This window comes from Microbacterium nymphoidis (genome assembly GCF_021044885.1).
Lineage (GTDB): Bacteria > Actinomycetota > Actinomycetes > Actinomycetales > Microbacteriaceae > Microbacterium > Microbacterium nymphoidis.
Genome location: NZ_JAJNOD010000004.1, coordinates 111,449 through 168,161, shown reverse-complemented (window position 1 = coordinate 168,161; position 56,713 = coordinate 111,449). Strand labels below are relative to the sequence as shown.

54 protein-coding genes (2 of these 54 cut by a window edge) are annotated in these 56,713 nt (G+C 69.1%); 18 read left to right on the top strand and 36 right to left on the bottom strand.

Translation table 11 applies throughout. The annotated features are described in order from the left end of the window. Together LQ566_RS13840 and rsmA are read right to left on the bottom strand one after the other, a co-directional pair. Positions 1-1,015, bottom strand: the 5' portion of a protein-coding gene (locus LQ566_RS13840) for an aldo/keto reductase (RefSeq protein WP_231092307.1). 47 nt of this gene lie to the left of the window's left edge; only the first 1,015 of its 1,062 coding nucleotides appear in the window; its start codon is at positions 1,013-1,015; its stop codon lies off the left edge, out of view. A 118-nt stretch (positions 1,016-1,133) separates the two neighbouring features. Beyond that, on the bottom strand, positions 1,134-1,976 hold the full coding sequence (rsmA, locus tag LQ566_RS13835) for a 16S rRNA (adenine(1518)-N(6)/adenine(1519)-N(6))-dimethyltransferase RsmA (protein ID WP_231092306.1): 843 nt from the start codon (positions 1,974-1,976) through the stop codon (positions 1,134-1,136). Positions 1,977-2,053: 77 nt separating this feature from the next. Between rsmA and LQ566_RS13830 the strand changes: the two genes are divergently transcribed. Then, positions 2,054-3,346, top strand: coding sequence for an MFS transporter (locus LQ566_RS13830; RefSeq protein WP_231092305.1), 1,293 nt, complete (start codon positions 2,054-2,056; stop codon positions 3,344-3,346). On the opposite strand, the gene LQ566_RS13825 is transcribed toward LQ566_RS13830, so the two are convergent. The 4 genes from LQ566_RS13825 to rsmI form a co-directional block, all read right to left on the bottom strand. Further along, positions 3,295-4,482 carry a hypothetical protein gene (locus LQ566_RS13825; RefSeq protein WP_231092304.1) on the bottom strand — a complete coding sequence of 396 codons (1,188 nt, stop codon included), beginning with the start codon at positions 4,480-4,482 and terminating at the stop codon, positions 3,295-3,297. The genes LQ566_RS13830 and LQ566_RS13825 overlap by 52 nt on opposite strands. A gap of 97 nt (positions 4,483-4,579) precedes the next feature. After that, a complete protein-coding gene (locus LQ566_RS13820; protein ID WP_372459805.1) occupies positions 4,580-5,488 on the bottom strand; it encodes a TatD family hydrolase in 909 nt (302 codons plus the stop codon). Then, the gene (gene metG / locus LQ566_RS13815; RefSeq protein ID WP_231092303.1) at positions 5,485-7,059 is read right to left on the bottom strand and encodes a methionine--tRNA ligase; all 1,575 of its coding nucleotides are present in this window, start codon (positions 7,057-7,059) and stop codon (positions 5,485-5,487) included. Before metG ends, LQ566_RS13820 begins: the two co-directional genes overlap by 4 nt. A gap of 53 nt (positions 7,060-7,112) precedes the next feature. After that, positions 7,113-7,931 carry a 16S rRNA (cytidine(1402)-2'-O)-methyltransferase gene (gene rsmI, locus LQ566_RS13810; protein WP_231092302.1) on the bottom strand — a complete coding sequence of 273 codons (819 nt, stop codon included), beginning with the start codon at positions 7,929-7,931 and terminating at the stop codon, positions 7,113-7,115. A 23-nt stretch (positions 7,932-7,954) separates the two neighbouring features. Here rsmI and LQ566_RS13805 point away from each other — a divergent pair, with 23 nt between their 5' ends. After that, on the top strand, positions 7,955-9,643 hold the full coding sequence (locus LQ566_RS13805) for a dolichyl-phosphate-mannose--protein mannosyltransferase (protein WP_231092301.1): 1,689 nt from the start codon (positions 7,955-7,957) through the stop codon (positions 9,641-9,643). Here the strand turns inward: LQ566_RS13805 and LQ566_RS13800 are convergent, their stop codons facing one another. Further along, positions 9,644-11,413: a thioredoxin domain-containing protein gene (locus tag LQ566_RS13800; protein ID WP_231092300.1), complete on the bottom strand. Its 1,770-nt coding sequence runs from the start codon at positions 11,411-11,413 to the stop codon at positions 9,644-9,646. 4 nt (positions 11,414-11,417) lie between these two features. After that, positions 11,418-12,251, bottom strand: a complete 834-nt coding sequence (locus tag LQ566_RS13795; protein ID WP_231092299.1) for an aldo/keto reductase — start codon at positions 12,249-12,251, stop codon at positions 11,418-11,420. A 195-nt stretch (positions 12,252-12,446) separates the two neighbouring features. On the opposite strand from LQ566_RS13795, the gene hrpA reads away from it, so the two are divergent. The 4 genes from hrpA (at position 12,447) to LQ566_RS13775 (ending at position 20,399) form a co-directional block, all read left to right on the top strand. Then, positions 12,447-16,406: an ATP-dependent RNA helicase HrpA gene (hrpA, locus tag LQ566_RS13790; protein ID WP_231092298.1), complete on the top strand. Its 3,960-nt coding sequence runs from the start codon at positions 12,447-12,449 to the stop codon at positions 16,404-16,406. Between the two features lie 117 nt (positions 16,407-16,523). After that, on the top strand, positions 16,524-18,581 hold the full coding sequence (locus tag LQ566_RS13785; protein WP_231092297.1) for a BCCT family transporter: 2,058 nt from the start codon (positions 16,524-16,526) through the stop codon (positions 18,579-18,581). Positions 18,582-18,606: 25 nt separating this feature from the next. Beyond that, the gene (locus LQ566_RS13780; RefSeq protein ID WP_231092296.1) at positions 18,607-19,368 is read left to right on the top strand and encodes a polysaccharide deacetylase family protein; all 762 of its coding nucleotides are present in this window, start codon (positions 18,607-18,609) and stop codon (positions 19,366-19,368) included. Positions 19,369-19,457: 89 nt separating this feature from the next. After that, positions 19,458-20,399 carry an NADP-dependent oxidoreductase gene (locus LQ566_RS13775; protein ID WP_231092295.1) on the top strand — a complete coding sequence of 314 codons (942 nt, stop codon included), beginning with the start codon at positions 19,458-19,460 and terminating at the stop codon, positions 20,397-20,399. A gap of 81 nt (positions 20,400-20,480) precedes the next feature. On the opposite strand, the gene LQ566_RS13770 is transcribed toward LQ566_RS13775, so the two are convergent. After that, positions 20,481-21,308 carry a sulfurtransferase gene (locus LQ566_RS13770; RefSeq protein WP_231092294.1) on the bottom strand — a complete coding sequence of 276 codons (828 nt, stop codon included), beginning with the start codon at positions 21,306-21,308 and terminating at the stop codon, positions 20,481-20,483. A 72-nt stretch (positions 21,309-21,380) separates the two neighbouring features. Between LQ566_RS13770 and LQ566_RS13765 the strand changes: the two genes are divergently transcribed. From LQ566_RS13765 to LQ566_RS13745, 5 genes are read left to right on the top strand one after another with little or no spacing between them, the layout of a single operon-like run. Beyond that, on the top strand, positions 21,381-22,370 hold the full coding sequence (locus LQ566_RS13765) for a Gfo/Idh/MocA family protein (RefSeq protein WP_231092293.1): 990 nt from the start codon (positions 21,381-21,383) through the stop codon (positions 22,368-22,370). A gap of 12 nt (positions 22,371-22,382) precedes the next feature. Continuing rightward, on the top strand, positions 22,383-23,261 hold the full coding sequence (locus LQ566_RS13760; RefSeq protein WP_231092292.1) for an NYN domain-containing protein: 879 nt from the start codon (positions 22,383-22,385) through the stop codon (positions 23,259-23,261). Continuing rightward, positions 23,262-24,143, top strand: a complete 882-nt coding sequence (locus tag LQ566_RS13755) for a phosphotransferase (protein WP_231092291.1) — start codon at positions 23,262-23,264, stop codon at positions 24,141-24,143. Between the two features lie 32 nt (positions 24,144-24,175). Continuing rightward, positions 24,176-24,550 carry a hypothetical protein gene (locus LQ566_RS13750; RefSeq protein WP_231092290.1) on the top strand — a complete coding sequence of 125 codons (375 nt, stop codon included), beginning with the start codon at positions 24,176-24,178 and terminating at the stop codon, positions 24,548-24,550. A gap of 10 nt (positions 24,551-24,560) precedes the next feature. Beyond that, positions 24,561-25,670, top strand: a complete 1,110-nt coding sequence (locus tag LQ566_RS13745) for a PLP-dependent cysteine synthase family protein (RefSeq protein WP_231092289.1) — start codon at positions 24,561-24,563, stop codon at positions 25,668-25,670. A gap of 84 nt (positions 25,671-25,754) precedes the next feature. Here the strand turns inward: LQ566_RS13745 and LQ566_RS13740 are convergent, their stop codons facing one another. The 10 genes from LQ566_RS13740 to LQ566_RS13695 form a co-directional block, all read right to left on the bottom strand. Then, positions 25,755-26,477 carry a DUF1684 domain-containing protein gene (locus LQ566_RS13740; RefSeq protein ID WP_231092288.1) on the bottom strand — a complete coding sequence of 241 codons (723 nt, stop codon included), beginning with the start codon at positions 26,475-26,477 and terminating at the stop codon, positions 25,755-25,757. 133 nt (positions 26,478-26,610) lie between these two features. After that, positions 26,611-29,136, bottom strand: coding sequence for an ATP-dependent Clp protease ATP-binding subunit (locus tag LQ566_RS13735; RefSeq protein WP_231092287.1), 2,526 nt, complete (start codon positions 29,134-29,136; stop codon positions 26,611-26,613). A 57-nt stretch (positions 29,137-29,193) separates the two neighbouring features. Further along, positions 29,194-29,994 (bottom strand): DeoR/GlpR family DNA-binding transcription regulator, encoded by an 801-nt coding sequence (locus LQ566_RS13730; RefSeq protein ID WP_231092286.1) that lies wholly within the window; start codon positions 29,992-29,994, stop codon positions 29,194-29,196. Further along, complete coding sequence (locus LQ566_RS13725) at positions 29,991-30,833, bottom strand: class II fructose-bisphosphate aldolase (RefSeq protein ID WP_231092285.1); 843 nt, start codon at positions 30,831-30,833, stop codon at positions 29,991-29,993. Before LQ566_RS13725 ends, LQ566_RS13730 begins: the two co-directional genes overlap by 4 nt. Beyond that, positions 30,830-31,792: a 1-phosphofructokinase family hexose kinase gene (locus tag LQ566_RS13720; RefSeq protein ID WP_231092284.1), complete on the bottom strand. Its 963-nt coding sequence runs from the start codon at positions 31,790-31,792 to the stop codon at positions 30,830-30,832. Before LQ566_RS13720 ends, LQ566_RS13725 begins: the two co-directional genes overlap by 4 nt. Then, a complete protein-coding gene (locus LQ566_RS13715) occupies positions 31,789-32,712 on the bottom strand; it encodes an ROK family protein (RefSeq protein ID WP_231092283.1) in 924 nt (307 codons plus the stop codon). The genes LQ566_RS13720 and LQ566_RS13715 overlap by 4 nt, the downstream gene beginning before the upstream one ends. Further along, a complete protein-coding gene (locus LQ566_RS13710; protein ID WP_231092282.1) occupies positions 32,709-33,605 on the bottom strand; it encodes an SIS domain-containing protein in 897 nt (298 codons plus the stop codon). The genes LQ566_RS13715 and LQ566_RS13710 overlap by 4 nt, the downstream gene beginning before the upstream one ends. A gap of 91 nt (positions 33,606-33,696) precedes the next feature. Further along, on the bottom strand, positions 33,697-34,158 hold the full coding sequence (locus LQ566_RS13705) for a DUF3817 domain-containing protein (protein WP_231092281.1): 462 nt from the start codon (positions 34,156-34,158) through the stop codon (positions 33,697-33,699). Positions 34,159-34,249: 91 nt separating this feature from the next. Next, positions 34,250-34,690, bottom strand: a complete 441-nt coding sequence (locus tag LQ566_RS13700; RefSeq protein WP_231092280.1) for a MarR family winged helix-turn-helix transcriptional regulator — start codon at positions 34,688-34,690, stop codon at positions 34,250-34,252. Then, complete coding sequence (locus tag LQ566_RS13695) at positions 34,687-35,604, bottom strand: aldo/keto reductase (RefSeq protein ID WP_231092279.1); 918 nt, start codon at positions 35,602-35,604, stop codon at positions 34,687-34,689. Before LQ566_RS13695 ends, LQ566_RS13700 begins: the two co-directional genes overlap by 4 nt. An 84-nt stretch (positions 35,605-35,688) precedes the next feature. Here LQ566_RS13695 and LQ566_RS13690 point away from each other — a divergent pair, with 84 nt between their 5' ends. Next, positions 35,689-36,423 (top strand): EI24 domain-containing protein, encoded by a 735-nt coding sequence (locus LQ566_RS13690; protein ID WP_231092278.1) that lies wholly within the window; start codon positions 35,689-35,691, stop codon positions 36,421-36,423. Positions 36,424-36,468: 45 nt separating this feature from the next. Here the strand turns inward: LQ566_RS13690 and LQ566_RS13685 are convergent, their stop codons facing one another. From LQ566_RS13685 to LQ566_RS13655, 7 genes are all read right to left on the bottom strand, one after another. Next, positions 36,469-37,050, bottom strand: coding sequence for a signal peptidase I (locus tag LQ566_RS13685; RefSeq protein WP_231092277.1), 582 nt, complete (start codon positions 37,048-37,050; stop codon positions 36,469-36,471). Next, on the bottom strand, positions 37,047-37,796 hold the full coding sequence (locus LQ566_RS13680; RefSeq protein ID WP_231092276.1) for a hypothetical protein: 750 nt from the start codon (positions 37,794-37,796) through the stop codon (positions 37,047-37,049). Before LQ566_RS13680 ends, LQ566_RS13685 begins: the two co-directional genes overlap by 4 nt. After that, on the bottom strand, positions 37,793-39,256 hold the full coding sequence (locus LQ566_RS13675) for a hypothetical protein (protein WP_231092275.1): 1,464 nt from the start codon (positions 39,254-39,256) through the stop codon (positions 37,793-37,795). Before LQ566_RS13675 ends, LQ566_RS13680 begins: the two co-directional genes overlap by 4 nt. A 4-nt stretch (positions 39,257-39,260) precedes the next feature. Next, positions 39,261-39,887 (bottom strand): hypothetical protein, encoded by a 627-nt coding sequence (locus LQ566_RS13670; protein ID WP_231092274.1) that lies wholly within the window; start codon positions 39,885-39,887, stop codon positions 39,261-39,263. A gap of 49 nt (positions 39,888-39,936) precedes the next feature. Then, positions 39,937-40,536, bottom strand: a complete 600-nt coding sequence (locus LQ566_RS13665) for an alternate-type signal peptide domain-containing protein (protein WP_231092273.1) — start codon at positions 40,534-40,536, stop codon at positions 39,937-39,939. Positions 40,537-40,754: 218 nt separating this feature from the next. Further along, positions 40,755-41,105 (bottom strand): hypothetical protein, encoded by a 351-nt coding sequence (locus tag LQ566_RS13660; protein ID WP_231092272.1) that lies wholly within the window; start codon positions 41,103-41,105, stop codon positions 40,755-40,757. 32 nt (positions 41,106-41,137) lie between these two features. Next, positions 41,138-41,611, bottom strand: a complete 474-nt coding sequence (locus LQ566_RS13655) for a MarR family winged helix-turn-helix transcriptional regulator (protein ID WP_231092271.1) — start codon at positions 41,609-41,611, stop codon at positions 41,138-41,140. A gap of 80 nt (positions 41,612-41,691) precedes the next feature. Between LQ566_RS13655 and LQ566_RS13650 the strand changes: the two genes are divergently transcribed. After that, on the top strand, positions 41,692-42,906 hold the full coding sequence (locus LQ566_RS13650) for an FAD-dependent oxidoreductase (RefSeq protein WP_231092270.1): 1,215 nt from the start codon (positions 41,692-41,694) through the stop codon (positions 42,904-42,906). Positions 42,907-42,957: 51 nt separating this feature from the next. On the opposite strand, the gene LQ566_RS13645 is transcribed toward LQ566_RS13650, so the two are convergent. From LQ566_RS13645 to nrdH, 8 genes are all read right to left on the bottom strand, one after another. Next, positions 42,958-43,761: a TerC family protein gene (locus LQ566_RS13645; protein ID WP_231092269.1), complete on the bottom strand. Its 804-nt coding sequence runs from the start codon at positions 43,759-43,761 to the stop codon at positions 42,958-42,960. A 128-nt stretch (positions 43,762-43,889) separates the two neighbouring features. Further along, positions 43,890-44,375, bottom strand: coding sequence for a 2-thiouracil desulfurase family protein (locus LQ566_RS13640; protein WP_231092268.1), 486 nt, complete (start codon positions 44,373-44,375; stop codon positions 43,890-43,892). A 76-nt stretch (positions 44,376-44,451) separates the two neighbouring features. After that, on the bottom strand, positions 44,452-45,153 hold the full coding sequence (locus tag LQ566_RS13635; RefSeq protein WP_231092267.1) for a VOC family protein: 702 nt from the start codon (positions 45,151-45,153) through the stop codon (positions 44,452-44,454). 57 nt (positions 45,154-45,210) lie between these two features. Next, positions 45,211-46,017, bottom strand: a complete 807-nt coding sequence (locus tag LQ566_RS13630) for a hypothetical protein (protein ID WP_231092266.1) — start codon at positions 46,015-46,017, stop codon at positions 45,211-45,213. A gap of 11 nt (positions 46,018-46,028) precedes the next feature. After that, positions 46,029-47,006: a class 1b ribonucleoside-diphosphate reductase subunit beta gene (gene nrdF / locus LQ566_RS13625; RefSeq protein WP_231092265.1), complete on the bottom strand. Its 978-nt coding sequence runs from the start codon at positions 47,004-47,006 to the stop codon at positions 46,029-46,031. 48 nt (positions 47,007-47,054) lie between these two features. Next, entirely contained in the window at positions 47,055-49,214 is a 2,160-nt protein-coding gene (nrdE, locus tag LQ566_RS13620; RefSeq protein WP_231092264.1) for a class 1b ribonucleoside-diphosphate reductase subunit alpha, read from the bottom strand. Beyond that, positions 49,196-49,663 carry a class Ib ribonucleoside-diphosphate reductase assembly flavoprotein NrdI gene (gene nrdI, locus LQ566_RS13615; protein ID WP_231092263.1) on the bottom strand — a complete coding sequence of 156 codons (468 nt, stop codon included), beginning with the start codon at positions 49,661-49,663 and terminating at the stop codon, positions 49,196-49,198. Before nrdI ends, nrdE begins: the two co-directional genes overlap by 19 nt. Before the next feature lie 12 nt (positions 49,664-49,675). Further along, entirely contained in the window at positions 49,676-49,909 is a 234-nt protein-coding gene (gene nrdH, locus LQ566_RS13610) for a glutaredoxin-like protein NrdH (protein ID WP_231092262.1), read from the bottom strand. 399 nt (positions 49,910-50,308) lie between these two features. On the opposite strand from nrdH, the gene LQ566_RS13605 reads away from it, so the two are divergent. The 4 genes from LQ566_RS13605 to LQ566_RS13590 all read left to right on the top strand — a co-directional run bounded on the left by LQ566_RS13605 (position 50,309) and on the right by LQ566_RS13590 (position 54,603). Beyond that, the gene (locus tag LQ566_RS13605) at positions 50,309-51,580 is read left to right on the top strand and encodes an MFS transporter (protein ID WP_231092261.1); all 1,272 of its coding nucleotides are present in this window, start codon (positions 50,309-50,311) and stop codon (positions 51,578-51,580) included. Between the two features lie 94 nt (positions 51,581-51,674). Continuing rightward, positions 51,675-52,610, top strand: coding sequence for an NADP-dependent oxidoreductase (locus LQ566_RS13600; protein WP_231092260.1), 936 nt, complete (start codon positions 51,675-51,677; stop codon positions 52,608-52,610). A gap of 139 nt (positions 52,611-52,749) precedes the next feature. Beyond that, on the top strand, positions 52,750-53,910 hold the full coding sequence (locus LQ566_RS13595) for an acyl-CoA dehydrogenase family protein (RefSeq protein WP_231092259.1): 1,161 nt from the start codon (positions 52,750-52,752) through the stop codon (positions 53,908-53,910). A 108-nt stretch (positions 53,911-54,018) separates the two neighbouring features. Beyond that, positions 54,019-54,603, top strand: coding sequence for a DnaJ family domain-containing protein (locus tag LQ566_RS13590; RefSeq protein WP_231092258.1), 585 nt, complete (start codon positions 54,019-54,021; stop codon positions 54,601-54,603). Between the two features lie 73 nt (positions 54,604-54,676). On the opposite strand, the gene LQ566_RS13585 is transcribed toward LQ566_RS13590, so the two are convergent. Further along, on the bottom strand, positions 54,677-54,949 hold the full coding sequence (locus LQ566_RS13585) for a metal-sensitive transcriptional regulator (protein WP_231092257.1): 273 nt from the start codon (positions 54,947-54,949) through the stop codon (positions 54,677-54,679). 62 nt (positions 54,950-55,011) lie between these two features. Here LQ566_RS13585 and LQ566_RS13580 point away from each other — a divergent pair, with 62 nt between their 5' ends. Then, complete coding sequence (locus tag LQ566_RS13580; protein WP_231092256.1) at positions 55,012-56,292, top strand: DUF445 domain-containing protein; 1,281 nt, start codon at positions 55,012-55,014, stop codon at positions 56,290-56,292. On the opposite strand, the gene LQ566_RS13575 is transcribed toward LQ566_RS13580, so the two are convergent. After that, positions 56,293-56,713 carry the 3' portion of a dihydrofolate reductase gene (locus tag LQ566_RS13575; RefSeq protein ID WP_231092255.1) on the bottom strand. It continues 110 nt past the right edge of the window, so 421 of the gene's 531 nt are visible here — the last part of the coding sequence; the start codon falls outside the window, past its right edge; the stop codon is at positions 56,293-56,295.

The following is a 56,713-nucleotide window of genomic DNA, read 5'->3' as shown; positions in this document are numbered from 1 at the left end:
AGAGAGCGTCGATCTGCTCGAGCTCCTCGGTGTCGAATGCCGGTCCGTCCAGCGCGCCGAGGTTCTCATCCAGCTGCTGCGGACGCGATGCGCCGATGAGCGCGGAGGCGACGACCTCATCGCGCAGCACCCACTGGATGGCCATCTGGGCGAGCGACTGACCGCGCTCGCGTGCGATCGTGTTCAGCGACCGCAGCGCCTCGCGCTCGTCGGCGGTGATCTCGCGGAGCGAGCCGCGCTGCTGGGATCGATCGGCTGCTCCGTCGCCCAGATGCTTGTCGGTGAGCAGGCCCTGGGCGAGCGGGGTGAAGGCGATCGCCCCCATCTGCTCCTGCCGCAGCACCTCGGTGAGGCCGTCCTCGATCCACCGGTTGAGGATCGAGTACGCGGGCTGGTGGATGACCAGCGGCGTTCCGAGCTCGCGCGCCACCGCCTTGGCTGCCACGGTGCGCTCGGCGCTGTAGGAGGAGATGCCGACGTACAGGGCCTTGCCCTGGCGGACCAGGGTGTCCAGCGCGCCAACCGTCTCCTCGATGGGGGTGTCCGGGTCGACGCGATGCGAGTAGAAGATGTCGACGTAGTCGAGGTTCATCCGTGTCAGCGAGGCCTCAGCGCTGGCGATGAGGTACTTCCGCGCTCCGAGGAACCCGTAGGGACCGGGCCACATGTCCCACCCGGCCTTGGAGGAGATGATGAGCTCGTCGCGGTACGGCGCGAAGTCCTCGCGGATCATGCGGCCGAAGTTCGTCTCCGCGGATCCGTAGGGCGGACCGTAGTTGTTGGCGAGGTCGAAGTGCGTGATCCCGGAATCGAAGGCGTGACGCAGCAGGGCTCGCTGGTTGTCGAACGGCACGTTGTCGCCGAAGTTCCACCACAGACCCAGGGAGATCGGCGGCAGGTAGAGGCCCGACTCCCCGACGCGACGGTAGTCGCCGCGGTCGTACCGTGCTTCGGCGGCGACGTACGGACGATGGGTGTCAGGAGTGCCGGGGCGGAAGCGGGGATTCTCAGTCACCCCACCAGGCTAGCGGGCTCGTGTTTCGCGGAGGTCACGTGACCCCTCCCCCGCTTCATCGCGCGCAATACGCTCCAAAAGTGGACGGATAGGCGCGATTCGCGCGCGATGAAGGCGGTCAGCGCGCCCGGGCGATCCGCAGGTAATCCTCCACCGTGAGCGCCTCACCGCGCGCGGTGGGATCGACGCCGGCGCGCTCCAGCACTTGGCTGGCTGCGGCCGCCGAACCTCCGAGTACGTTCGACAGCGCCTGGCGCAGCATCTTGCGGCGCTGGCCGAAAGCGGCGTCGATGATCTCGAACGTGGCGCGGCGATCGTCCTCGGTACCGCGGGGCTGCTCGTCGCGGTGGAAGCCCACCAGGAGGCTGTCGACGTTCGGCACCGGCCAGAACACCTGGCGGGAGACGGTGCCGGCGAGCGCGAACGATCCGTACCACGCCGCCTTCACGCTGGGCGACCCGTAGACCTTCGACCCGGGTCCTGCGGCCAGCCGCTCGGCGACCTCCGCCTGCACCATGACCACACCGCGCCGGATGGTGTCGAAGGTCTCCAGGAAGTGCAGCAGCACCGGCACCGACACGTTGTACGGCAGATTCGCAACCAGCACCGTCGGATCCCCGGGAAGTTCCGTGACGCGCAGGGCGTCGGCATCCACCACGGTGAGCGCTCCCTCGGGCACTCCGCGCTCGCGCGCCGTCTCCGGCAGCCGCGCCGCCAGACGATGATCGATCTCCACCGCGGTCACGCTCGCCCCCGTCTCCAGGATGGCGAGGGTGAGGGAGCCGAGACCCGGACCGATCTCGACGACGCGCTCGTCCGGCTGCACCCGTGCGGCGGTGACGATCTTGCGCACGGTGTTGGCGTCGACGACGAAGTTCTGCCCCAGCTTCTTGGTCGGGGTGACGTCGAGTTCGGCGGCGAGGCGGCGGATCTCGGCGGCTCCGAGCAGGGACACGGTCATGTGTCCATTCTCCCGTACCCGAAACGCCCTCCCCGACACGGGCACGGGATGTCCGCCGTCCTCAATAGGATCGACGGGTGAGCTGGCTCGGAGAACGCATCGCCCCCGCGCGGCTCGGTCGCGATTTCCGATGGCTGATGACGGCGTCGTGGTCGAGCAACCTCGGCGACGGCATCATGCTCGCCGCGGGGCCGCTCCTGATCGCCTCGATGACCTCGTCCCCCGTGCTGGTGGCGTCCGGCGCGATGCTGCAGTTCCTGCCGTGGCTCCTGTTCGGGCTGCACGCCGGGGCGATCGCCGACCGGTTCAACCGCCGGCGCCTGGTCATCGGCGCCAACGCGGTGCGCGTGGTGCTGATCCTCGCGCTGGTGGTCTTCCTCTTCACCGGCACCGCCAACATCTGGATCGTTCTCGCCGCAGCGTTCCTGTACGGCTGCGCCGAGGTCTTCGCGGACACGACCAGCGGCACGCTGCTGCCGATGTTCGTGCGGAAGGAGGACCTCGGCATCGCGAACTCCCGGCTGCAGGCCGGCTTCCTCGTCGCCAATCAGTTCGGGGGCCCGCCGCTCGGTGCATTCCTGTTCGCCATCGGGTCCTTCTGGCCGTTCCTCCTGCAGGCGCTGTGCGTGGCGCTTGCCGCCATCCTGGTGTCCCGGATCGCCCACACCCCCATTCCTCCGAGGGAGAACACCGCACCCACCTCCGTCCACACCGACATCGCCGAGGGGGTGCGCTGGCTGTGGCGCAACCCGCCGGTGCGGATGCTCGTGATCATCATCCTGGTGTTCAATGTGACCTGGGCGGCTCCGTGGGGCGTGCTGGTACTGTACGCGACCGAGCACCTCGGCATGGGCGAGGTGGGGTACGGCGCGCTCACCACCGCATCGGCCATCGGCGGCCTGCTGGCCACCGGCATGTTCGGCTGGCTGGAGCGTCATGTGTCGTTCGCCACGCTGATGCGCGTCTGCCTCGCGCTGGAGGTGGTGATGCACCTGGCGTTCGCGCTCACCACTTCGGGGGTGATCGCGCTGGTGATCATGTTCGGCTTCGGGCTGTATTCGTTCATCTGGGGTGCGATCTCCACCACGGTGCGCCAGCGCCTGGTCCCCCATGAGCTGCAAGGGCGCATCGGCGCGGTGAACATGGTGGGCGTGTTCGGCGGCATGGTCATCGGGCAGGGCATCGGCGGCGTCCTCGCCCAGACCTGGGGGCTGACGGCACCCTGGTGGTTCGCGTTCGTGGGCGCGGCCATCACCCTGGTGTTCGTCTGGCGGCCCATCTCGCAGATCGCGGCGGCACGTCCGGCCGAGGAGACGGCTCAGTCGGACGGGGACTCGTCGGACGGGGACTCGTCGGACGGGGACGACTGATCGCCGATGCGCGGCTCCGCCTCGTCGTGCGCCTCCTGCCGTTCGAGGGCACGCAGGTGAAGCGTGTATCGCTGCACGGAGGCGTCGAGGCTGCGAGCGGCGACCCCCGATAAGGCACCGCCTACGCCGACGCGGGGCGAGAGCACGGCCACGAGCGGCACCACGATCACGAGCGCGACGATGACGGCGACGGCCCACCCGTCGAAGTCGGATCTGTCGCCGAGAGCGAGCGCCGCGACGATCGCGAGGAGCGGACAGACGACGGCGAGAAGCACGATGCGCCCTGCCGGTGGAAACCACCCGCCCGCGCTCGGGCGCCGCACCTCGAGGTAGCGGTGGAAGGTCAGCAGCAGCGTGTAGCCCGCCTGGAGCACGACGATCGAGATGGCCCGTAGCGCGATGCCCTCCGGGCGCGCATCCCCGTGGAAGACGACGAAGGCCGCCGCCACGTCGATCACCAGCACGACACCGGTCCACGCCAGCACGCGCGGCCAGAGCGGATGCGCTCGCGCCTCGCCGCGCAGATCATCGCGCAGGGCCGTCTCGGCGCTGATGACCCGCCGCACCTGCGACACCCGCATCCCGGTGTTGCCGACGACGAGGTACAGCGCCGACAGCGTGGCGAACGCCGCCGTCAACAGGAGCTGGACGATGGCAATGAGCAGGATCGGCCACGGATCCACTCCGCTCAGCGCCACGAGGACGCCGAGGGCCGTGATGAGGGTCCATCCCACCGCGAGGATCATCTGCACCACCGAGCGCAGTCGCAGGAGGATCGCTGTCCGCTCGGCGGAGTCCGTCGATGCCAGCGCGGTGAACATCACGATGGTGACGAACACCGTGAACGCCGCCGCGGCCACCGGGATGTAGATGCGCGAGGCGTCCACCGCGTCCACCACCAGCTCGGAGACCCGCTCGACCGGCACCACCTCGGCGACGGCGCGCAGCGTGAGAGGGCCGGAACCCGCCTCCGCGATCGTGCCGAGCAAGAGCAGCATGCCGACGACGGTCAGCAGCACTGGCACGAGGGCCGAGTTCAGCCACGCGCGCCGGGACTGGTCCGCCCACAGCGATGCGAACGCGTCAGACGCCATCCGGATGTCGGACGCGGAATCCGCTCGCGATTGCTCTCGCATGAGCCCTATTGTCCTGGCTCGTCCGCTTCATTGTGCGCAATTGGCTCCAAAACCCGGAGGTTTGGAGCCAATTGCGCGCAATGAAACGGGTGTCGACTCAGTCCGTGAAGGAACCGTAGGCACGCACGGTGTTCTCGGCGACCTGGGCGGCGAGGACGTCCTCGTCCAGGTTCAGCTCCGCAGCCATCGCCCGCAGTGTGATCGGGATCAGGTACGAGGCGTTGGGGCGACCCCGATACGGAGTGGGGGTCAGGAACGGCGCGTCGGTCTCCACGAGGATCCGCTCCACCGGCGTGACCCGCAGCGCATCGCGCAGGTTCTGCGCGTTCTTGAACGTGATGTTGCCCGCGAACGACAGATAGTAGCCGGCATCAGCGCACTCGCGCGCCATCTCGGCGTTTCCGGAGAAGCAGTGGAACACGGTGCGCTCCGGGGCTCCCACACGCGCGAGGGTGTCCAGCACCTCACGGTGCGCGTCGCGGTCGTGGATCTGCATCGCGATGTCGTGCTTCTTGGCGAGCGCGATGTGCGCCTCGAACGAGCGGTACTGGGCCGGGCGACCGTCATCATCGGTGCGGAAGAAGTCCAGCCCGGTCTCGCCGATGGCGCGCACACGAGGCTGGGCCGCGAGCTCGTCGATCACCGCGATGGCCTTATCCAGCTTGCCCGCCGCCTCGTACAGCGGGGCATCGTTGGGATGGATGGCCACGGCTGCCAGCACCCGCGGATGCGTTGCGGCGGCGTGAGCGCACCAGCGCGAGGACTCGATGTCGCCACCCGCGTTGATCACGCCGGCCACGCCCACGGACGCGGCGCGCTCCAGCTGCTCATCCAAGCTCAGCGGCTCGTCGCCGTCGAGGATCTCCAGATGGGCGTGGTTGTCGTACACGGGCACGCGCAGCGGCTCGGGCGCCTCCGGATAACGCAGGTCGCGACCGTCAGCGCGGCGCTGGGTGACGTAGTTGCTGATGCCGTCACCCGTGCCGCCGTTTCCGCTCGCGGTCACGCGGTCTCCACGCGCGGGAACAGCGGCGCGAGGCCGTTGACGGAGGTCCCCGGCTTCAGCGCCCCCCAGGTCCCGGCTTCGCGCAGCGGCTGGTCCTGCAGCCGGCCCAGCGACTCTGCGGCGCCGAGTGCGATCCACAGCTTCTCCGTGGCCTTCGGCATCACCGGGCTGAGCAGCACATCGAGCGCGCGGAGCCCCTCCGCCGCGGTGTAGAGCACGGTGCGCAGACGCTCACGCTGCGCATCGTCCTTCGCCAGCGACCACGGCTCGTTGTCGGTGATGTACTGGTTCAGCGCGTCGACGATCGTCCAGATGGCCGCGATCGCCTCATCGGTGCGGAACCGCTCGATGGCGGCGTCGGCATCGCGCACGGCGTCCGCGACGACCTGCTGGATGTGCAGGTCGCCGTCGGCGTAGGCGCCGGGTGCGGGAACGATGCCCTCGAAGTAGCGCTCGATCATCGCGACCGTGCGCGAGGCGAGGTTCCCGAAGCCGTTGGCGAGCTCGGCCTGGTAGCGCGCGGCGAGGTCCTCCCAGGAGAACGAGCCGTCCTGCCCGAAGGCGATGGCCGAGAGGAAGTAGAAGCGGTACGCGTCGGAGCCGAACACGTCCGTGATCTCGGTGGGCGCGATACCGGTGAGCTTCGACTTGGACATCTTCTCGCCGCCCACCAGCAGCCAGCCGTGCGCGAAGACGCCCTTCGGCACCTCCAGTCCTGCGGCCATGAGCATCGCGGGCCAGATGACGGCGTGGAAGCGGAGGATGTCCTTGCCCACCACGTGGTAGCCGGGCCAGCGGCGCTCGAACTCACCGTCCTGGTCGCCGAACCCGATGGCGGTCGCGTAGTTGAGCAGGGCGTCGACCCACACGTAGATGACGTGCGACTCGTCCCAGGGCAGCGGGATACCCCAGTCGAAGGCGGAGCGCGAGATGGACAGGTCCTTGAGGCCGGACCGGACGAACGAGACGACCTCGTTGCGGGCGGACTCGGGACGGATGAAGTCGGGGCGCTCCTTGTAGAGCTCGAGCAGCTTGTCCTGGAACTCGCTCAGCTTGAAGAAGTAGTTCTTCTCCTGCAGCAGCTCCAGCGGCTTCGAGTGGATGGCACAGACCTTCAAACCCTCGAACGGGCCGGTGCCGTCGACGATCTCCGACTCGGGCTTGAACTCCTCGCAGCCGACGCAGTACAGCGCCTCGTACTCGCCCGCGTAGATGTAGCCGCGGTCGTAGATGGCCTGCACGAACTTCTTGACGCGCTCCTCATGACGCTCCTGCGTCGTGCGGATGAAGTCGTCGTTGGCGATGTCGAGGGTCTCCAGCTGCGGGAACCAGGCCTCGGTGACCAGCTTGTCAACCCACTCCTGGGGCGTCACCCCGTTGGCGGCTGCAGCACGCAGCATCTTCTGGCCGTGCTCGTCCGTGCCCGTGAGCATCCAGGTGTCATCCCCGGCCTGGCGGTGCCAGCGCGCAAGCGTGTCGACCGCCACGGTCGTGTACCCGTGCCCGATGTGGGGAACATCGCTCGGGTAGTAGATCGGGGTGGTGATGTAGAAGGAATCGCCGGTGCTCACCCCTCGATTCTAGGCGGTGAGCCGCGAGCCTCCCGCCGTATGACCTCCCGCGCTCAGCCGCGCGCCGCGAGAGCCGCCTGATACAGCTCGCGCGAGGAATGGCCGGTGAGCCCGGCGACCTCGGCGCACGCGTCTTTCAGCCGGATCCCGCTCGCGGCGAGGCTCTGCACCTGGGTGACGGCATCGGCGAACGGCACATCCGCGGCGGTGGCGCCTTCGATGACGACGGCGATCTCTCCCCGCACCCCCTCGGCCGCCCACGCGGCAAGCTCGGCCGCGGTGCCGCGACGAATCTCCTCGTGCAGCTTCGTGAGTTCTCGGGCGACGACCACCCGGCGACCCTCTCCGAGCTCGGTCGCCACATCGGCGAGCGAGGCCGCCAGCCGCTGCGGCGACTCGAAGAACACCATGGTGCGCGACTCTCGGGCCAGGCGGCGCAACACCGAGCGGCGCTCTCCCTGCTTGCGCGGGAGGAAGCCCTCGAAGCTGAAGCGGTCCGTCGGCAGACCCGAGACGGCGAGCGCGGTGATGACGGCGCTCGGACCGGGGATCGCGGTGACCGTGACACCTGCAGCGGCGGCCGCAGCCACCAGTCCGTAACCCGGATCGCTGACCGTCGGCATTCCGGCGTCAGACAGCACGAGCAGATCGGTGTCGCGAGCCAGGGCGACGAGTTCGGCGGCCTTCGCCTTCTCGTTGTGATCGTGCAGCGCCAGCAGCCGGGGACGGTTCTGAACACCCAGCGCCGACAGCAGCCGGATCGTGGTACGGGTGTCCTCCGCGGCGATCACCTCGGCGTTCTCCAGCGCCTGGACCAGCCGTGCCGAGGCGTCGGAGAGATTGCCGATGGGCGTGGCCGCGAGGATGATCACGGTTCCAGCTTAGGCTGGACGCCGTGACCGAACCCCGTGACCGCGATGAGCTGCTTCCTGCGGCCGCCGAGAGCACCGCGCCCGCGCCCGTGGGCACCGATCCCGGCGCGACGGATGTCGCGTCAGCCACCGGAGCGACGACGCTCCTCGCTGCTGACGAACGACCGGCCGACACCGCCCGCGAGCGGCCCGATTACGTCGGTCCCGGGATTCGCGAGGCCTGGGCTCGCTGGTGGGCGCGGCGCGCTGCCACCACGGTTCTGCGCGACATCCCGGATCACTGGCGCGGCGCCGTGGAGTGGGTGGTTCCGGGACTGCTCATGCTGGTCGCGGCTCTCATCCGCTTCACCGGTCTCGATCACCCCCATCAGCTCGTCTTCGATGAGACCTACTACGTCAAGGACGCCTGGTCGCTGTCTCACCTCGGCTACGAGGCCAACTGGCCGGAGGGCGCCAACGAGAAGTTCGCCGCCGGCGACACGGACATCTTCGAGACCAGCGGCGCGCGCGTCGTGCACCCGCCGCTAGGCAAATGGCTGATCGCTGCGGGGATGTGGATCTTCGGCGGCGCCTCCAGCTTCGGCTGGCGCTTCTCGACGGCGCTGTTCGGTGTCCTGACGGTGCTGGTGGTCTACCTCATCATGCGCCGCATGACGCGCTCGATCGCCTGGGCCGCGATCGCCGCGGGCTTCGTCGCCATCGACGGCATCGCCATCGTGATGAGCCGCGTGGCGCTGCTCGACGGCATCCTCACCTTCTTCGTCCTGCTGGGCGTCTACTTCGTGCTGCTGGATCATCGCCCCACGATGGCGCGCATCGCACGGTCGGCCGACTCGTTCACGGGCCCCACCATGTGGAATCGCCCCTGGCTGATCGCCGCAGGCATCGCGTTCGGTGCGGCCGGTGCAGTCAAGTGGAGCGGCTTCTACGCCCTCGCCGGCTTCGGCATCTACCTCGTGGCGGCCGACGCGTTCGCCCGGCGCCGCGCCGGCATCAAGATGTGGGGTTCCGCGGCGATCGGCCGTCAGGCACCGGCCACGTTCGTGCTGCTGGTCCCCGTCGCGTTCGTCGTGTATCTGCTGTCGTGGACCGGCTGGCTGGTCACCTCGGGCGGCTACATGCGCGACTCGGATTCCAATCCGTTCGTGGCGCTGTACAAGTACCACATGGACTCGTTCTCGTTCCATGTCGGGCTGAGCACGCCGCACAGTTACATGAGCCCGGCGTGGCAGTGGCCGTTCCTGGTGCGCCCGACGTCCATGTTCTGGGATTCCACCTCGTGCGACCCGGACAAGACCAACGCGTGCGCCGAGGCCATCACCTCCATCCCGAATCCCGCCCTGTGGTGGATTGGCGCGATCGCGACCCTCGTGCTCCTCTACGGTCTCGTGCGCTTCCGCGACTGGCGCTACGCCATCGTGCTGGTCGGGTTCGCGACCTCGTACCTGCCGTGGCTGGCCGTTCCCGAGCGCACGATCTTCCAGTTCTACACCGTCATCATGGAACCGTTCATGATGATGGCGATCGCGCTGGTGCTGCAGCGACTCAGCGAATCCGGGCCACCCGACGAGCGCCGCGCCTGGCGGATCGTGACGGGCGTGATCATCGCCGTGGCCGTCGCGCTCTCGGTCTTCTTCCTGCCGCTGTGGACTGGAATGGCGACGTCGCGCGACTACTGGCAGCTGCACATGTGGCTGCCCACCTGGATCTGATCAGGCCAAGTCGGCGGGATCGGTGATCGGGAGCCGGCAGACGAACTCCTCGCACACGTAGGCTGCGGGGCCGCTGCGGCCCGCGAACAGGGAGAAACCGGCCGCAGCGAAGGACTCGGCCTGGGCCGGTGTGACGCACACCACGAGGTCCGCCCGCAGTTCGCGCGCCCGGCGGCTGAGCGGTCCGGCGTCGGGTTCGACCACCACGATCTGCCGCGAGGGACGGGAGATGTCAGCGGCGATGCGCAGCAGCGCGCCGTGTGCCAGGGGCGCGGCCGCCGCAGTCGCGAGATGCGGGCGCACGATGTCCTCCGCCGCGTGACGGTGCTCGTCGCCTGCGCCGAGAATCCAGGCCAGAAGGTGGGCGTCGGCGAGGGCCGCGGGGGCAGACGGCTCGTCACCGTCGGAGACGTCGCCGGGGACGGTGATGCCGAGCGTCCCGAGCACCGGATCACCCGAGCGGCTCGGCGCCTCGGCGAGCAGGTCTCGCGCCCGTACCGCCCAGTGGCTGTCGCCCGTCGCGATCGCGAGCCGGAACAGGCCGCCGGCCAGCTGGGCGAGATCGGCGACGCCGGCGGCAGCACGACCGCGGATCTCGTCCACCGAAGCACGCACCCACACGCCGTCCGCGCCGTTGATCTCGAGCACGGCCAACGCGGCGCGTTCGGCCGCGGAGATGAGCTCGGGATCATCCAGGCGCGCACCGGCCTCCGCCAGCGCGCCGATCGCCAGGCCGTTCCAGCCGGTGATGACCTTGCCATCGATGGCGGGACGATCCAGTTCCGCGCGCCGCGACGCCGGGCAGGTGTAGTACCCGCCGGCGGACGGCTCCCCGTCGATGATCGACTCGGCATCCTGTGCGGCGCCGAATCCGCCGCCGGGCTGCTGCAGCACATCGAGCAGAAAGCGACCGAGATGCGCGGCCAGGCCCGCCTGCCTGGCCGCGGTCGCGACCTGCAGCAGTTGCGCGTTGTCGATGAGCATGCGCTCGTAGTGCGGCTCTGTCCAGTCGCGCCGGGTGGCGTAGCGGAAGACCCCGCCGTCGACCGGATCGAACAGCGGTGAGCGCTCGATCGCGTTCAGCGCCCGGTGCAGGATCTCGGCGGCGGTGACCGGCAGCCCCGGCGCCTGGAGGAATCGCAACACCGTCGGCAGGGGGAACTTCGCTCCGGTGCCGAAACCGCCATACGGGGCGTCCTCCGCCTCGCGGAGCCGATCAAGCGCTGCACCCACCGCCTGCGCCAGGTCGCTTTCCTTCGCGGGGACGGGAGCCGCGGCGGCGAGCGCACCGCGGATCGACCGCCCGATCGATTCCGCCTGGTCGCGCCGCTGCGTCCAGGCTTCGCTGACCGCGGCGAGCACGGAGCGGAAGTCGGGGCGCCCCGCGACCGGCACCGGGGGCCAATAGGTACCGGCGTAGAGCGGGAGGCCATCGGGGGTGACGAACACATTGAGGGGCCACCCCAGATCACGCGTGAAGGCGGCCGCGGCGGCGAGGAATGCGGCGTCGACCTCCGGATGCTCCTCCCGATCCACCTTGACGGCCACGAAGCCGGCGTTGAGGATCGCCGCGGTCTCGGGGTCTGCGAACGACTCTCGTGCCATGACGTGGCACCAGTGGCAGGTGGAGTAACCGATCGAGACGAGCACCGGGACGTCCCGGTCCCGCGCGTGCGCGAAAGCCTCCTCGCCCCACGGGTACCACGCCACCGGATGAGCGGCGTGGGTGCGCAGGTACGGGCTGATCGCGTCGGCGAGCCGGGACGCCACGGTCTCAGTTGACGTCGTCGGGGTGCGAGGCCACGCGGCCGGCCGCTCCCTCATCCAGTGCGGTGATGGCAGCGACCTCCGCGTCGCTCAGCGTGAAGTCGAACACGTCGAGGTTCTCGCGCAGGCGCTCGGCGCGCACCGACTTGGGGAACACGATGCGCCCCTCCTGCAGGTGCCAGCGCAGCACCACCTGGGCCGCGGACTTGCCGTGGGCGGTAGCGGCGTCGCTGATCGCGGCGAACTCCTGCAGATCGTACTTGCCCTGTCCGAGCGGCCCCCAGGCCTCGATCTTCACGTCGTGCTGCGCGGCCCACTCGGCGATCTCGCGCTGCTGGTAACGCGGGTGCAGTTCGATCTGGTTGACGGCGGGGACCACGCCCACCTCCGCCACCGAACGCTCGAGGTGAGGCACGAGGAAGTTGGAGACGCCGGCGCTACGCGTCAGGCCCGCGTCACGGATCTCGACGACCTTCTGCCACGCGTGGACGTAGTTGTCCTTCGCGGGCGTCGGCCAGTGCACGAGGTACAGGTCGACGAAGTCGAGACGGAGCTTGGTGAGGCTCTCCTCGATGGCGCGGTTCGGTTCGTCGCCGTCGTGCCGGTCGTTCCACAGCTTCGTGGTGACGTACAGCTCGTTGCGGGGGATGCCGGACGCGGCGATCGCAGCGCCGACGCCCTCTTCGTTGCCGTAGATGGCCGCGGTGTCGATGTGACGGTAGCCGATCTCCAGCGCCTCGCTCACCGCCCGCTCGGTGTCTGCCGGCGGCACCTTGAAGACGCCGTAGCCGAGCTGGGGAATCGAGGTGCCGTCATTGAGGGTGAGGGTCGGAATGCTCATCGTCCTATGCAACCACCGTTTCGGCCCCCGCGCGCCGGCTTCGTCGCATCCGGTCATCCGTCCACCGCGTCCCGAAATGAGGGGAATGCGCCGAGAGGAGCGCCGAACCGGCCCGATTCCCCTCGTTTCGCGCACATCCCCTCGTTTCAGGCCGGCGCCGCCGTCACCGTGCCGCGCATGAGAGACTGGAGGGCTATGTCTGCGCCCGTCATCGTGTATCCCCCGGAACTGCCGGTCAGTGCGGCGCGCGACGAGATCGCCGCTGCCATCCGCGACCACCAGGTGGTGATCGTCGCCGGTGCCACGGGCTCCGGCAAGACGACACAGCTGCCGAAGATCGCGTACGAACTGGGGCGGCGCCGCATCGCCCACACGCAGCCGCGCCGGCTCGCCGCGCGCACCATCGCCGAGCGCATCGCCGAGGAGATGCGGGTCCAGCTGGGCTCGCTCGTCGGCTACAAGGTCCGCTTCACGGACCAGGTGAGCGACGACACCGCGATCGCCCTGATGACCGACGGCATTCTCCTCAACGAGATCCATCGTGACCGGCTGCTGCGCCGCTACGACACGATCATCATCGACGAGGCGCACGAGCGCTCGCTCAACATCGACTTCCTCATGGGCTATCTCGTGCGGATCCTTCCGGAGCGGCCCGACCTCAAGGTCATCATCACGTCCGCGACCATCGATCCGGAGAGCTTCGCGAAGCACTTCGGGCGCCCCGGCTCCCCCGCCCCTGTCATCGAGGTCTCCGGACGCACCTACCCGGTGGAGATCCGCTATCGCGCGCCCGAGCAGGACGAGGACGGCGAGAACGACGACAGCGGCGATGACATCGATGCGATCGTGGCGGCACTGAAGGAACTCGACCGCGAGGCCCCGGGCGACGTCCTGGTGTTCCTGCCCGGCGAGGCGGAGATCCGCGATGCCGCGGACGCCGTGCGCGGGGCGTTTCGCAGCACGACGGCGCCTGTCGAGGTCCTGCCGCTGTTCGGCCGGTTGTCGGCCGCCGACCAGCACCGGGTGTTCGAGCCGTCGCGGGTGGCCGGAGTGCGTCGCCGGGTGATCCTCGCCACCAACGTGGCGGAGACCTCCCTCACGGTGCCCGGCATCAAGTACGTCATCGACACCGGCACCGCCCGCATCTCGCGCTACTCGACGCGCTCGAAGGTGCAGCGGCTGCCGATCGAAGCCGTGTCCCAGGCTTCCGCGCAGCAGCGATCCGGGCGCGCGGGCCGCACCAGCGACGGCATCGCGATCCGCCTGTACGCGCAGGAGGACTTCGAGCGCCGCCCCGAGTTCACCGACCCCGAGATCCTCCGCACCAACCTCGCCTCGGTCGTGCTGCAGATGCTGTCGCTGGGCTTCGGGGACATCGCCGCGTTCCCGTTCCTCACGCCGCCGGACTCCCGCAACATCAAGGCCGCGATCGATCTGCTCACTGAGCTCGGCGCGGTGCGTGAGGGACGTGACGGCCCCCAGCTCACCCGTATCGGCCGCGATCTGGTGCGCCTGCCGATCGAGCCGCGTTTCGCCCGCATGCTCCTGGAGGGGGCACGCACCGGTGTGCTCGGCGACCTCCTCGCCATCGTCGGCGGCCTCTCCATCCAGGACGTCCGCGAGCGCCCCGAAGACAAGCGCGAGCAGGCCGACGCGAAGCACGCCCGCTTCACGGATCCGACCAGCGACTTCCTCACCCTGCTGAACCTCTGGAACCACCTGAACGAGCAGCGGGAAGCGCTGGGGTCGTCGGCGTTCCGACGCTTGTGCCGTGAGGAGTTCCTCAACTACGTCCGCGTGCGCGAGTGGTTCGACGTGCATCGCCAGCTCACCAGCCTCACCCGCGACGTGGCCCGTCGCGAGCGCGAGCGTCCGGCCGAACGGTCCGGATCCGCCCGCCGCGCGCCGCGCCGGGATTCCCGGTCCGCCGACGCCGCGCCGCGCGAGGGAAGCCGGATCCCCGGCGCACAGGCCGATGCGATCCATCAGGCTGTGCTGTCGGGCCTGCTGAGCCAGATCGGCGTGCTCGATGAGCGTTCCGCTCCGCGACAGGTCCCGGGTCAGCGTCCCGAGAAGGGGCGCAAGATCACGCAGTACCGCGGTGCGCGCGGCATCACGTTCTCGATCTTCCCCGGTTCGGGCCTGCGCAAGCGTTCGCCGCAGGCCGTCATGGCGGCGGAGCTGGTGGAGACCTCCCGTCTCTTCGCACGCACGGTCGCCGCGATCGACCCGGCCTGGGCGGAGTCGCTCGCCGGCGATCTGGCGCACCGTTCCGTGAGCGAGCCGCACTGGTCCAAGCAGTCGGGTGCGGCCATGGCGTACGAGAAGGTCACGCTCTATGGCGTGGAGATCGTCCCCCGCCGACGCGTGCAGTTCGCGCGCGTGGATCGGGCGGCGGCGCGGGAGCTGTTCGTGCGGCACGCGCTGGTCGAGGGCGAGTGGGATCCGTCCCGCCTCCCTCAGAACCTCACGCAGTTCCTGCGCCAGAATCATGAGCTGCGGCGCCGCCTGGAGAAGCAGGAGGAGCGCGAGCGCCGCCGCGACATCCTGGTGGGCGATGAAGCGGTCTTCGACTTCTATCAGGCCCGGATCCCGGCCGACGTCTTCGACGTGCGCTCGTTCGAGGCGTGGTGGCGGGAGAGCATCACGCGCACCCCGAAGCTGCTGACGATGCGCGAGGAGGACCTCGTCGATCGCGCACACCGCTCCGATGCGAACGACTTCCCCTCCCGGTGGACGCAGGGCGACCAGACGCTGAACCTCGCCTACCGGTTCGAGCCCGGAGCGGCCGACGATGGCGTCTCCGTCGTGGTCCCCCTCCCCCTGCTCGCCGGTCTCCGACCCGACGGGTTCGACTGGCAGGTCCCCGGGATGCGCGACGAACTCATCACGGCGATGCTGCGTGCGCTGCCCAAGGCGATCCGCCGCAACGTGGTGCCCGCCGCCGACTGGGCGGAGAAGTTCTCCGCGGAGCTGGCCGGCACCGGCCCGGAGGACACGGACGGGCTTCCGGCCACGAGCCTCGCGGCCGCGCTCGCCCGGCGCATCCAGCCCATCGCCAACCAGCCGGTGTCCGCGGACGCCTTCGAGCTGGATCGGGTGCCCGCGCACCTGACGATGTCGTTCCGCGCGGTGGACGCCCGGGGACGGGCCATCGACTCCGACCGCGACCTCGCCGCCCTGCAGGCACGACTCGCCGACCGCGCGCGCGACTCCGTCGCCTCCTCGCTGCAGCGCTCGCCCACGTCCTCCCCCGACCGCGTCGCCGCCGCGCCGCAGCGCACCATCGAACGCAGCGGCATCACGGACTGGGACCTGGACGAGCTGCCCGTGCAGGTGGACACGAAGGTAGCCGGCGGTGTCGTGCGCGGCTACCCGGCGCTGTCCGACGACGGCGAGTCCGTGTCGATTCGCGTGCTGACCGATCCGGCGGAGGCGGAGCGCATGACGCGTCTCGGCGTGCGCCGGCTGGTACTGCTGCATGTGCCGTCGCCCGTGTCGTACGTGCAGGAGCATCTCACCTCGAAGGAGAAGCTCTCCCTTGCCGCATCCCCGTATTCCGGCGTGCGTGCGCTGATCGAGGACGCGCGCGTCGCCGTGGCCGACGAGGTGATCGCGGCGACCGTTCCCGGCGTCGTCCGGACCCGCGCGGACTTCGAACGCGCGCGCGATGCGGTCTCCGCGGCCGTCATCGACCGCACCTTCCAGACCGTGGGCCTGATCTCCCGCATCCTCGATCTGCACCGCGAGGCCGGCAAGCTCCTCAAGGGCACGACCAGCATGGCGCTTCTGGGGGCGCTGGGAGACATCCGCGCCCAGCTGGATGCGCTGGTGCGGCCCGGATTCGTCTCCGCCACCGGTCTCGCCCGGCTCGCTCACCTGCCCCGTTACCTGGAGGCGGTGAAGATCCGTCTCCAGCAGCTGAGCGAGAACCCCGGACGCGACCGAGCATGGATGACCGAGTTCGAACGCGCCCGCGCCCTCTACGACGAGGCCGGCGGCACCATTCCCGAAACCCCCGGGATGTCCGCGTCCCTCGTCCACGTGCGCTGGCTCCTGGAGGAGCTTCGGGTGTCCCTCTTCGCCCAGCGCCTCGGAACGGCCGAGGCGGTCTCCGTGCAGCGCGTCGCGAAAGCCCTCCGCGAGCGCGCCTGATCATGCACAGTCTCCGGCGCGCGTCGTGCGCTCGCGCGAATAGCATCCTTCGCTGATCAGTACCTTCAGAGGGTCGGCGTACCCTGGATTGCGGCCGTCAGCCGCGAAGGGGGACGTATGAGCGCCGACCAGCAGTCCAGCACGCCGCAATCCGGCGACCCCGCACGGCGCACCGCCACCGGCGACGAACCGCATTCCACCGCGGTGCTTCCGACGCAGCCGGTGCGGCGCCGCGACGCGCGTGATGCCGCCAAGCGGATCTTCCGTGAGGTCAACACTCCCTATGGCGTCCACCCCGCTCTGATCCCCGGCATCGGCGTCGACGACACCGGACGCAAGTTCAGCACCAACTGGTGGGTGTTCGTGATCACCGCGGCCTTCACCGTCGGCTTCATCACCTGGGGACTGCTGGACACCGAGGGCATGGGCCGCTTCGCCACCTCCGCGCTCGGTGCGGTATCGACGAACTTCGGCTGGCTGTTCTCTCTGCTGACCCTGGTGGTCTTCGTCTTCATGCTGGTCGTCTCCCTCAGCGCACGCGGCCGGATTCCGCTCGGTGCGGACGGGGAGAAGCCCGAGTTCTCGGGCATCTCCTGGATCACCATGCTCTTCGCGGCCGGCATGGGAATCGGTCTGCTCTTCTACGGCCCGTACGAGCCGCTGGTCTACTTCCTCGACCCGCCCACCGGCTTCCACATCGATGCCGGCACGCGGGAGGCCATGCTCAGCGCGATGGCGCAGACCATGTTCCACTGGGGTCCGTTCGCGTGGAGCTACTACGCGCTCGTCGGGGGCGCGATCGCCTACGTCGCGTATCGCCGCGCCCGCTCCCCGCTCATCTCCTCGATCTTCGACCCCATCTTCAGTGAGCGCACGAAGGGCCCCATCGGCGCCGTCATCGACATGCTCGCGATCATCGTCACGTTGTTCGGCACGGCCGTCTCCCTCGGTATCGGGGCGCTGCAGATCGCGCGGGGCATCGAGATCGTCGGTGGCATCGGCCCGGTCGGCAACGGCGTGATCGTCGGCATCATCGCGGTGCTCACCTGCGGATTCATCATCTCCGCGGTGTCCGGTGTGAAGCGCGGCATCCGCATCCTCTCCAACATCAACATGCTGATGGTGACGGTGCTCGCCGTCTTCGTGTTCGTCGTGGGCCCCGCCCTGTTCCTGCTGAACTTCATCCCCACCGCCGGCGTCGCCTTCCTCAGCGACCTCGGCACCATGCTGCAGCGCTCGAGTGCCGAGGGTGCGGACACCGCCGAGTTCATGAAGACGTGGACCACCTACTACTGGGCGTGGTGGGTGTCCTGGACGCCCTTCGTGGGGATGTTCATCGCCAAGATCTCCCGCGGGCGCACCATCCGCCAGTTCACCCTGGTGGTCATGATCGTGCCGTCGCTGGTGTGCCTGATCTGGTTCGGCGTCTTCGGGGGCACGGCCATGCGGATGCAGGAGTCCGGTCAGAACGTGGCCGGTGCGGGAGATGCCCAGGACATCCTGTTCAACGTGCTCGGCCAGCTGCCGTTCTCCACGGTCACCGCCGTGGTGGCCATGATCGCCGTGGTGATCTTCTTCGTCACCAGCGCGGACTCCGCCTCCATCGTGATGGGACAGATGAGTCAGCGCGGAAACCCGACTCCGGCCCGCTGGGTGACGATCACCTGGGGCATCGCGCTCGCGGCCATCGCCACCACGCTGCTGCTCGCGGGCGGCAAGGACGCGCTAACGGCGCTGCAGTCGCTGGTGACGGTGTCGGCCCTGCCCTTCGCGATCATCGTGATCGGCATCATGTTCGCGTGGTGGAAGGAGCTGTCCACCGATCCGCTGATCCTGCGCGCCCGCTTCGCGAAGGTCGCCATCGCACAGGGCGTGCGGCGCGGCATCGAGGAGCACGGCGACGACTTCGTGTTTGAATCCTCGCCCACCGCGCCCGACGAGGGCGCCGGCGCCTGGCTGGACAGCACCGCGCGGGAGCTGACCGAGTGGTACGAAGAGGCCAAGACCGGTGCCATCGACGTGATCCTCCAGCAGGTGGACGATGCGGCCGCTGCCGAAGGCACGGCGGCGGCGGCTCTCGCGGAGGCCGCGGCCGATGACGCGGCAGCCGTGGAGGCCGAGGGCGCACGGCGCTCCGACGACGACCCCCGTCATCCACAGCACCCCGACGCCTGATCTCTCATTCGCCTACGCTGTGCGGATGCCCTCCGCACGTTCCGCCCGTTCTCCGCGCGCCCGGGTCCTGGGACTCATCCGGCGTCACGGCGGCTCGCTCCTCGGATCGATCACGGCGACCACCTCGCCGTCGGTCGTGCTCACCTTCGACGACGGTCCCGACCCCGACCAGACCCCGCGGGTGCTCGATCTCCTCGCCGAGCACGACGCCACCGCCACGTTCTTCGTGTTGCTCACGCGGGTGCGCCAGTACCCGGACCTGGTGCGGTCCGTGCTCACGGCGGGTCACGAGATCGCCCTGCACGGTGCGGACCACCGCGCCCTGACCACCTTCTCCGCGGCCGATGCCGCGTCCCGGCTGGCCCGGGCACGCATCGAACTCGAAGACGTGACCGGCACCGCGGCGCGCTGGTATCGCCCGCCGTACGGCGCCCAGTCCCCCACCAGCTGGCGGGCGGCGCGGCGGAGCGGTCTGGTCCCCGTGCTCTGGTCAGGGACACTGCACGATTCCGCGGCGGTCGATGTCGCGCGTCGCACTGCGGCGGCCGACCGTGCCGCCGCAGCGGGTCGCATCGTGCTGGCCCATGACGGCATCGCCGACGAGCGCGACGGCGTGACGGATCCGCCGCCCCCGGTCAGCGATCGCGCCGCGTTGACCCGCGACTTCCTGCGACGCTGCGACGAGCGCGGCATCCGGGTGCGGTCCCTCCACGATGCCCTGGCCGCGGGGGCCGCCCCCGTCCGGACGCTGGAGCTCACCACCCTCCGCTCCCGGTCCGTCCGCTGACGCCGTCCTCGCCGGGGTGTTTCGCCGGGTGACGATCACCGGTACGCGGTCGGCCCCAGCGCGCGGGCGGCGTGCCTAGGCTGAGGAACATGACTCAGGCGATCCAGTACGAACAGCTCGGCGGCCCCGAAGTCCTCACCCTGCGCGAGGTCGATCTCCCCGAGACGGGCCCGGACCAGATCCGCATCCGTGTCGAGGCCGCGGGGGTCAATCCCGTGGACGGAAAACTGCGCTCGGGGCTTCGTCCCTCCCCGCCGTTCACCGGGCCGCGCGGCACGGGACACGACGGGGCGGGCATCGTGACCGAGGTGGGTGCCGACGTCGACGGTTTCCGTGTGGGCGATGCAGTTGCGTTCGGCAACGCCCAGGGCGCTTATGCCACGGACGTGGTCGTCGCCGCCATTGATGCCGCGCCCCGCCCCGCCACGGTCTCCGCGTCGGCCGGGGCCGCACTCGGTATCCCGGCAGGAACGGCTTATCAGACCATCCGGTCACTCGCGGTCAGCGCGAACGACACCGTACTCGTGCACGGAGGCTCCGGATCGGTCGGTCAGTTCCTGATCCAGTACGCACGTCTGCTCGGTGCGACGGTGATCGCCACCTCCAGCGAGCGCCGCGCCGGCGTGGTTCGCACGCTCGGCGCCACCCAGGTGGACTATGGGCCCGGGCTCATCGAGCGCGTACGCGCGATCGCTCCGGACGGTGTGAGCGTCGCCATCGACGCGGCCGGCACCGACGAGGCGAACGAGGCGTCGATCGCTCTCGTGCACGATCGCTCGCGCGCGGCCACCCTGGTGCGCGGCGCGGACGCCGCCGGCTGGGGCATCCGGTCGTTCCGCGGCGGCGGCCCCGCTCCGCTGACGGCGCAGGAGGAGGCGTGGCGTCGTGAGGCGCTGCCCCTGACCCTCTCCCTCCTCGCAGCCGGAGCGTTCCAGGTGGAACTCGGTGAGAGCTTCCCGCTCGCGGAGGCCGGCCGGGCTCAGGCCACAGTGGATGCGGGTACCGACGGCAAGGTCGTCGTCATTGCCTGATCGCCCGCGCTGGCAGAGGGAAAACGCACCCCCGGCACCGGCCGGAGGTGCGTTTTCCCTCTACCGCCCAGGGCGAGCGGTTCAGGCGTCGCCCGTGGCGACGGGAAGACCGGGGGTGTTGGACCAGGCGCTCCAGGAACCCAGGAACACCGCGACGGAGCGCCCCGCCACCTCGGCGGCGAGCGCGGCCTGCGCCGCCGTGATGCCGGACCCGCAATAGGTGGCCACCTTCACGTCAGCGGTGGCGCCGACGGAATCGAAGGCTGCGGCGATCTCGGCGGGCGAGCGGAAGGTGCCGTCTTCGCGGAAGTAGGTCGCGGAGGGCAGATTGACGGCCCCCGGGATGTGCCCCGCGATGGGATCCATCGGTTCCACGTCGCCGCGGAAGCGTTCGGCGGCGCGCACATCCACGAGCACCCCGTCCACCGGCCACGAGGCGGCTGTGCCGATGTCGATGCCCGTGGGGAGGGTGCCCAGCGTGATGGTCCCCGGCGCCGGCACGACATCGTCGGTGGCCAGCTCGCCGCCCGCCGCGATCCACGCGGGCAGACCGCCGTCAAGCACGCGGATGTCGACCCCGGCGCCGCGCAGGGTCCACCAGGTGCGCCCGGAGGCCAGCGTGGATCCGCCGTCGTAGACCACCACGCGGTCGCCGTCGTTCAGGCCCCACCGACGTGCCGCGTTCTGCAGCGTCTCCTGCGAGGGCTGCGGGTGACGACCGTCCGCCGGATCCCCGTGGGAGGAGAGTTCCTCCTCGAGGGGCACGTAGACGGCTCCGGGGATGTGCCCGGCGCGGTAGTCGTCACGGCCGTCGGGCTTGAGCAGCTGGTAGCGCACGTCGAGAAGTCGCGGCGGCCGGCCGCTGGAGAGTTCGGTGATGAGTTCTGCGGCGGAGACCAATGCGGACATGGCTCCATCCTGCACCACGGTCACCAGGCGGCCACCGCCCCGCAAGCATCTGCGCCCGCTAGGCTCGGCTTCATGACTGCTTTGCGATGGGGCATCCTGGCCACGGGCGGTATCGCTCATTCGTTCGTGTCGGATCTGCGAGTGGCCGGACGTGACGTGGTCGCCGTCGCATCCCGCACACAGGACCGCGCCGACGCGTTCGCCGCCGAGTTCGGCATCCCCCGCGCACACGGCTCGTGGGCCGATCTGGCCGCAGACCCGGACGTCGACATCGTCTACATCGCCACCCCGCATCCGCAGCACATCGAACCCGCTCTGCTGATGATCGACGCGGGCAAGCACGTCCTCATCGAGAAGGCCTTCACGGTCAACGCCGCGGAGGCGGCGCAGATCGGCGATGCCGCTGCCGCGAAGGGGGTGCTGGCGATGGAGGCGATGTGGACCCGCTATCTGCCGCACATGATCCGCATCCGCGAGATCCTCGCCGCGGGGACCCTCGGCGAGGTGCGCAGTCTCACCGCCGATCACACGCAGGCGATCACCGCGGATCCCGCCCACCGGCTGAACGCACTGGAGCTCGGCGGCGGAGCGCTGCTGGACCTCGGCATCTACCCGATCTCGTTCACCTGGGATGTGTTCGGCCGGCCCGAGCGGATTCTCGCCGCGGCACGGATGATGGACACGGGCGCCGATGAGGAACTCGCGACGATCTTCACCTATCCGGGCGGGCAGATCGCGACCACCTTCAGCTCATCGCGCACGAAGGGACGAAACATCGCGACCATCCTCGGCACCGAGGCCCGCATCGAGATCGCCGGCGTCTGGTACGCGAGAACGTCCTTCCAGGTGATCGCGAACGACGGCACGGTGCTGGAGCGTTACGAATCCGACTACGACGGCACCGGTCTGTACTTCGAGGCGCTCGCCGCCGAACGCCTCGTGGCCGCCGGTGAGTTCGGCGGCGACATCCTCACCATCGACGAGACGGTGGCCATCATGGCGTGCCTGGACGAGATCCGTTCGCAGATCGGCCTGGTCTACCCGGGCGAGAGCACCGACTGAGAGACTGAGCAGATGGCTGACGCTTCCGGCCGCGTTGCGGTGTACCTCGACTTCGACAACATCGTCATGAGCTGGTACGACAGCGTCCACGGACGCAACTCGTACGGACGCGATCGACAGCGCATCATCCAGGATCCGAGCGATCCGGAGATCGTGGCCCGCCTCACGGAGGCCCGGGTCGACATCGGCGCGGTGATCGACTTCGCCGCGAGCTTCGGCACCCTGGTGCTCACACGCGCCTACGCCGACTGGTCCTCCCCGGTGAACGCGGAGTACCGCGACCAACTCGTGGCTCGCGCCGTCGACCTCGTGCAGCTGTTTCCCGCCGCGGCGTATGCGAAGAACGGCGCCGACATCCGGCTCGCGGTCGACACGGTGGAGGACATGTTCCGTCTCCCCGACCTCACCCACGTGGTGATCGTGGCCGGTGACTCGGACTACGTCCCCCTCGCCCAGCGCTGTAAGCGGCTCGGACGATACGTGGTGGGTATCGGCGTCGCCGGCTCCACCGCGAAGTCACTGGCCGCCGCCTGCGACGATTTCGCCACATACGACTCGCTTCCCGGCGTGCTCCCCGACGAGCCCGCCGCTCCCGCGGAACAGGCGGCGAAGCGCCCCACACGACGCACCAAGAAGGACGATCCGGAGGTGCTCGCCACGCAGCTGCTGGAGCGCGCGCTGCGCACCGGTCACGAGAAGGACGATGCCGACTGGCTGCACTCGTCGGCGGTCAAGCAGCACATGAAGCGCATGGATCCCTCCTTCAACGAGAAGGCGCTCGGGTACTCGTCGTTCTCCGACTTCGTGAAGGCACGCGGTACCGTCGCCGAGCTGGAGGAGACCGGTCACGAGCGGCTGGTGCGTCTGAAGCCCCGCTCGGGTCAGGGCTGAGTGGCCAGCTCTCCCGAAGCGGAGTACGGTCTCGACGCGGCACAGCTGCGTGAGGTGCTGCGCTTCGCGGGTCTGCGGTACGCCGATGATCCACTCACGCTGATCGCCTCCGGGTGGGACAACGACATCTGGCGCCTGGGTGAGCATCGCGCGGTGCGCATTCCCCGGCGGGCACTCGCCGACCAGCTCCTGCGCAATGAACAGCGGGTGCTTCCCGCAATCGCCGAACGGCTTGCACCGAGCGGTGTCGTGGTGCCCGCGCCGATCCACGCCGGCGTCCCGTCCGAGCGATTCCCCCATCCCTGGTCGGTGGTGCCCTGGGTGAGCGGAGTCGCGGCGTGGCACACCCCGCGACCGGCGCGCGCAGCCTGGGCCTCGGCTCTCGCCGATGCGCTTCGTCTGCTGCACGTTGCCTCCCGTCCCGACGCGCCCACGAATCCGTATCGCGGCATCCCGCTCAGCGAGCGCGCTGAAGCGGATGCGGCACGCTTCGCCGCAATCGATGCGCCCGCTGCCGCGCGGGCGGCATGGGAGCGTGCGGTGGCGGTTCCGCCGTATGCCGGACCCGCGGTGTGGATCCACGGCGACCTTCATCCGGGAAACCTCGTCGTCTCCGGATCACGGCTGGCGGCGATCGTCGATTTCGGGGATGTGACGGGCGGCGACCCGGCGTACGATCTCGCCGCAGCCTGGCTGCTGTTCGATGCCCGGGGTCGGCGGCTCTTCCAGGATCGCTTGGCGGCGCCCGACGACATGCTCTGGGTGCGGGCTCGCGGGTGGGCGGCCGCGGTGGGCGCGATCCTGCTGGCGCAGAGCGATGATCGAGCCGACTATGCGGCGCTGGGTGCGGAGATCCTGGCCGAAGTCGCCGCCGGAGACTGAGAGCGGCACGGCCCCGCCCCTAGACTGGGCGCATGGGCTGGTTCGGACGTAAGAAGGATCTGGAAACCCCCGAAGAGATGCTGGCGCGATTCCACGCCGAATCTCCCGCCCCGTCGTCGGCTGCGAAAGCGCCCGTCGCCGCGGCGACCGGAGGGATGCTGACGGTGGAGGACGTGTTCCAGATCACCGGACGCGGAACGGTGGCCACCGGCCGCGTCCAGTTCGCGCGGCTGTCCGCCGGAGACCGGATCACCATCCAGCACGCGGCGGGCGGATCCGAGCCCGCGACCGTGAAGGCTCTGGAGACGCGCGGTCGCCGTTCGACCACAGCCGAGCCCGGCACCCTGGTGGGCGTGCTCTTCGTGGAGCGCGTCTCGGTGGCCGCCGGCGATGCCATCACCTTCTGAACGGAGTGTCATGACCGTTGCCCGTATCCTCGCCGACGACACCACGCTCGACGTGGATCGCAGCGACGCCGACTACGAGGCCTGGCTCACCGAGGCCATCCGCGCCGTCGACGCCGACGCCGTGCGCAGCGCCGACACGCATCTGCTGAAGTTCCCGCTGCCGATCAGCTGGGGCATCGACCTCTATCTCAAGGACGAGTCCACCCACCCCACGGGCAGCCTCAAGCACCGGCTGGCGCGCTCGCTGTTCCTCTATGGCCTGGTCAACGGATGGATCCGGCCCGGTCTTCCGGTGATCGAGGCGTCCAGCGGATCCACCGCCGTGTCGGAAGCGTACTTCGCGCGGCTGATCGGTGTCCCCTTCATCGCCGTGGTCCCGCGAACGACGAGTGCGGAGAAGACGCGGCTGATCGAGTTCGCCGGCGGACGCATCCACTACGTCGACGAGCCGGGAGCGGTGTACGCGGAATCCGCGCGGCTCGCCGCCGAGACCGGGGGTCACTTCATGGACCAGTTCACGTACGCGGAGCGGGCCACGGACTGGCGCGGCAACAACAACGTCGCCGACTCGATCTTCCGGCAGATGAAGGCCGAGCGGCATCCGGTGCCGGCGTGGGTGGTGACCACGGCGGGCACGGGCGGCACGTCCGCCACCATCGGCCGCTACGTGCGCTACACCCGCCGCGGTACGCGCGTCTGCGTGGCCGACCCGGAGAACTCGTGCTTCTTCGAGGGCTGGCGCACCGATGATCCCGCGGTGCACTGCCCCACGCCGTCACGCATCGAGGGAATCGGCCGCGGTCGCATGGAGCCCAGCTTCCAGCCCGGCGTGATCGACCGGATGATGAAGGTGCCCGATGCGGCATCGATCGCCGCCATCCACGAATTGCAGCAGCGCACCGGATGGCAGGCCGGCGGTTCCACCGGCACCGGTCTATGGGCGGCGCTGCGCATCGTCGCGCAGATGCGCGCTGCGGGTGAGCGTGGAAGTGTGCTCACCCTGCTGTGCGACGGCGGCGAACGCTATGCCGACCGCTACTACTCCCCCGAGTGGCTTGAATCCCAGGGCATCGACCCGGAACCGTACCGAACGATGATCCGCGAGCTGCTGGACTGCTGAGCGGACCCCCGACCCGTTCATAGCGCGCGATTGGCTCCAATTCGCCCACTTTTCGAGCGTCTTGCGCGCAATGAAACGGGTTGTTCAGGCGTAGAGGTCGAAGCCGGGAGCGAATCGCACGTGCTTCTCCCCAGCGCGGATCGGGAACGGCAGACGGTTCGACAGCGGCGGCAGCGGGCAGTTGAACCACATCGAGAAGCCGCACGGCGGGATCACCGACCGGTTGAAGTCGACCTCGACGGGCACGCTCTCGCCCGGGCGGAGGTCACGCCACTGCGGGGGCAGGTCCACCCACAGGAAACGACCCGTGCCGTAGGTCTCGGCGCCGTTGGTCGTGTCCGCGAAGACCAGCTGCACGGAGTCGTCATCGTCCGCGTCGAACGCGGCCAGCCGGTACTCCGTGCCCTCGTGGCTGAAGACCACGTCGCCGGCGGCACCGTGCTGGCGCAGCCGCCCGCCGTCCGCGATGTGCTCGAAGGGCACCAGGCGCTCCTCGGCGACCAGCTCGAAGCGGCCGTTCAGCACCCACGACTCGTCGAAGTCGTACGCGTCGATGTCCTCGAAGGCCGCACGCGTGGGTGCCGCGTCGTCCCAGATCCGGTAGCCGCGCTGCACGCCGCCGTGATCGAGGTCCTCGCGCTCCAGGGTGGTGAGCCGCGTGGTCTCCGAACCGGCGGGCTCCGGGATGCCGGTCTCCCCCGGCGCCAGCCAGGTGGTCTCGACGAGCGCCAGCGGACCGGTGGGGCCGGTGGCATAGGCGCGGCGCTGCCGGCGGAACTGGGCGTACTCGTCGCTCTGAATGCTCACCCGTCCAGTCTTCCACCTCTCGGGTGCGCCGGACCCGGCGAGCGTAACGCAACGTGCGCGACGCACGAAGTCCCGGAGGGGGCGCCGGAGACGACGAAGGACCGGACACACGTCCGGTCCTTCGTCGTCGCGGTCAGGCGAGAACTTCCTGTGGGGCGCGCACGCTCAGTGCGTCATCGACGACGTCCACCACGACGGTGTCGCCGGCGCCAACTGCGCCCCCGACCAGAAGGTCGGCGATCCGGTCGTCCACTTCGCGCTGGATCACGCGGCGCAGCGGCCGAGCGCCGTACTCCGCCTGGTGCCCGTTACGCGCAATCCACGCGGTGGCCGCTTCGGTGACCGCCAGTTCGATGCCCTGGCTCTCCAGGCGCTGACGGGTCTCGCGCATCAGCAGCCCGACGATCTGCTGCAACTGCTCGGCGGCGAGCTTGCGGAACAGCACGATCTCATCGATGCGGTTGAGGAACTCCGGACGCATCTGCTCCCGGAGCCGGCCCATGATGCGCTCGCGCAACTCGTTCTGCGATCCGAAACCGGTCTCGCCGCCGCCGTCCGCGAGGAAGCCGATGGCGCCGCCGCGACTGGCCAGCAGTTCGCCGCCGATGTTGCTGGTCATCACGACCACCGTGTTGCGGAAGTCGACGGTGCGCCCCTGTCCGTCGGTGAGACGACCGTCATCGAGCACCTGCAGCAGCAGGTTGAAGATGTCGGGGTGCGCCTTCTCGATCTCGTCGAAGAGCACGATCGAGTACGGATTGCGCCGCACCCGCTCCGTGAGCTGGCCCGCATCGTCGAAGCCGACGTACCCCGGAGGGGCCCCGATCAGCCGCGACACCGTGTGACGCTCGCCGAACTCGCTCATGTCGAAGCGGATGACCGCATCCTCGTCGTCGAACAGGCTCTGCGCCAGCGCCTTGGCCAGCTCGGTCTTGCCCACCCCCGTGGGGCCGAGGAACAGGAACGAGCCGACGGGACGGCGCGGATCGCTCATCCCCGTGCGATTGCGCCGCACCGCTCGGGCGACCGCGGACACCGCGTCGTCCTGACCCACCACGCGGCGGTGCAGTTCGGATTCGAGTTCGGCCATGCGCTCTCGCTCGGTCTCCGTGAGCCGCGACGCCGGGATGCCCGTGGCCCGCGAGATCACCGCGGCGATCTCGGCTTCGCCGATCACCGGCGGGACGCCGGCCCGCGACGCCGCCGCCAGCTGCGCCTCGACCTCCGCGATGCCGTCCCGCAATGCACTCGCCTCCTCGTAGCGTTCGGCGGCCACGGCCGCGTTCTTCTGCGCCTCCAGCTCGCCGAGCCGCGTGCGCAGGGCCGTGGTGTCGACGACGGCGCCGGAACGCAACCGCACGCGCGCGCCGGCCTGATCGATCAGGTCGATCGCCTTGTCGGGCAGGACGCGATCGGTCAGATAGCGGTCGCTCAGCTCGACGGCAGCGCGCAGCGCGTCGTCGGTGTAGGTGACGTGGTGGTGGTCCTGGTAGGCGTCGCGCAGCCCGTGCAGGATGGCGACGGCGTCCTCGATGCTGGGTTCGCCGACGCGCACCGGCTGGAACCGGCGCTCCAGCGCAGGATCCTTCTCGATGGTGCGGTATTCGGCGAGCGTGGTGGCACCCACCAAGTGCAGCTCACCGCGAGCGAGCCGGGGCTTGAGGATGTTTCCCGCGTCCATCGCGCCGTCGCCGCCCGCACCTGCTCCGACCACCGTGTGGATCTCATCGATGAACACGATGACCTCGTCGTTGCGCGTCGCGATCTCCTCGAGCGTCTTCGTCAGCCGCTCCTCGAAGTCCCCGCGGTAGCGGGTTCCGGCAAGCATCGCGGGCAGATCCAGCATGATCACCGAACGCCCTCGGAGCTGGGCGGGGACCGTGTCGGCGACGATCGCCTGCGCGAGTCCTTCCACCACGGCGGTCTTGCCCACACCCGCCTCACCCACCAGTACGGGGTTGTTCTTGGTACGGCGGCTGAGGATCTCGATGGTCTGCTCGATCTCGTCCTCACGGCCGATCACCACGTCCAGGGCACCCGCGCGGGCGCGCTCGGTGAGGTCCGTGCCGTAGGTCTCCAGCATGCTCTGCGGCGCCGAAGCGCCCTCCGAGCCGCCCGGGGTCTCTGTCGGCGCCGCCACGGATTCGCGGACACCGTGCACGAGGGCATCGGCGGTCACGCCGTGTTCAGCCAGCACGGCGCCCGAGGGCGTGTCCTGTGCGAGCACCAGGGCGAAGAAGAGATGCTCGGGATCGATGTACGTGGAGCCCGAGGAGCGCGCCACCTGCAGTGCGTGGAACAGCGTGCGGCGCACCGACGGCGTGATCACGGCCCCGTCGGCGCTGATCGGCTCTGCCGCGGACGGCAGACGAGACTCCACGGCTCGCGCCAGTGCGGCCGCATCCGCCCCGATCCGGCGCAACGCGTCGTGGGCGGGGGCCGTGTCCAGCAGGACGCGAAGGATGTGCAGCGCGTCGAGTTCGCTCTGCCCGCGGCCCAGCGCATACCGGCCCGCGGTCTGCAAGAGCTCCTGGGTACCCGCGCTCAGGAAGCGCGCGAGGTCGATCGATCGCGCGGCACGGGCGCGCTCGCCCTCCAGGTAGCGGGCGAGGAAGTCGTCGAACGAGTTGCCGCCGTCGGCGGCGCGGTCATCAGGCACGATACCTCCAGGTTGAAACTTGAGTTGCCTTCACTCAAGTTTCAACGCGATGGAGGCTCAGCTATTCCCAGCCTCGGCCACGATGACCTGATAACCCGCTGTGCGCAGCGCTTCCAGCTGTTCCGGGCTCACGGCGTCGTCCGTGATCACGGTGTCGAACAGTTCCGCTCCCCCGATCGCCGCGAAGGATCGGGTCCCGATCTTCGAGGAGTCCACCACCAGCACCGCACGCTCGGCGCGCTGGGCCATGAGGCGGTTGACCGCCGCCTCTCGTTCGTCACTGGCCGAGGCTCCCACGGCAGCGTCGAGGCCGTTGGCGCCGATGAAGGCGATGTCGAGGTTCATCGCCCCGAGCACCGAGTCGGCGTAGCTGCCGACGACCTCATAGGAGCGCGCGTGCAGCACTCCGCCGGTGATGACGGTCTTGATCTGATCCCGCGCGGCCAGGTGCATCGCGATGTTGATCGCATTGGTGACCACGGTCAGGCCGGGCTCGGGCGACGGGTCCTGCAGATCCGCACGAGACATCAGCGCGTCGGCGATCGCGGTGGTGGTCGTTCCGCCGCAGAGGCCGATCACGGCACCTCGCGGGGTGATCTCGGAGGCCCGCCCGGCGATGGCGGCCTTGCTGTCGACGTGTCGCTGATTCTTGTATCGCAGCGGGAGGTCGTAGGCCACGGAGTGCGCAACCGCACCACCGCGCGTGCGGTTGAGCAGTTGCTGCTCGGCCAGCGCGTCCAGATCGCGCCGCGCGGTGGCGGGCGATACCGCCAGGCGCTCGACGATGTCCTCCACCTCGATGCGCCCGGCCTCACCGAGCAGATCGAGGATGGCGGAAAGGCGCTGATCGCGATTCACGACGACTGCCCCCGGAACAGGCGCAGCAGCCGCTCCGCCTCCGCCGACAGCGCCGCTCGTCCTGCGGCCATGTACTTGCGGGAGTCCACGACCGCGGGATTCTCGGCGAGGTACGAACGCACCGCGCCCGTGAAGGACGCGTTGAGGTGAGTGGAGACGTTGACCTTCACCAGTCCGGCGTGGATGCCCGCGACGATGACCTCGTCGGCCACCCCCGACGATCCGTGCAGCACCAGGGGGACCGGGACCGCCGTCGCCAGCCGTGCGATGAGCTCGAGGTCCAGCGTCGCCGTACGCTCCGTCATCGCATGGGAGGAGCCGACCGCAACGGCCAGGGAGTCCACGCCGGTCTCGGCGACGAACTCGGCGGCCTCGGCGGGATCGGTGCGTACCCCGGGAGCGTGTGCGCCATCCTTGCCTCCGATCTCGCCCAGCTCGGCCTCGACGGACACCCCCGCCGCATGTGCGGCCGCCACGACGCGGCGGGTGGTGGCCACGTTGTCGGCGAACGGCAGCTTCGCGCCGTCATACATCACCGAGGTGAAGCCGAGATCGATGGCCGCCAGCGCCAGCTCGTCGCTCTCCGCGTGATCCAGGTGCACGGCCACGGGAACGGTGGCCGCAGCCGCGAGCGCGAGGCTCGCGCGGGCGATCGGCGCCAGCGACCCATGGAAGGTGACGCAGTTCTCCGAGATCTGGAGGATCACCGGCAGTCCGCTGCGCTCCGCGGCGGACACCAGTGCCTCCGCTGTCTCCAGATGCAGCACGTTGAACGCACCGACGGCGACGCTGTCCGCCGCTGCGGCGGCGAGCAGGTCCGAGGTTCGAGCGAGGGTCATGAGGCTCCTTCGGGTGGTGACGCTTCGGACACCGGGGTGATGATGACATCGGCCGTGCGGCGGGCGATGTCGGGATCCAGGTCACCGGCCTGCGGGGCGGCGACGGCCGCAGCACCCCAGGCCGCCGCGCGGCGGGCGAGCACCTCCAACGCGTCGTACAGGGCGAGGGCGGGGTCATCGGCGAGCGACACGGAGATCGCCGCCGACACGGCATCTCCCGCTCCCGTGGCGTTTCCGCGGACGACGTCGGGGAAACGGGCGCGCAGGGCGCGGCCGTCACGGTGCACGAGCAGCATGCCTTCCTCCGCCTGCGAGACCAGCACCAGGGTGGAGCCGCGACGAAGCAGTGCCTGCGCTGCGCTCATGACGTCCGCGATGCCGGTGGCCTCTGCGAGTTCGTGGTGGTTGGGCTTGAGCACGGCGGCCCCCGCTTCGGCGGCATCGATGAGGGCGGTGCCGCTGGTGTCGACGAGCACGGGGATGCCGCGTGCGCGAAGCTCGGCGATGGCGGAGACCAGGACGGTCGGGTCCGCTCCCCGCGGCTGGCTGCCGCTGATGGCCACCGCGCGGGCCTGCGCCGCCGCGGTGAGCACCGCGTCCCACAGCTCGGCGGTCTCCGCGGCCGTCGGGGCAGTCCCGAACTCGTTGAGCACCGTCGCGGATGCGGCGGATTCATCCACCAGGGCAAGGCTGCGCCGCGTCTCGGCGACCACGGGGATCAGTCTGTGCACCAGCCCGGATGCCTCCAGCTCCGCGCGCAGCTCGGCACCGACTCGGCCACCGGCCGTGGTCAGTGCCATCACGCGCTCCCCCTGCTGGTGGAGCACGCGGGCGACATTGAGTCCCTTGCCCCCGGCGCGCGACACCCCGGCTTCCACCCGGTGGGATTGCCCCGGCTCCAGCCGGTCGACGTGCCAGGTCATGTCCAGCGCGGGATTGGGTGTCACCGTGAGGATCACGACAGCACCTCACGGGCGCGAAGGGCGGATCCGAGCAGCCCGGCGTCCTCGCCCACCGCGGCGGGAATGAGCCGCGGGCGACGGTGGAACGACAGCAGCGCGTCGACCCGTTCGGCGAGCGGGCCGAACAACAGAGGGCCGGCCTGCGCCAGACCGCCGCCGATGACGATGGCCTCCGGCGCCAGGACTCCGGCCAGTCGCGCGATCTGCTGGGCGAGGGCGTCGATCGCCTCGTTCCAGACGCCATCCGCCACCCGATCGCCCATGCGCGCGGCCGCGAGCACGTCGCGGGCGCCCGGCAGGCGGGTGCCGCTGCGCTCGGCATAACGACGTACGATCGCGCCTGCCGAGGCCACCGTCTCCAGGCAGCCGACCGCGCCGCAGGGGCACGGGTCCCCGTGCGGATCCGCGAGCGTGTGCCCGAGCTCTCCCGCGTACCCACCCGAGACGAGAATGCGTCCGTCGGTGACGATGGTGCCGGCGATGCCCGTGCCGATGGGAACGATCACCACATCACGAAGCCCGCGGGCCGCGCCGATTTCCAGCTCGGCGCGGGCGGCGGCGCGGACATCGTGTCCGAATCCGACGGGCAGATCGATCGCATCCTGCAGCAGCGCGGCGATCGGCGCGTCGCGCCAGCCGAGGTTGGCGGAGAAGACGCCGACGCCGGCAGCTTCGTCCACGAGCCCAGGCACCACGACGCCGACCCCGGCGACATCGGCCCCGGGATGCCGCTCACGCAGCTCGCGCACCAGTCGTGCCACATCCGCGACGACGGCCCCGGCCGCATCCGCGCCACGAGCCGTCGCCGTGCGGCGAAGATCACGCACTGTGCCGGTCTCATCGATCAGAGCCGACTTGGTGTCGGTGCCGCCGACATCGAAGGCGAGGACGGCGGCACCGGGGCCGAGAGAGGTCATGCGTCGAGGATCACGGCACGCGTCAGGTTACGCGGCTTGTCCGCGTCCAGCCCCCGACGACGCGAACGCTCCAGCGCCACCCGGTGCAGGCGCACGAGGTCGGCCATCGCGTCGATGTCGCGGTGCTCGAAGCGCGCCCCGGTGCGCGCGACATCGGCGGCGATACCCTCCGGCACCTCGCCGAAAGCCCAGGTCACCCGTCCCGGGGCGGCGATCGCGATCGGCCCGTGGCGGTACTCCATGGCGTAGTACGCCTCGGTCCACGACTGCGAGGACTCGCGCATCTTGAGCGCCGCCTCATTGGCCAGGCCGTAGCTCCAGTGCGTGCCGAGGAAGCTGAACTGCTCGGCGTTCACCAGGTCGTCCTCGAGGTCCTCCGCGAGCACCGCGCGCGCATCCGCGATCGCCGCCGTGAGGTCCTCCCCGAGCGAAGCGCGAAACAGCGCGAGGGCAGTGGTGGCGAACCGCGTCTGCACCACGGAGCGCTCGTCGGCGAAGTCGAGCACGACGACCTCGTCCACCAGCTCGACGAAAGGCGAGGTCGGGTCTCCCGTGACGCCGATCAGCGGAACCCTCCCCCGCAGCTCTCGCGCGATGGCGAGGATCTCCGAGGTGGTGCCGGAGCGCGTGAGCAGCACGATGGCGTCGTAGCCGCGGGCCAGCGGAGCCTCCGTGGCGGTGAAGGCATCGGTCTCGCCGTGCCCGCCGCGCTCACGCAGGTCCGCGTAAGCCTGGGCGATGAACCACGACGTGCCGCAGCCGACGACGGCCACGCGCTGCCCGTTCGCGGGGAGCTTGCGCTGCTCCTCGGTCATCGCGCTGGCGCGCGCCCAGGTGTCCGGCTGACTGGTCAGCTCTTCCTCCATGAATGCGCCCGGTGTCGCCTCGGTCATCATCGCTCCCATCGTGAATGCGTCCACTCATGATTGCAGATGATTGATATGGTGCGCAATCAATCACTTCCGATCGCGCATCGGGAAGAGGTCACCGCCCGCCCGGAGGGCCCACGAGCAGCAGCACCACGTAGAGGGCAACGATGGCGCCCACGATGACCACGGCGAGCAGCCAGGCCCGATTCAGGAAGAAGCGCATGCAGCGGTCGTACCAGGCGGCGTCGCGGGGATCATCCGTCGCCTCCCGTCGCCACTGCCCCTCCAGACGCCCGGAGCGCTGGAGCCAGATCTCCACCGGGATGGTGGCGTAGGGGATGACGGCGCTCGCGATGGCGAGCACGGCGGGACCCACGCCCCAGCGCTGGTTGAACGCCACCAGGATGGCCGTCGCGCCGTACGACAGGAAGACCAGACCGTGGATGCCACCCGCGATGGTGACCACGATCGGATCGGCTCCCGTCGCCCGGGCGATCAGGGCGCCGATCAGGAGCGTCCAGGTGATCGCCTCGGCGATCGCCAGGACGCGGAACAGAGAACGGGGGGTGCGGAACATCTCCACCTGCTTCGTCACATCCCTTCAGCCCACCTGAAGGTAGTTTCAGTCTAGCTGAAGGAGGCCCGCCAAGCTGGGGACTGTCTGCGAGTCAGCGCGCCAGATGAGGCTCGTCGTCAGCCGTGATCAGCGCCGCCGCCAGAGCGGGCGCCGACTGGTGCAGCCGGGCGTCGAGGGCAGCGACGCGTTCCCCCGCCTCGCGCAGCGCGGCCTCGCCCGCCGGTGTGGAGCGGAGGTTGGAGGCCGCTCCCGCGTGGGCGGTGGCGTCCTGCACCAGCTTGTCCGCCACCAGGGCCTTCACGGCGGTGTGCGCGGACTGCACGGTGATCTGACTGCGCCGGGCCAGCTCGCTGAATGAGATCCCCGGCGCACCGTGGATGTGAGCGAGCAGCGCGTACTTGCGGGTGGTCAGCCGGAGATCGGACAGCGCCGCCCCCAGCTCCGCATCCCACACCGACGAGAGCGTCAGCAGCGCCACCACCGGACTCACCTGTTCCGGGCGCCGCTGCCGCCGATCGGGTTCGGTGCTCATGGCACCACGTGCCCCGCCGCGGTGAACAGCTCGTACCACTCCGCGCGCGTGAACGGGATCTCCGATCCGAGGGCGGCGTCGGCGATCCGCTGGGGACTGGTGGTTCCCATCACCACCTGGATGTTGGCGGGGTGGCGGGTGATCCAGCCGGTGGCGATGGCGATGGGAGGCACGTCGTACTTCGCCGCGAGGCGATCGATGACCGCGTTCAGCTCGGGGTACGCGGTCGAGCCCAGGAACACGCCGTTCGGTCCCTGCATCGGAGACCAGGCCTGGATCGTGATGTTCTCGTCGCGGCAGTAGTCGAGCACTCCCCCGCCGTCGCGGTCCACGGCCTGGTCGCCGGACGTGTTCATCGCGATGCCCTGCGCGATGATCGATGCGTGCGGTAGCGAGAGCTGGAGCTGGTTGGCGACGATCGGACGGCGGATCCACCGCGAGAGGTATTCGATCTGACGCGGCGTGTGGTTGGAGACGCCGAACGCACGCACCTTGCCGGCGTCGTAAAGGTCATCGAACGCGCGAGCCACCTCGTTGGGCTCCATCAGCGCGTCCGGGCGGTGCAGCAGCAGGATGTCGATGTAGTCGGTGCGCAGCGCCTGCAAGGAGCCCTCGACCGAGGCAACGAGATGCTCGTAGGAGAAGTCGTAGCCCGCACCGGGAACGATTCCGGCCTTCGTCTGCAGCGTGATCTGTTCGCGCTCCGAGGAGGTGAGAGCCATCGCCTCGGCGAAACGACGCTCGCTGGCGTGGAGCGAACCGCCATAGATGTCGGCGTGATCGAAGAAGTCGATCCCGGCATCGCGTGCGGTGCCCACCAGCTCGCGAACCGCGTCGTCCGGCATCTCGGCGATGCGCATCATTCCTGCGACGATGTTCGGCCCGGCGCCCGCGCCCACGGTGATCCTCTTCATTGCCATCCTCTCCGTGGTCAACGCTACCGCCCTCATCCGCCCGTAGCCGGTACGCCGCGACGCCGCGCCCCGTAGGGTGTGGGCATGCAGCGTTTCATCCAGGGTGCCCTCGACCTGTTCCGCGCCGCGATCTGGTGGCGCCGTGAGCCGAAGGTGATGGCACTGGCGCTGGTGCCCGCCGTGATCGCGGGAGCCATCCTGCTGGGTGCGTGGATCGCTGTGGCGCTGACGGTTCCGGCGTTCATCGACGACTGGACGCCGTTCCTCGACTCCTGGCCCGCGATCTGGTCGAGCATCGTCCGCGTCGCCGCGACCCTGGCTGTCCTGGTGGGAACGGCTCTGCTGGCCAGCGTGGTGTTCGTCGCGCTCACGCTCGCGCTCGGGGATCCCTTCTACGAGCGCGTGTGGCGGGCTGTGGAGATCAGCGGCGGCGGCGAGGCGCCCGATCGTCCCTACGGCATCGGGCGCAGCATCGCCGACGGGGTCGTGCTGGTGCTGAAGGGGGTCCTCGCTTCCCTGGTCGCGGCCGCAGTGGGGCTGATCCCCGTGGTGGGCGCCGTGCTCGGCCCCGTCGTCGGCGTCCTCCTCACCGGCCGGGTTCTCGCCGATGAGCTCACCTCACGCGCGCTCACGCATCGCGGGCTCGATCGGAGCCAGCGCCGCGAGGTGCGCCGGCGCGACCGCGCACGGGTGTGGGGTTTCGGGGCCGCCACCCAGCTGCTGATGCTGATCCCGCTCGCGCCGATCCTCGTGCTGCCCACGGCCGTCGCCGGCGCCACGGTCCTGTCTCGTCGCCTGGTCGGCGAGGCCGTTTCATAGCGCGCGAAACGACCGAATTGCCGGGAGTGAGGGACAAATCGCGCGCTACGAACGACGTTTGTCCCGCAGGTGGGACACCACGAGCAGGGCGGCGTAGCCGAAGAGGAGGAACGCCGCCAGCGGGATCGCCCACGCCTTCCACGGCCCGGTAAGCCAGACGCTGATCCACCCCAGATACGGCACCGCGTACCAGAGCGTGCCGCGGATCTGCACCTCCTGCACGGGGGCGTCGTCGGGCACGGGGTTGGCATCACCCTGGGTGATGAACACCAGCTGGCCGTCCGCGAGCGCCGTGCGCTGGATCACCCGATGGGTGATCACCTCGGGCTCGTTGCTGCGCAACTGATACGTCACGATGTCGCCGGGGTGGATCTCTTCGGCCGGCGTCGGACGGACGACGATCAGGGTGCCGGGCGGCAGGTTCGGCTCCATCGACGAGGTGAGCACCGTGAGGGCCGTGGATCCGGTCACCGCGGGGACGACGATGGCGGCTGCCGCGATCGCCAGGATCATGACCAGCACGACCGCCATCACCGCGCTGCCGAGGGAGGACAGCAGCCCTCGCTCGGCGCTCTCGGTGCGCCGCGCTCGGCGTTCGCGGCGAGAGCTCGGCACGGTATCCGTCATCGCGTCCTCCGGCTACGGTGCATGGCTGCGCCGGCCACCGTCGCGGCGAGCGCGGCCACGGCAACCAGCACCAACGACGTGACACCGGTCGCCGGGAGCGTGCCGGGCCCCGCCGGGGATGTCGACGGCACGCCGGTCGGCGCGGTGCGGGAGGGCGTCGCCGTCGGCGCGGTGCGACACGGGCCCGGTCCGCTTTCGGGCATGGCGGAGTCAGTGAGAGTCAGACGCACTTCGAAGCCCACGCTCCCGTCCTGCCCGCCCGGCAGCGAGGGGCCCCCGAGCGCAGCGGACACGGTGAGCTCGGCGTCGATGCGGGCGGTCTCTCCCGGCTGGAGCAGGGTCGAGTCGTCGATCACCATGCACCCGCCGTCCGCATCGGCGAGGGTGACCGAGCCGACCGGTACGCCGTCCACGCTCACTGCGATGCTGATCGCCCGGGAGAGCGCGAGGTCATCGGCCGTCACGTCGGTGAGCTGGACGCCCAGACGACCCTCCGTCGGGGCAGCGCTTCGCGCCCAGAGCCTCTCGGCGAGGCGGTCCCCGGGAACGACGCGGTCGATGGCGTCGAACAGCGGCTCGTCGCCGTCCACCGTGAAAGTGACGCCGTCATGGGAGATCTCCAGCGGCCCGGCATCGGATGACGGGGACGCGCGCGCGACCGCCGGTGCGATGACCAGCATCGCCGCGACCGCCATCGCCGACATCGCCGCAGCCGGCACCAGCCGGCGTCCGCGATGCGGCCTCATCGCCTCACCTGATCCACCGTCGGATCCGAGCAGACGAGGGTGATGAGGTTCGTACAGGTGAGTTTCGTGACGAACTGCATGATGATGTCGCTGTCCGAGCCGGCATCGGTGACCCGGATGTAGTTGGCCTGACCCGCCGTGAGCAGCATCACGCACGACACCGAGCTGCTGCCGGGCTGTACGACTGCTTGGCCGAGTCCGAGCAGAACGCAGGAGTTCCAGCTGGTGGGGTTCGCGGAGTTCGCGATCTGCACCTTGTAGCCCGGCGCCGTCGATGTCGCCCGGACCGCACCGACGTCGAGGATCGCCGAGATGTTCAGACCGAGCAGCCCGAGTCCGGCGCTCGGTGCGATCGCCTCGGGTGTGGTCAGCACGACGACTGCCGGATCAGTGCAGTCGACCAGCCGCCCCGCCCCCGACACCATGCCCAGACACTTGCCGTTGAGCATCGAGACCAGCTGGTACTGCTGCGCTTGTCGCTCCTGCACGAACCAGCGCTGGTTCTGAGCGCTGCCGCCGGCGCCGAGCACGGCGTTCGCGGCGGCCGGGCTCACGCTCCCGTCCGCGGCGGCGGCCAGACGGGCGGTGGTGGCCGTTCCGGGACGCATCGTGAGCACCGTGTTGTTGGCGATGGCCCCCGTCAGCTGCCAGATCGAGCGCGTGTAGGGCTTCGTCTGACCTGCGGCGCGGCAGGGGCCGAGGTTGACCGCAGCTCCGACGCCCCCGTCATTGGCCATCTGGAGACAGGTGGCCGGATCGCTCGCCAGCCGGAGCATCATCCACCCGAGCTGGCTGTTGTCGGGGGTGATCGTCGCCGTGAGGGGATAGACGGCCGCCGTCTTCAGAGTCAGCGTGTCGGTTGCGGGCGCGGTGGTCCATCCCGCGGCGGCGAGCGTTGCAGACAGATTCGCCGACACGGTCTGGGTACCGCTCGTATTCGCCAGCGCCGCGCGGTCGGCGAACGATCGCACGCAGAAGATCGCGGAAGCGCCCGCTCCGAGCGAGCCCGTGGTGAAGGAGCCGCCCGATGCCCACGTCGTCCCGATCGTCGAGATCGGGGAGCCGACGGCGGCCTGGGGCGTGCAATCGGCCGACTGGCTGACGGGCCAGACCGTCCTGTTCAGCACGGTGCCGAGCGCGCCGGTTCCCGCCGTGAGGCTGACGGTGACCGCTCCGGCGGCGGCGCCGGTGTTGGTCACGGTGAACACACCCGTGCTGGCGAGGCCCGGGCCCTCGAAGTCTGCCGCGAGCGGATTGATCGAGCTGTTCAGGTAGGTGGCCGAGAGCGCCCCGAACCCCTGCTGGGTGATCGCGACGCGCGTCGTCGTGACGGTGCCGGTCACCGGGACCGCGGTCGTCCATGAGGCGATCGACGTGCTCGCGACGCCGGTGAAGAGCACCGTGAGCAACGCCACACCGAAGGCGATCCAGGTGCGAGAGCGGCGATGCGAAGCGGTCATGGATTCACCCCGCCTGCTGCTGTGCGGTGATGGTCAGCTGGAAGGCGATTGCCTGACCGCTGCGATCGGGCGGGGTCGCCGGGCGGAGCCCGACCTCGAGGCAGGCCACGGTGCGCTCTCCCGGTGCGAGGGATCCCAGCCCGCCGCTGAATCCGGAGAGCGGGGCGGTCGGCACGACTCCCCCCGCCACGCACGTGGAGCCGAAGGGCACCGTCGTGAGGCGCACCACAGCGTCGGCCGAGATCGGATCGGCACTCGTGATCGCTGCCGAGGCGGTCAGGGCGGCCGGCGCGTCCCCGGTGTTCATGACGGTCACGGAACGCAGTTGCCAGACGTTCGGTGCGAGCTGGAGGGCCGCCAGTGCGGCGCTCTGTGCGCCGTCCACGGTGAGGCTCAGCGATCCCGCCTTCACCACGCTCGCCGGTGCGGTGATCTGCGCGGTGAGGAAGGAATACGTGCCGCCGACACCGGCGAGTCCGAGCACGACACCCGCGCCGACGAATGCGGTGAGCACACCGGCGGAGCGCCTGCGGGCGCGGCGAGCAGCGACCGCGCGTCGAGCGCGCTCGCTGCGTCGCGACACGCCCCGGGCGGGGACGGCCGTGGTGTTGGTGTGCTCAGCGGTCGTCATCTGCGCTGCCCGGGTGCCGCCGCATTGCGTCGGCGGCACCCGCGTCCGATCAGGAGGCTGCGACCTGGTTGACGAGGACGGCGAACTGCGACAGGTTCACTGCGCCGGTCTTGTTCGCGTTGTCGGAACCCGATGTGCCGAACGGCCAGGTGATGGTGGCGGTCACGGTGACCGGGTAGGTCTTCTCGGCCGCGCCGACGTTCGTGATCGTGAACGAGTTGTTCGTCACTGTCACGCCGGGGGCGGTGCTGGAGACTGCATAGGTCACCGCACCGGAGAGGGTCGCCGCGAGCGCGGTATCAGCGGCCGATGCCGTCGCACCGGTGATCGAGCCGGGGGTGAGGCCCACCGTGAAGCTGAGGTTGTCGCCTCGGGCACGCACGGTCGCGGTGGACGTATAGATGAGGATGTCGCCGGGGACGGCCCGGAACGTGCTGATGTCCGCAATGGCCACCGCGGTCGCGGCCGCGTTCTTCTTGACCTGCCAGGTGCCGGTGGGGGCCGTTTCGACGAAGGCGAGGTCACCGGCGGTGATGGTGGCCCCGCCCGCGTTGACCGATGCGTTCCAGGAGGCGAGCGTTCCGCCGGCGCCCAGCAGCAGCGCCGTGCCGGCGGCGGCCGCGATAGCGGCCTTGGTGAGTTTCTTCATGATTCCTCGGGTTCTCGGAGTAGGGGAGTTTCCGCGCACCCCTCACCCAGAACCTCTCGGATCTTCCCCTCCGGGTGGGTCGCCCAAAGGTTTCGCGCGGGGAGCTTCCGGTAATTGTGCACGAGTTCGTGCGACATGTCTCCCGCTTCCCCCATCGAATCCCCTGCATTGTGCAACGCGCACAATGCAGGGGACGATCACCGCCCGAAAACTGTTGATCAGAGCTGAGACAGGGCATCCACGGCGCGCTTGGCCTCAGCGAGACCGAGGCCCGGATGCGCATCACGCAACGCCTTGATCGCCTGGATCTTCTCCCCCCGCCGCACCAGTTCGACGACGTCAGCCGGCACTTCGAATGTGCTATCGCTCGTCGCAGCCCCGACGGAGGGTGCCGAATGGATCGCCGGGGGTGCGCTACTCACTCCCGGGTTGAGCACAGCGCCACTCGGAAGCGTCCGGCTCGCACTGTCGTCGCGGCGCCGGGACGCCCGGGCCGCAGTCGTCAGCGCGAGCAGCGAGATGGCGAGTGCGGCGAGCGATACGAGCAGGGTGACCGTCTGCATGTCCATGACACGAGGGTAGCCAGTGCCGGCGGCGCGAGTCAGCCGCGCCGGATCTCCTCCACGGCGCGGCGGTTCACATCGGCCGCGGCCTGCAACAACGCGGCGGCGAACTCCACCTGCTCCACGCTCAGCGTGTCAAGGTACTCCCCCCAGAGCTCCGACACTCGCGCGTATACCGGACCGAGGTCGGCCATCAGCGCGTCGGCATCAGCCGCAACGATGACCCGGCGTCGATCCGACTCATCCCGCGAGCGGGTCACATACCCCGCCCGCTCAAGCCGGTCGATCATCGCCGTCACCGCACCGCCGGATGTCAGCCCGGTGCGCGCCGCCAGCTCACCGGGCGTCGCGGGTCCCTCGCCGAGAAGGAGGCCGACCGCCTGCACATCGGTGCCGTTGAGTCCGACAGAACGCGCCACGGCATCCTGGAACACCACCGATCGCGCCTGGAAGTCACGCATGGCTTCCGCCTGACGCACAATCGCGTCGGCACGACGGGCATCGTTATTCATCGTCTGCTATTCTCTCTAAATCCGAGAGACTCTGCGAACGAGACTCTCTTCTGCTCAGTTCACTCTATCGAAGGGCGATCATGCCGAAGGCACTCATCATCGGCGGCGGCGTGGTGGGGCCCGCCATGGCGCTGTTCCTCCAGCGCGACGGATGGGAGGTCGAGCTGTTCGAATCACGACGCGAGCCGGACGCGTTCGGTGGCCTGTTCCTCAACGTCGCGACGAACGGTCTGGCGGTGCTGGAGACACTCGGCGTACGCGAACGACTGCTGAGCGATGCCCATCACTGCCCGTACATGCACATGCGCGGCGCGAGAGGACAGCTCCTGGCCACCGTGCCCAACGGCCCCGCCGGCGAGCCCGAACGCGGAAGCGCGGTCGTGCGGCGCGAGTGGCTGAATCTCGTGCTGCGTGAGGCCGCCGAAGCCGCCCAGATCCCGACGCGATGGGGCACTCGCCTCGAGCGCATTGAGGAGGGCCCCGATGCCGTGACGGCGCACTTCGCCGACGGCACCTCCGCTGTGGGCGACATCCTCATCGGCTGCGATGGCGTCGGCTCGGTGACGCGGCGCTGGATCGATCCGCACGCCCCGGAGCCACGCTATGCGGGACTCCTCAGCGTCGGCGGGTTCGCGCGGGTGGAGGGGCTGCAGCCCACCCCGGACGCGCAGACGATGGTGTTCGGCGAGCACGGCTTCTTCGGATACCTCGTACGCGAGGACGCCACCGTGTACTGGTTCGCCAACCCCACGCACGAGGAGATCGACCGCGAAGCGCTGCGCACCTGGCCGCGCGACGAGATCCTGGCCGAATTGCGCGATGCCCATCGAAACGACCCGTACCCCGTGCCGCAAATCCTCGACGGCGTCGTCGGAGCGGTCGGCGCATACGGCGTCTACGAGCTGACGCACGTGCCCTCCTGGCACCGTGGCCGGGTGGTGGCACTCGGCGATGCCGTCCACGCCACGTCGCCGAGCGCGGGGCAGGGAGCCTCATTGGCCCTCGAGGACGCCGCGACCCTCGCGCAGTGCCTCCGCACGGGTGGGTTCCCGGATGCGTTCGCGCGCTACCAGCAGCGTCGTCAGCCGCGCGCCGAGAAGGTCGTCGCGTACGCGGCGTCCATCAACCGCAACAAGCGCGTTCCGCGCACCCGGCTCACGCGATGGCTGCGCGATGCGATGCTGCCGGTGTTCCTGCGTGGCGCGATGACCGACACGCGCAACAACGACCTGTACAACTACGTGGTCGCCGATGAGCCGGCGCCCTCACCGGATGGACACCCGCGCAGACGGTAAGAGGCGACCGCCCGAGCCACGCCGGCGCGGGCGGTCGCCTCAGCGACTCGGTCAGGAGGTGGCGCCGTCCGGCGCCGCCTCCAGGCTGGAGCGTCCACCGGCGTCATCCCCGTGTTCGGCCCTCGCCGCCCGGCGCTTGTCGGAACGGGCTCGCGCGGCGAGGTTCAGCGTCTCCACCAGGATGGCGAAGGCCATCGGACCGTAGATCAGCGCCTTGTCGATCTTGATGCCGAATCCCTCGGCGATCAGGAACACCGCGATCAGCAGGAGGAACGACAGAGCCAGCATCTTCACCGTGGGATGACGGTTCACGAACGCGAAGATGGCGCCGGACGCGAACAGCATGATCGTGAACGAGATGAGCACCGCGGCGATGATGACGATCATGTTCGCGGTCATCCCGACGGCGGTGATGACCGAGTCCAGCGAGAACACCAGGTCGAGCGCGAGGATCTGGACGATGACGGCGCCGAAGGTGGTCGCCACGACGCCGGGTCCGTGGACCTCGGTGTCATCGCCCTCCAGCTTGTGATGGATCTCCTGCACCGCTTTGAACAGCAGGAAGAGTCCACCCGCGATCAGGATCAGGTCCTTCACGGAGAAGCCGAGGGTGCCGATGTGGAACAGATCGTTGGTGAGCGTGATGATCCAGCCCGCGAAGAAGATGAGCACGATGCGCATCAGCATGGCGAGGGTGAGACCGAGCTTGCGCGCCCGTGCCTGCTGATGTTGCGGCAGCTTGCCCGCGAGGATGGAGATGAAGATCACATTGTCGACACCGAGCACCACCTCGAGCAGAAACAGGGCCAGGAAGACGGCGATGAGATCTGGGGACAGGGGTAAGTCGAACTCCATGGCCTGAGCGTAGAGCATGATTTCGGCGCATTCTGCACCCGTCAGGGTGCTTCGCGGCGGATCAGCGGCGCCTTCTCGGCGACTTGCCGGGAATGCACCAGTACGGACCGGCTCGGATCAAACCTGGATCACACGGGCGCGGACGCGCTGCTCTCCGGGCTGGTCCCGCGCACAGACGTCACCGCGATCCCCCGCGAACGCAACAGCGCGGCCAGTACCCCATCCCCGGGCACGAGCTTGCCAGCGTGCGTCCCGTCGTAGATGGTGCCCGCCCCGCACGAGGGGCTGCGTGCCTGGAGCACCGCACGGGTCACCCCGGCAGCAACCGCACGTTCGGCGACGATGTGCGCGCCGCGCACGAAGGCGTCAGTGCAGTCCTCCCCCTCGATCGTGACGACGGCCGCCGTGCCGGCGAGGACGTCGTGGCCATCGCCGCCCACGATCTCGGCAGCGGGTCGTGGCGTCGGCAACCCACCGAGCTGCTCCGCGCACAGCGCGATCGCTTCCCCCGCGCGCACGGCCGCAACCGCAGCGGCATCGGGCTTCGCACGGCAGTCGTAGCGGCATGCCTCACCGGCGAGGCATGCGCTCACCAGGAGCCGGGTTCGCGCCATGTCCGCCTCCGATCATCACTGCCGACGATACCCGAGCGTCGGGGACGCTCCGGAATCGTCGAGCGCGGGCGCCTCCTCACGCCGAGCGCAGCAGGAACTCGACGCCCTCCGGGTCCTCCAGGACGGTGGTCGTGGCTGAGGAGCTGTCGACGACCCGGGCGCCGAGCGCTTCCACACGCGCCAGCTCGGTGGCCAGCTCCGGTGATGCGCAGACGAGAACGAAGGCCTGACGAGACGGATCGCGCGCAGGATCCACGGCGTCTCCGCTCCAGGCGAGCTTCGTCCCGCCCTCCGGGGACTGGATCGCCGTCTCCTCCCCCTCGTCCCAGACCAGCGGCCATCCGAGCACGGCGGACCAGAACAGCCCGGAGGCGCGTGTGCCCTCGCAGGTCACCTCACCGAGCGGGCCACAGCCCGCCAGGTAGGAGTTCTCGTCCTCGATCACGCAGAACTCGTCTCCGGCGGGATCCGCCATCACGGCGTAGCTGCCCGCCGGAACGTTCCCGCTGCCGAGCAGTCGCCCTCCGGCGCGCTCGGCGGCAGCGATCGTCTGCTGCTGTGTCCGCGCCGCGCGGCTCAGGTGAAGGTGCACCCGATTCTTGAGAGCCGAGTGAGCGCGACCCGACGCGAATCGGAGGCCCGCCTGCGTGGCGGATCCGGGGAGGAGGATGCCCTCGGTGTCCTCGCGGGTCTCCCGGTGCAGCAGCGCGGACCAGAACGCAGCGGCGCGCTCGGGTTCGGGACTGCGCAGCATGACGGATTCGAAGGTGATCGGCATGCTTCGACCCTAGGCCTCAGCGCTCGACGCGCGAAAGGAGCGTCAGCCGGAGGAGTGCTAAGCCTCGAAGCGCCGCTGCGCTTCGGTCGTGCTGAGCTCCGCGCGCAGATGCGGATGCTCGGCGTACAGGCGGATGGCGTTGTAGATCAGGCCGGCTCGTTCTTGCATCATCCCGGCCGTGAACTCGAGAGATTCACCCGCACCGCGACAGATCCGGATGCGCGCATGCGGCGCGACGTCGACAGCCGTGACGTCTTCCCAGCGGACGAAGTGCGCACCCGCGACCAGGTGCCGGGTGATGCCGCTCCTGCCGAGCGTGAGACCCACCGGAATCCTGCCAAAGGACGTGTTCTTGGCGTCGAGCAGGTTCTGCAGGAGCGCATATGTCCCCGCGACCGCACACACGATCAGGAGCGGAACGAAGAGGAACAACCACCACACGCCACCCGGCGTCGCGAGCACGGCGATCATCGCGAAGACGAGCAGCGCTGCGGTGCCGATGCCGCTGAGCACCATCCACACGCGCACCCAGACGTGCATGGTCTGCTCGCGATAGAAGTGCACCCAGTCATCGGCGGGAGCAACGGTGGCGCGCCCGAGGACCACCGCGTTGAGCAGCTGTGGGGGGCGCGCCGCCGCGTCGCCGAGATCGAATGCGAAAGCCAGCACGGCCACCACACCGAACAGCACCGCGCTCACGGTTGCCCAGATCAGGGAACCGGACACGGTGCACCACACCGAGACGGCGCCCAGCGCAGCCGCGACGGCCCCGGTTCCCCAGGCCACGGGGCGGGGGAACTTCTCGCCCGGGGTGAGCAGCTCAGGGGGAACCGCATATGGCGGCTCCCCCTGACTGATACTCATCTCGGTGTGACTCAGAAGTCCCAGTCGTCGTCTTCCGTAGCGACGGCCTTGCCGATGACATAGGACGAGCCCGAACCGCTGAAGAAGTCGTGGTTCTCGTCCGCGTTCGGCGACAGGGCCGACAGGATCGCCGGGTTCACGTTGGTGACCGTGGAGGGGAACATCGGCTCATAGCCGAGGTTCATCAGCGCCTTGTTGGCGTTGTAGTGCAGGAACTTCTTCACGTCCTCGGTCAGGCCGACGCCGTCGTAGAGATCCTGCGTGTACTGCACCTCGTTGTCGTAGAGCTCGAACAGCAGGTTGAAGGTGTAGTCCTTCAGCTCCTGACGACGCTCCTCGGTCTCCTTCTCGAGACCCTTCTGGAACTTGTAGCCGATGTAATAGCCGTGCACGGCCTCGTCACGGATGATGAGGCGGATGAGGTCGGCCGTGTTGGTGAGCTTCGCCTTGGACGACCAGTAGATCGGCAGGTAGAAGCCCGAGTAGAACAGGAACGACTCCAGCAGGGTGGAGGCCACCTTGCGCTTGAGCGGGTCATCGCCCTGGTAGTAGTCCATGATGATCTGAGCCTTCTTCTGAAGGTTCGGGTTCTCCGTGGACCACCGGAAGGCCTCATCGATCTCCTTCGTCGACGCCAGCGTCGAGAAGATGGACGAGTAGCTCTTCGCGTGCACCGACTCCATGAACGCGATGTTGGTGTACACCGCTTCCTCGTGCGGGGTGATGGCGTCGGGGATCAGCGAGACCGCGCCTACCGTGCCCTGGATGGTGTCCAGCAGGGTGAGACCGGTGAACACGCGCATGGTGAGCAGCTGCTCTTCCGGGGTGAGCGTGTTCCACGACTGGATGTCGTTGGACAGCGGCACCTTCTCGGGCAGCCAGAAGTTGTTGACGAGGCGGTTCCACACCTCGACGTCCTTCTCGTCCTCGATACGGTTCCAGTTGATGGCCTGGACCGTGGAGGCCAGCTTGAGCTTCTCGGGAGTCATCTCTTCTTCTCTGGGTGATTCAGGGGTGATGGGCGGTGGTGAGGGGCGTCACAGCATGCAGCTGACGCAGCCCTCGACCTCGGTGCCCTCGAGTGCCATCTGACGCAGGCGGATGTAGTAGATCGTCTTGATCCCCTTCTTCCACGCGTAGATCTGGGCACGGTTGATGTCACGGGTGGTGGCGGTGTCCTTGAAGAACAGCGTCAGCGACAGTCCCTGGTCCACGTGGCGGGTGGCTGCCGCGTACACGTCGATGACCTTCTCGTAGCCGATCTCGTACGCGTCCTGGTAGTAGTCCAGGTTGTCGTTCGTCATGAACGGCGCCGGGTAGTAGACGCGGCCGAGCTTGCCTTCCTTGCGGATCTCGATCTTCGACGCGATCGGGTGGATCGAGCTGGTCGAGTTGTTGATGTAGGAGATCGATCCCGTCGGCGGGACGGCCTGCAGGTTCTGGTTGTAGATGCCGTGCTTCTGCACGGACTCCTTCAGCGCTGCCCAGTCCTCGCGGGTGGGGAGCTGGTGTCCCTCGAACAGGGACGCGACCTTCTCGCTGGTGGGCAGGAAGTCGTTCTCCAGGTACTGGTCGAAGAACGTGCCCGACGCGTACGTGGAGTCCTCGAAACCGTCGAAGTGCTCGCCGCGCTCGATGGCGATCTTGTTCGACGCGGTCAGCGCGTGGAACAGGACCGTGGCGAAGTACACGTCGGTGAACTCGATCGACTCCGGCGAGCCGTAGTACACGTGCTCACGAGCCAGGAAGCCGTGCAGGTTCATCTGGCCGAGACCGATCGCGTGCGAGCGGTCGTTGCCGTCCTCCACCGAGCGGACCGAGGCGATGTGGCTCTGGTTGGACACCGCGGTCAGCGCACGGATGGCGGTTTCCACGGTGCCGGCCAGGTTCTTGCCGTCCATCGCGAGAGCGATGTTCATCGATCCCAGGTTGCAGGAGATGTCCTTGCCGATCACGTCGTACGACAGGTCGGTGTTGTAGGTCGTCGGGGTGTTGACCTGCAGGATCTCGGAGCAGAGGTTGCTCATGTTGATCCGGCCCTTGATCGGGTTGGCCTTGTTCACCGTGTCCTCGAACATGATGTACGGGTAGCCCGACTCGAACTGGATCTCCGCGAGGGTCTGGAAGAACTCGCGCGCGTTGATCTTCGTCTTCTTGATGCGCGGGTCGTCGACCATCTCGTGGTACTTCTCGGTCACCGAGATGTCACCGAACGGAACGCCGTACACGCGCTCGACGTCATACGGCGAGAACAGGTACATGTCCTCGCCCTTCTTGGCGAGCTCGAAGGTGATGTCGGGCACCACGACACCCAGCGAGAGCGTCTTGATGCGGATCTTCTCGTCGGCGTTCTCGCGCTTGGTGTCGAGGAACTTCATGATGTCGGGGTGGTGCGCCGACAGGTAGACGGCGCCGGCACCCTGACGTGCACCGAGCTGGTTCGCGTAGCTGAAGGAGTCTTCGAGGAGCTTCATCACGGGGATGATGCCGGAGGACTGGTTCTCGATCTGCTTGATGGGAGCACCCGACTCGCGGATGTTCGACAGCAGCAGCGCCACGCCGCCGCCGCGCTTGGAGAGCTGCAGTGCGGAGTTGATGCCGCGGGAGATGGACTCCATGTTGTCTTCGATGCGCAGCAGGAAGCAGCTGACGAGCTCGCCGCGCTGCGCCTTTCCCGCGTTGAGGAACGTCGGAGTGGCCGGCTGGAAGCGGCCCGAGATGATCTCGTCGACGATCTGCTCGGCGACCTTCTGGTCGCCGTCGGCCAGTGCGAGTGCGCTCATCACGACGCGGTCCTCGAAGCGCTCCAGGTAGCGCTTGCCGTCGAAGGTCTTCAGCGTGTAGCTCGTGTAGTACTTGAACGCGCCGAGGAAGGTCTCGAAGCGGAACTTGGCGGCGTAGGCGCGGTCGTTGAGCTTCTGGATGAAATCGAGGGAGTACTTCTCGAGTACGGCCGGCTCGTAGTACTCCTTCTCCACCAGGTAGTCCAGGCGCTCCTTGAGCGAGTGGAAGAACACGGTGTTCTGGTTGACGTGCTGCAGGAAGTACTCGCGCGCGGCGCGGCGGTCGGCGTCGAACTGGATCTTGCCGTTCGCGTCGTAGAGGTTGAGCATCGCGTTCAGCGAGTGGTAGTCCATACCCTCGTACGCGGGGTTCGCCTTGAAGTCGCTGACCTCGGTCACTGCTGCTTCCACCATCGTTCCAATCCGTTGCTCACCTGAGCCACGTCATCTGGCGTGCCGAAGAGTTCCACTCGATACAAATGCGGCACGTGGCACTTGCGGGAGATGATGTCGCCGGCGAGGCAGTAGGCCTCACCGAAGTTCGTGTTGCCCGCGGCGATGACACCGCGGATCAGAGAGCGATTGCGCGCGTCGTTGAGGAAGCGGATCACCTGCTTGGGGACCGCGCCGTGCCCGTCACCTCCGCCATAGGTGGGGGTGACGAGCACGTAGGGTTCTTCGATGACGAGCGGCTCGTCGGCTCGGTACAGCGGGATCCGCACGGCACGCATGCCCAGCTTCTCGATGAAGCGGGCCGTGTTGCCGGACACGCTCGAGAAGTAGACCAGCAGCGGTGCATCCGCCGCGGGGTGGGAAGGCGTCGTGCCGAGACCCGGCGCCTGCGGAGCCAGCAGGACCGACATGCGCCGATCCGATCAGGCGAGGCGGGCGGCGAGCTCGTCGATCTTGTCGGGACGGAAGCCCGACCAGTGGTCGCCCTCCGTGATCACGACCGGCGCCTGCATGTACCCCAGAGCCTTGACCTGCTCGAGAGCGTCAGCGTCCTGCGTGACATCGAGGACTTCGTACTCGATGCCCTTGGAGTCGAGTGCGCGGTAGGTCGCGTTGCACTGGACGCAGGAGGGCTTCGTGTAGACCGTTACAGACATTTTGACCGTCTTTCCCCTCTGATGATCTTGGTGTGTGGCCGGCAACCAGTGCCGGAGCTCCAATACTACATATAGGTGTCGACATTGGAAGTGACCACAAGAGGTAGTAGTTACATTCGTGTAGTTATCCACCGTCCTCCACAGGGTTCAACACAGGTTGTCCACGATTTCATCCACAACCGAGGGACGAATCTGAGGGCCTGAAACCCGCGGGAAAGCCGGGGTGTCGGACGTCACGGCCTCGTCCTTCCACAGGCTGCACGCTACGCCGGGCCTCCGACATCGCAATCCGGTGGACAGACCCGATCTCGGCGTGTCGCGGCGTGTCGTGATCGACGCGCCGGACGCCACGCCGGATCCCCTCCTGAGCCGGGTCGCCGAACGGTAATCTGGACTCTCGTGGCCGGGTACAAGGATCTGCTGCGCACGCCAGGCGTAGCGCGCATCATCATCGCTCAGCTCGTCGCGCGCTTCCCCAACGGGATGACGAGTCTGGCCATCCTCATGCACGTGGAGCAGATCACCGGCTACTACGCGGCCGCGGGTCTCGTCCTGGCCGCCACCTCGGTGGGGCAGGCCATCGCGGGGCCGGTCGCGAGCCGCTGGATGGGCCGCTGGGGAAGCCGCCCCGTCATCGGGGCCATGATCGCCGTCTGCGCCGCCGCGCTCGTCGCGATCACCACGCTTCATCTCGTGGTACCGGAGACTGTCGTGCGCGGTGACGGCGGCGTATTCCCGCCCATCGTCTTCATCTACATGGTGCTGGGCTTCATCGCCGGCCTCGCCACTCCCCCGATCCAGTCCGCTGTGCGCACCATCTACCCCAAGATGGTGAACTCCCGACAGCTCACCCCGCTCTTCTCCCTGGACGCTTCGCTGCAGGAGATCATCTGGATCATCGCTCCGGTGCTGATCACCCTGGTCAGCACCCAGATCAATACGATCGTCGGGCTCCTCACGATCGTCGCCATCCTGGTGGGCGGCGGCACCTGGTTCCTCGTGCTGCCGGAAGTGGGCCGCGTCCGCATCCCGCAGAGCCGGCGCAGCTTCGGCAAGGTGCTCGGCAAGCCCGCGGTGCTGCTGGCCACCGTGGTGGGCTTCCTCCTCATCGGCGCCTGCGCGGCCGTGGAGGCCGGCGTGATCGCCACGTTCGGCCACGGCGGTGTGGAAGCCGGCCTCGTGCTGGCGGTGTTCTCGGTGGGCTCGCTGGCGGGCGGACTCATCTCCGGCGCCATCCCGATCAGCCGCTGGGCGATGGCACGACGCCTCCTCATCGTCACCGTGGGCCTCGCCGTCATCCCGTTCTTCGTGAATCCCGAGTGGGCGGGCGAGCCGTGGGCCATCGGCACCGCTCTCACCCTCGCCGGCATCGGCGTCGCCCCCGCTCTGGCGGTGCTGTTCGCGATGACCACCGCCAGCGTGAAGTTCAGCGACACCGCCGAGGCCTTCGGGTGGGTGGCCACGGGCCAGCTCATCGGAGGCGCTGCGGGTTCCGCACTCGCCGGCTTCCTCATCGATGGCATCGGACCCGCCGGCGCGTACATCGCGGCGGCGGGGCTCGCGCTGGTGGGAACGGTGGTCTCCACCGTGTTCGTCCGAGGCTTCCCGGACCTGCGGCACCGCGATGCCGCACCGATCCCCGACACGGCGCCGATCCAGACGGTCTCCTGACGCTCGATGGGAGACTCGCCGTCCTCCCGTCCGTGATCGGGACTTCCGCCGACACGGGGGAATAGCGCTGGACCGCTCTCGTGTTGGCGGCTGCATGAGCAATCGCACCGTGTGGCAGACCGCGTTCGGCGGACCGGAGAACATCGAGATCGTGGAGGCGGAGGTGCCGGTTCCCGGCCCCGGCGAGGTGCGGGTGCGCGTCGCCGCCGCGGGGCTGAACCCGGTGGACTGGAAGCTGGCGGCCTATCCCGCGCTGGCCGAGGCCTTCCGCGTCACGGTCCCCGGCGGGTACGGTAACGACTTCGCCGGTGTGGTGGACGCCCTCGGCGACGGCGTCGAGAGGTGGAGCGTCGGTGATCGCGTTCTCGGTGCGGCGCGCGGACACGCCATCGCGGAGTTCGTCGTCGTTCCCGCGACGAAGCTCGTCGCGGTGCCGGGCGGTGTCTCGTTGCGCGACGCTGCGACACTCGACATCGCCGGTCGCACCGCCGCGGCTGCGGTGGACGCGCTCGAGCTCACGGCGTCGGACGCCGTGCTGATCGGTGGCGCGGCGGGAGGAGTCGGCGTCATCGCCGTCCAGCTCGCCGCCGCAACCGGAGCGCAGGTGATCGCCACCGCTTCCGAGTCCAACCATGATTTCCTGCGCGAGCTGGGTGCCATCCCCGTCGCCTACGGCGCCGGGCTCGCCGAGCGGGTTCGCGCCGCGACGGATCGCCCGGTGACCGCTGCTACGGACCTCCAGGGAACGGAGACGGTGGATGCCGCGCTCGCTCTCGGCGTCTCCCCCGAGCGCATCACGTCCATCGCGGCCAACGGCGCGACGCTTCCCGAGGGCGTGATCGCCACCGGCGGCGGCAACGCACGTCCCGACGCCCTGGCCGACATCCAGCGACGCATCGCCGACGGCACACTGCGTCTGGAGATCGCCGGGACCTATCCGATCGAGGAGACGGCGGCTGCCGTCGAGCGACTGCGTGACGGCCATGTGCGTGGCAAGCTCGTCATCGCGGTGGACCCGGCGCTCGTGTGAAGCCGGTGTCATCGCTCCTGTGAAGCCGGTTTCGTCGCGCTCACCAGGCTTCTCCTGCGCCTGGAGAGAAGCCTGGTGAGCGCGAGGAACGCGAGGCAAGCCCCCGCGAGCACACGGGGGACGGGGACAGAATGGACGTATGAGCGTGTTCGATCCGGCCCACTATCTTCCCGACGATCTCCTGGAGCGCATCAGATCCCGCGCCGCGCAGGTGGACGCGGACAACGTGTTCCCGCAGCAGGACCTGGATGAGCTGCGGGAGGCCGGTTACCTGCGGATCCTGGTTCCCGCCGATCGCGGTGGCGCGGGACTCACGCTGGAGCAGGCCGCCGTGTTGCAGCAGCGGCTCGCCGGTGCTGCGCCCGCGACCGCGCTGTCGATCAACATGCATCTGGTCTGGACGGGTGTCGCCCGCGTGATGCGGGATCGCGGCATCGACGCGCTGTCTTTCGTGCAGGAGGGGGCCGCCCGCGGTGAGGTGTTCGCCTTCGGCATCAGTGAGGCGGGCAACGACCTGGTGCTGTTCGGATCCGACACCATGGCCGTTCCGCAGCCGGACGGCGGATACGCCTTCACGGGCACCAAGATCTTCACCTCGCTCGGCCCGGTCTGGGACCAGCTGGGCCTGCACGGTCTCGACGCCTCCGATCCCGAGAACCCGAAGCTCGTCTACGCGTTCGTACCGCGTTCGGAGGAGGTCGTCACCCGCGACGACTGGGACACGCTCGGAATGCGCGGCTCGCAGTCGCGCACCACCGAGCTGCACGGCGCGATCTCCCCCGCCGACCGCGTGGCGCGCATCGTCGCGCCCGGCCCCCACCCGGATCCGATCGTGTTCGGCATCTTCAGCGTGTTCGAGGTGCTGCTGGCGTCCGTCTACACCGGCATCGCCCGTCGAGCGATCGAACTCGCGGTGGAAACCGCGGGAAAGCGCCGCTCGAAGAAGACCGGCAGGTCCTACGCCCAGGACCCAGACATCCGCTGGCGCATCGCCGACATGGCTCTCGCCTACGATGCCCTGCCACCGCAGATCGCCGCGATCGCTCGTGATGTCGATGAGCTCGCCGACAACGGTGCGCGCTGGTTCGCGATGCTCTCCGGCGTGAAGCATCGGGCCGTGGTCATGGCCAAGGACGTGGTCGACAACGCGATGCTCGTCGCCGGCGGATCCAGCTTCTTCACCCGCAACGAGCTCTCCCGCCTCTACCGCGACGTGCTGGCCGGGATGTTCCATCCGTCTGACCCGGAGTCCGCGCACGCCACAGCCGCTGCCGCACTCCTCGGCCCGGTCGAATCATGAGTGAGACGTCCGCCGGTGGGCGAGGATCGGCGCGTTGCGGTGATTCTCGCCCACAGACGGAAGTCTCGCGGAGTGCCGGGAACGCGCGTAACGAGAGGAGGTACGACGATGACCATCGATCCCCGAGAAGCCGCGGCGGAGTATCGCGCGGCGCACGCCGAGACGACGGAGCAGGGGACGGACTCCGACGGCCGTGGGCCCGCGACGCCGGCGAGCGAGCCGCGTGCCGAGACGGCGCGCACCTGGACGTCGGCCGACCGTGCGGCCTACGTGGAATCCGCGATCCAGCGGGCGATCCGCGAGGGCGCGTTCGACGATCTGCCGGGCGCGGGCAAGCCGATCGAGGATCTGGGAACCACGCACGATCCGGACTGGTGGATCCGCCGCAAGATCCAGGCCGAGGACCTGCGCGGGCTCGGCCCCGCCGCCCTGACCCTGCGGGTGGAGGACCGCGAGTTCGAACAGCGGATGGACGCTTTCACCCGCGAGGCTGACGTCCGTGAGGCGGTCGAGGACTTCAACCGTCGCGTGAAGCACGCCCGGCTTCAGCTTCTCGGCGGGCCGCCGGTGGTGACGCCGCTGCGGGATGCCGACGCCGAGGTCGATTCATGGCGGCAACGGCGCGCGCAGCGCATCGTCGATGCACCGCCACCGGCCGATCCCCCACGGCGCTGGTTCCGCCGCAGCCGCTGAGCGCACGCCGGCGATGCCGAGACCCGCGGGAGCCCTCCCCACAAGGCCACACCGCGGGGACAGCTGCCGGAGTCTACTTGCCGGTGACTTCGAAGGCCTTGAGCATCTCCTCGATGGCCTGCTCGCGCTCGTCGCCACCCGATTCCATCATGTGGCTGACGTGGGTGCGGAGGTGGTTCTCGAGGAGGAGTCGGTTGAGGGATTCGAGGGAGCGCTGGATCGCACGCGACTGCGTGATGATGTCCATGCAGTACTCCTCGTTGTCGATCATCTTCGCGACGCCGCGCAGCTGACCCTCCAGGATGGCGGTGCGGTGCAGTGCGCGCTTCTTGATGTCCTCGATCACGTCTTCAGCGTACCGCCGAGGCGCACCACGCCGACCGCCTCGACCGATGCGAGGATGTGGCCATGGCGCGCACACCCACCGAACTGCTCTCTCCGGCCGATCAGGAGCGTCGTCGCGCCCTCTCCCGGATGAAGACGATCGCCCTCGGCGCGCTGATCGCGATGGCCGTGCTGTTCTGCATCGGCTTCGTGCTGCAGGAGCGCTACCCGGCATGGGGGTACCTGCGCGCAGCGGGTGAGGGCGGCATGGTGGGAGCCCTCGCCGACTGGTTCGCCGTCACGGCGCTCTTTCGCCGCCCGATGGGACTGCCCATCCCGCACACCGCCATCATCCCGAGCCGCAAGGACGAGATCGGGCGCACTCTGGGCGAGTTCGTGGAGACCAACTTCCTCGCCGGCGACGTCGTCCGTCAGAAGCTGGACACCACCCCGATCGCGGCTCGGCTCGGCTCCTGGTTGCGCGAGGAGCCGAATGCGAAGCGAGTGGGAAGCGAGCTCGCCACCGCAGCAGCGGGGGTGCTGCGGGCGCTGAGCGACGATGACGTGCAGGACCTCATCAGCGATCTCGCCCGCCGCCACCTCATCGAACAGGACTGGGCGACTCCGGCGGGGACATGGCTCGGACGGATCGTGGAGACGGACGCCCAGCGTCCGGCCGTGGATCTCGCCGCCGACACCATCGCGACCTGGCTGAGCAGCAACCACGAAGCCTTCCAGGGGCTGATCTCCCGGCGCCTGCCCGGCTGGGTGCCCAAGCTCGCGCACCGCTTCGTCGATGACACCGCCTACAACGAAGCAGTCAAGTTCGTCGACGCTGTCCGCGCGGACCCGGACCACCCTGCCCGTCACGCCATCGACGGCTACCTCACGCGGTTGGCGGACAACCTCCAGCACGATCCGGCAACGCGAGCCAAGCTGGAGGGCGCCAAGAGCGGGGTATTCGACAGCCCGAAGGTGCGCCAGCTGGCAAGCGATGCGTGGCAGACGGTCAAGAGCGGGCTCATCACCGCCCTCGAGGACGAGGACAGTGCCCTGCGCGCACGCATCGACGCCGCCCTCGGCGACATCGGTGCCCGCCTCGCGGACGACGCCTCGCTGCAGCGGCGCGTGGACGGCTGGGTGACCAACGCCGCGGTGTTCCTCGTGGACCGGTACCGTCATGACATCGCGAGCATCATCACGGACACGGTCGAGCGCTGGGACGCCAGTGAGACGACGGAGAAGATCGAGCTGATGGTGGGACGCGATCTGCAGTACATCCGCCTCAACGGCACGGTCGTCGGCGCGCTCGCCGGCGTCACGATCTTCGCGGTTGCGCACGCCGCGATTCAGCTCGTGGGCTGATCAGCCCCGCCGGGTCCAGGTCTCGAAGCGGTAGGCCGGCCCGCGATCCGACGGCGCGAAATCCGGCACGCCGGGCGATGCCGCCGTCAGCACGAACTCCGACGGCAGCTGCGGCGCATGCGTGTCGCCATCACTGATGTCGAGGTCAAGCACCGTCACGAGGATCTGATCGGCCTCGGGCAGGAACTGCTCGTAGATCGAGCCTCCTCCCACCACCCAGATCTCGTCGCCGCCCTCGGCGTCCCCCGCGAGCGCCAGCGCCTCGTGCACGTCCGCCGCCACCAGCCCGCCTGCTTCCCGCACCTCGGCGGCGAACGCGTCATCGTGCGTCAGCACGATGTTTGTCCGCTCGGAGAACGGGCGAAAGCGCGGCGGGATGGACTCCCAGGTGCGTCGTCCCATGATCACCGGGTGGCCGAGG

Bases quoted from the DNA above. Each gene is read 5' to 3' on its own strand.
- LQ566_RS13665 (WP_231092273.1), bottom strand. From the start codon at position 40,536: ATGAAGAAACTCACCAAGGCCGCTATCGCGGCCGCCGCCGGCACGGCG.
- LQ566_RS13655 (WP_231092271.1), bottom strand. From the start codon at position 41,611: ATGAATAACGATGCCCGTCGTGCCGACGCGATTGTGCGTCAGGCGGAA.
- LQ566_RS13765 (WP_231092293.1), top strand. From the start codon at position 21,381: ATGACTGCTTTGCGATGGGGCATCCTGGCCACGGGCGGTATCGCTCAT.
- LQ566_RS13590 (WP_231092258.1), top strand. From the start codon at position 54,019: ATGACCATCGATCCCCGAGAAGCCGCGGCGGAGTATCGCGCGGCGCAC.
- LQ566_RS13770 (WP_231092294.1), bottom strand. From the start codon at position 21,308: ATGTCCGCATTGGTCTCCGCCGCAGAACTCATCACCGAACTCTCCAGC.
- LQ566_RS13595 (WP_231092259.1), top strand. From the start codon at position 52,750: ATGAGCGTGTTCGATCCGGCCCACTATCTTCCCGACGATCTCCTGGAG.
- LQ566_RS13775 (WP_231092295.1), top strand. From the start codon at position 19,458: ATGACTCAGGCGATCCAGTACGAACAGCTCGGCGGCCCCGAAGTCCTC.
- LQ566_RS13660 (WP_231092272.1), bottom strand. From the start codon at position 41,105: ATGGACATGCAGACGGTCACCCTGCTCGTATCGCTCGCCGCACTCGCC.
- LQ566_RS13675 (WP_231092275.1), bottom strand. From the start codon at position 39,256: ATGACCGCTTCGCATCGCCGCTCTCGCACCTGGATCGCCTTCGGTGTG.
- LQ566_RS13645 (WP_231092269.1), bottom strand. From the start codon at position 43,761: ATGGAGTTCGACTTACCCCTGTCCCCAGATCTCATCGCCGTCTTCCTG.
- nrdI (WP_231092263.1), bottom strand. From the start codon at position 49,663: ATGTCGGTCCTGCTGGCTCCGCAGGCGCCGGGTCTCGGCACGACGCCT.
- LQ566_RS13825 (WP_231092304.1), bottom strand. From the start codon at position 4,482: ATGCGAGAGCAATCGCGAGCGGATTCCGCGTCCGACATCCGGATGGCG.
- LQ566_RS13780 (WP_231092296.1), top strand. From the start codon at position 18,607: ATGCCCTCCGCACGTTCCGCCCGTTCTCCGCGCGCCCGGGTCCTGGGA.
- LQ566_RS13725 (WP_231092285.1), bottom strand. From the start codon at position 30,833: ATGACCCTCGCTCGAACCTCGGACCTGCTCGCCGCCGCAGCGGCGGAC.
- nrdE (WP_231092264.1), bottom strand. From the start codon at position 49,214: ATGGTGGAAGCAGCAGTGACCGAGGTCAGCGACTTCAAGGCGAACCCC.
- LQ566_RS13750 (WP_231092290.1), top strand. From the start codon at position 24,176: ATGGGCTGGTTCGGACGTAAGAAGGATCTGGAAACCCCCGAAGAGATG.
- LQ566_RS13690 (WP_231092278.1), top strand. From the start codon at position 35,689: ATGCAGCGTTTCATCCAGGGTGCCCTCGACCTGTTCCGCGCCGCGATC.
- LQ566_RS13745 (WP_231092289.1), top strand. From the start codon at position 24,561: ATGACCGTTGCCCGTATCCTCGCCGACGACACCACGCTCGACGTGGAT.
- LQ566_RS13685 (WP_231092277.1), bottom strand. From the start codon at position 37,050: ATGACGGATACCGTGCCGAGCTCTCGCCGCGAACGCCGAGCGCGGCGC.
- LQ566_RS13700 (WP_231092280.1), bottom strand. From the start codon at position 34,690: ATGAGCACCGAACCCGATCGGCGGCAGCGGCGCCCGGAACAGGTGAGT.
- nrdH (WP_231092262.1), bottom strand. From the start codon at position 49,909: ATGTCTGTAACGGTCTACACGAAGCCCTCCTGCGTCCAGTGCAACGCG.
- LQ566_RS13715 (WP_231092283.1), bottom strand. From the start codon at position 32,712: ATGACCTCTCTCGGCCCCGGTGCCGCCGTCCTCGCCTTCGATGTCGGC.
- LQ566_RS13650 (WP_231092270.1), top strand. From the start codon at position 41,692: ATGCCGAAGGCACTCATCATCGGCGGCGGCGTGGTGGGGCCCGCCATG.
- LQ566_RS13670 (WP_231092274.1), bottom strand. From the start codon at position 39,887: ATGACGACCGCTGAGCACACCAACACCACGGCCGTCCCCGCCCGGGGC.
- LQ566_RS13710 (WP_231092282.1), bottom strand. From the start codon at position 33,605: ATGACCGAGGCGACACCGGGCGCATTCATGGAGGAAGAGCTGACCAGT.
- nrdF (WP_231092265.1), bottom strand. From the start codon at position 47,006: ATGACTCCCGAGAAGCTCAAGCTGGCCTCCACGGTCCAGGCCATCAAC.
- LQ566_RS13635 (WP_231092267.1), bottom strand. From the start codon at position 45,153: ATGCCGATCACCTTCGAATCCGTCATGCTGCGCAGTCCCGAACCCGAG.
- LQ566_RS13760 (WP_231092292.1), top strand. From the start codon at position 22,383: ATGGCTGACGCTTCCGGCCGCGTTGCGGTGTACCTCGACTTCGACAAC.
- LQ566_RS13695 (WP_231092279.1), bottom strand. From the start codon at position 35,604: ATGAAGAGGATCACCGTGGGCGCGGGCGCCGGGCCGAACATCGTCGCA.
- LQ566_RS13785 (WP_231092297.1), top strand. From the start codon at position 16,524: ATGAGCGCCGACCAGCAGTCCAGCACGCCGCAATCCGGCGACCCCGCA.
- LQ566_RS13600 (WP_231092260.1), top strand. From the start codon at position 51,675: ATGAGCAATCGCACCGTGTGGCAGACCGCGTTCGGCGGACCGGAGAAC.
- LQ566_RS13680 (WP_231092276.1), bottom strand. From the start codon at position 37,796: ATGAGGCCGCATCGCGGACGCCGGCTGGTGCCGGCTGCGGCGATGTCG.
- hrpA (WP_231092298.1), top strand. From the start codon at position 12,447: ATGTCTGCGCCCGTCATCGTGTATCCCCCGGAACTGCCGGTCAGTGCG.
- rsmA (WP_231092306.1), bottom strand. From the start codon at position 1,976: ATGACCGTGTCCCTGCTCGGAGCCGCCGAGATCCGCCGCCTCGCCGCC.
- LQ566_RS13580 (WP_231092256.1), top strand. From the start codon at position 55,012: ATGGCGCGCACACCCACCGAACTGCTCTCTCCGGCCGATCAGGAGCGT.
- LQ566_RS13630 (WP_231092266.1), bottom strand. From the start codon at position 46,017: ATGAGTATCAGTCAGGGGGAGCCGCCATATGCGGTTCCCCCTGAGCTG.
- LQ566_RS13705 (WP_231092281.1), bottom strand. From the start codon at position 34,158: ATGTTCCGCACCCCCCGTTCTCTGTTCCGCGTCCTGGCGATCGCCGAG.
- LQ566_RS13640 (WP_231092268.1), bottom strand. From the start codon at position 44,375: ATGGCGCGAACCCGGCTCCTGGTGAGCGCATGCCTCGCCGGTGAGGCA.
- LQ566_RS13795 (WP_231092299.1), bottom strand. From the start codon at position 12,251: ATGAGCATTCCGACCCTCACCCTCAATGACGGCACCTCGATTCCCCAG.